This window comes from Rhodopseudomonas sp. BR0G17, from assembly GCF_010907025.1.
GTDB lineage: Bacteria > Pseudomonadota > Alphaproteobacteria > Rhizobiales > Xanthobacteraceae > Rhodopseudomonas > Rhodopseudomonas palustris_H.
On sequence record NZ_QUML01000014.1, the window covers coordinates 54447 to 110436 of the forward strand.

Here is a 55990-nt window from a genome sequence, read left to right on the forward strand (position 1 = left end):
GCGATGAAGTGCCGAAATTCACCGGCGCCAAAAAGATGAGCCTGCATCAGACCGGGTTTCAGGAGGTGCTGAGTGCCGCCGATCTGCTTGGCGCCGCGCCGCGCGAGCTGGCGTTGATCGGCTGTCAGCCGCTCGATCTGGAAGATTGGGGCGGAGCGCTGACCGAGCCGGTGCGCGGCCGTATCGCCGAGTCGCTGGCGATGGCCTGCGCGATTCTGGCCGAGTGGGGCGTGCCGGTGGCGCCGCGCGTCGAACCGTTGCCCGAAGGCGCCGCGCTGCTGGCCAATGATATCGACCACGACCATTACGAACGGCGCGAAGCCGCCGCATCTTCCACGATCTGAGCGAGGAAACCTCATGACCCATCTGCTCCGCGCCGGCACAGCCCTGATTGCGCTGCTCGGCCTGTCCGGCCTCGCCGAGGCCCACACCGGCGTTCACCTGATGGCGGCGGACGGTTTCGCCGCCGGCTTCGTGCATCCGTTCAGCGGCCTCGATCACCTGCTGGCGATGGTGGCGGTTGGCCTGTGGGCGTGGTCGCTCGGCGGTTCGGCGCGCTGGATCGTGCCGGTGAGCTTCGTGGCGCTGCTGGCCATTGGCGCGACGCTCGGCGTGTCCGGCGTCTCGCTGCCGGCGGTCGAGCCGATGATCGCGCTGTCGGTGATCGCGCTCGGCGTGCTGGTGGCGCTGTCGGTGCGGGTGCCGACGATCGCTGCTGCCGCGGCAGTGGCGCTGTTCGGCCTGTTTCATGGTTTCGCCCACGGCGCCGAGATGCCGGCGCTGGCGCAGCCGCTCGCCTATGGGACCGGCTTCGTCGTCGCCACCGCGCTGCTGCACGGTATCGGCCTCGCGCTCGGCGCGACGCTGCCGCGGTTTGCGCCGGCGCCGTCGCTCCGCCTTGCCGGAGGCGCGATCGCAGCGGCCGGTGTTGCGCTCGCTCTGCCGCTGTAATTACGGGCGAGATTGCTGCGATGTGCGTCGGCCTGCCGATGACGGTGATTTCGACCGAGGAAGGCACCGCGCTGTGCGTGCGCCGCGGCGAGCATCGCAGCGTCTCGACCATGCTGATCGGCGAGGTCGCCCCGGGTGATCAGCTTCTGGTGTTCATCGACAGCGCCATCCGCCGGCTCGATGCCGAAGAGGCGCGGCTGATCGACGATGCGCTGGACGGCGTCGCCGCCGCGCTGGAGGGCAAGCCGTTCGAGCATCTGTTCGCCGATCTGATCGATCGCGAGCCTGAGCTGCCCGAGCATCTGCGCCGCGACCCGCAGTAGTTGCGAACTGTTCGCGCATCAACGCGCGTCATCTACAAGTCTACTTCCCACCTGCCGGTTACTATGTTTCCATAGCCCCACCTCGGCAGCGGGCGATTGGTCAGAACCGATCGCAAAATGGTTAGTTTGCTGCCAATTCGAGGCGATTACCGGCTGGCACGTCGCTTGCTGAATTAGCGGCGGCGATAACAACAAGCGCCGGAACGGGAGTGGAGGAAACATGAGCGGTTCGCTCGCGCGCGCGGCTGCGCGGCCAAATACACCGACCTTGGTGGACGAAGCCAATGTCGACGACTTCATCGCCCGCTCCGGCAAGATCGTCGTGCTGTTTTTCCGCGGCGATGCCGCACGCTTTCCGGAAGCCGCGGACCTCGCGGTGGTGCTGCCTGAACTGATCAATGCGTTTCCGGGCCGGCTGGTCGCGGCTGAAGTCGTCGCCGAGGCCGAGCGCGGCCTGATGGCTAAGTTCGGCGTCGCGGTGTGTCCGAGCCTGGCGGTGGTGCAGCCGGGGCGCACGCTCGGCGTGATCGCCAAGATCCAGGATTGGTCCAGCTATCTGGCGCAGATCGGCGCGATGCTGGCCGAGGTCGATCAGCGCGGTGAAGCGGAGTTGCAGTTATGAGAGTGGGCTACTGGACCAAGCCGGATAGCGACGACATCGAAATGACGCTGCTGCCGATCGGCGCGGGCGATGCCGGGCGCTTCGGCGTCACCGGTGCCGGCGCGATTGCGGCCTTGGCGACCCGCGGCGGCGAGGAATTGACGCGGCAATGCCCGCTGCTCGCCGGCACGCTGACGCAGCTTGCCGAAGCACTCGCCGCCCAGCGCGTCGAAGCACTGACCACGCTGCTATCGATCGATCATCTGTCCGAGGCCGAACGCAGCCTGCTCGACGACATCCTCGGCGAAGGCGAGGTCTCCGGCATTGTCGCGCTGCCTGACCGCCGGGTCGCGCAGGTGCAGGAATCGGTGCTCGCCGGGCTGTGGCGGGTGCGGATCGAGGGCGACGCCGACGGACCGGCGCGCGATTATCTGGAGATCGGCTCGATCCCGGCGATCGTGAGCCGCGCCGCGCAGGATTTCCCCGCGCCCGACATCGAGATCACCGCGCCGCCGGCCGGGGCGATGAACGTGCAGCCGGTGCTGGCGGAGATCCGCGAGCGGATGGCGGCGCACCGGATCGGGCAGCCGTCGCATGTGATCAACTTCACGCTGCTGCCGATGAGCGAAGCCGACATGGATCACCTCGCGACGACGCTCGGCAATGGCGCGATCCAGCTATGGTCGCGCGGCTACGGCAGCTGCCGCGTGCTGGCGACCGGCGCGCGCTACGTCTGGTCGGTGCAGTTCCTCAACGCGATGGATGCGCCGATCCTCGACACCATCGAGATCGGTGACGTGCCGGCCGCGGTGCGGGCCGCCGATGAGGACTTCCAGGATTCTGCCGAACGCCTCGGCGAGATCATTGAGGCGTATTTCCGATGACCGAGTTCACCACGTCGCACGACAGCGAAACCGATCCGCGCACCCGGATGGAATGCGGCGTGTGCTGGACGGTGTACGACCCGGCCGAAGGCGATCCGCTCGGTCGCGCCGCGCCGGGTACGCCGTTCGCGGCGCTGCCGGACGACTGGTGCTGCCCGACCTGCGATGCTCCGCCGGTCAAATTCCTGAGGCTGGACGATGACCGCTGAGGCCGCAGCGCCCCGCGATGCCGAAGCGCGCGCCGCCGGCGAAGCGGTGGCGGCGATCTACCGCGCGGCGGTGCCGGCGATGCACGATCTGCCGGTGTTCAATCCCGCGCTCGATGTCGCGGCGATCGGCTTCCGCGCGCTGGACGACCATGCGTTCGGCGTGATCGTCACGCCCTGGTTCATGAATCTGGTCCGGCTGCCGCTCGATTCCGCCACTGCCGCCGAACGCCGCCAGGGCGAGGTGGTGACGCGCGTGCTGCCGGTCGGCGCGCTGGAGTTCACCGTGGGGCAACTCGACGGCATCGGCGGATTCGAAAGCTGCTCGCTGTTCTCGCCGATGTTCGGTTTCGCTGACCAGGCGGCGGCGGAAACGGCTGCCGCTGCCGCGCTCGCCGCGGTGCTCGAGCCCGAGCCGGCTGGCGATGAGACGTCGCCGTCTCGAGCTCCGGGCAAGATGGCGACCACGCTCGACCGCCGCGGCCTGCTGCGCGGCGCGTGGGTGGAGCGGCGGCCATGACCGCGGCGCCGGGCGAGGATCGCATCGAGGTCGGAATCGTCCGCCGTGGCGATCGCGTCGTTCGGCTCGACATCACGGCGCGACGGCCGATCGGCATCGGCCGGCTGGCCCAAGGCAAGTCGGGCGAGACGGTCGTCGCGCTGGTGCCGCGGCTGTTCGCGCTGTGCGCGTCGGCGCAGGGCGTTGCGGCGGCCCAAGCTCTCGCAGCGGCACGCGGCACCTCGCTCGCGCCAGCTATCGTTGCGGCGCAGGCCAGCTCGGTTCTGGTGGAGCGCATGATCGAGCTGTTGCGCGGCACCGTGCTGCTGCTCGGTGGTGCGGGAACGCCCGCCCTCACTCATCAGCTGCGCGATCTGATGATTGCCGCGCGGCCGAGTAATCCGGCCGCTCCGCACGACGACGACGCGATCACCCGCATCGCGCAAGGGCTTGAAGCACTCGGGCTGACGCCGGATTCGTTTGCGGATGTCGCCGCCTGCCGGCGCTGGCTCGGCTCGGATGCGCTGTTGGCTGAGCTCCACCGCCCGCTGGTGGCCGAGGCTGAATTCGGTGCGGCGGCGGTCGATCCGCTCACCGCGCCGGATGATGCCATGATCGGCGAGCGACTAATCGCGTTGGGGCCGTCCTTCGCGGTGCGTCCCGATCTGGCGGGCCGCGTGCCGGAGACCGGCGCCTTCGCCCGCAATGCGCATCACCCGGTGGTCGCCGCGTTCGGCTCAGGCCTGTTCGGCCGGCTGCTTGCGCGGCTGATCGAGATCGCCGCGACGCTCGAGCAACTACGCGCCGTACGGCACGGAGATGCGGACGCCGCTGCAGTCGTGCAGAGCATGAGACTGGGCGATGGCATCGGCCTCGCCGCCGTCGAATGCGCCCGCGGCCGGCTGTATCACCTGATGGCGCTCGACGCTGAAGGAGCGATCCGGCAGTTCGAGATCCTGGCTCCGACCGAGTGGAATTTCCATCCCGAGGGGCCGCTCGCCCGCGCGCTGGTCGGGACGAAGCTGCAAGCCAGCGAAGCCGATCGCCGCCGGGTCGAACGGCTGGTCGCGGCGTTCGATCCCTGCGTCGGCTTCGATGTTCGTTTCCGCGAGGCCGCCGATGCATGAGATGGCGCTGTGCGAGAGCATGATTGAAATCATCGAGCGCGAGGCGCGCGAGCAGCAGTTTTCGCGGGTGCGCGCGGTGTGGCTGGAGATCGGCGCGCTGGGGCATGTCGACCCGGAGGCGATGCGGTTCTGTTTCTCAGCGGTGGCGCATGGCGGCATCGCGGCCGATGCGCGGCTTGAAATCCTCGAAATGCCCGGCGCCGCCTGGTGCATGGACTGCGCCAAGACGGTGACGATCGCGCAGCGTGACGCGCCGTGCCCGGATTGCGGCGGCCATCACTTGCAGATCACCGCCGGCGAAGAATTGCGGATCAGGGAATTGGAGGTCGACTGATGTGTACGGTTTGCGGATGTGGCGATGCCAGTGCGGATCCGGGTCATGGTCACGACCATCCGCACGGCCATGGCCATTCTGACGGCGACGGCGACGGCCACGGACATCATCACCATCACCACGATCATGATCACGCGCATCCTCACACGCATGATCACGACCACGGCCATGATCATCACCACGATCACGGGCATGACCACGGTCACGTGCATGCGCCGGCTGGTGGCAGCATCGATTTTGGGGCCGGGCTCGCTGGCGTGCATATCCCCGGCCTGTCGCAGCCGCGGATTGTGCAGATCGAGCGCGATATCCTATCCAAGAACGACACGTACGCGGCGGAAAACCGAGCCAGGCTGGCGGCGAGCGGCACCCTCGCGCTCAACTTCGTCTCCAGCCCGGGCTCGGGCAAGACCTCGCTGCTGGTGAAGACGATCTCGGACCTGAAGGATCAGTATCCGATCGCGGTGGTCGAAGGCGATCAGCAGACCGCCAACGACGCCGAGCGAATTCGCGCCACCGGCGCGCCGGCGATCCAGATCAACACCGGCAAGGGTTGCCACCTCGACGCCCACATGGTCGGCCATGCGCTCGATCAATTGCCGCGCCAGGAGGGTGGGCTATTGTTCATCGAGAACGTCGGCAACCTCGTCTGTCCCGCCGGCTTCGATCTCGGCGAGGCGCACAAGGTGGTGGTGCTGTCGATCACCGAAGGTGAAGACAAGCCGCTGAAATATCCGCACATGTTCGCCGCCGCGAAGCTGCTGCTGCTGAACAAGATCGACCTGCTGCCGCATCTCGATTTCGATCTTGCCGCGACGATCGAATATGCGCGGCGCGTCAACCCGACCATCGAAGTGCTGACGGTCTCGGCGAAGACCGGCGAAGGCTTGGCCGCATTCTACGCCTGGATCGGCAAGCGCGCGGCCGCGGTCCGCGCCGCCGCCAACGCCGCCGAGTAGCGCGATGCAGCCGGCCACGCCGCTCACCGCTGCCGCCGAGCGCGCCCGCGCCCGCGTGCGCGTGCGCGGCGCGGTGCAGGGCGTCGGTTTCCGGCCGTTCGTGTACCATCTGGCGCAGCGCTACCAGCTCGGTGGCTTCGTCGCTAACGATGCGGAAGGCGTGCTGATCGAGGTCGAAGGTGCGGCGTTGCCGGAGTTCCTGGTCGCGCTCCGCTGTGAGGCGCCGCCGCTGGCGCGGGTCGATACGATCGAGACCGAGACGGTTCGGGCGCGCGGCGAGCGGGACTTCGGCATCGCGGAGAGCCGCGGCGGGGTGGTGACCACCCGGATCGGGGCGGATGCGGCGACCTGCGAAGCGTGCCTCGACGATCTGTTCGATCCGGCGAGCCGGTTTCATCTCTATCCGTTCGTCAACTGCACCCATTGCGGCCCGCGCTACACGCTGACGCGCGGCCTGCCGTACGACCGCGCCAACACCTCGATGGCCGGCTTCACGATGTGCGAGGATTGCCGCCGCGATTATCAGGATCCGCACAACCGCCGCTTTCACGCCGAGCCGATCGCGTGCCCGCGCTGCGGTCCGCAGCTCAGCCATCCGATCGAAGAGATCGTGGCGTGCTTGCGCGCTGGCCGGATCGTCGCACTGAAGAGCCTCGGCGGTTATCATCTGCTGTGTGACGCCACCAACGAAACCGCCGTCGCCGAGCTGCGCCGGCGCAAGGGCCGCGACGCCAAGCCGTTCGCCGTGATGGTTGCCTCCGAAGCTTCGCTCGATCGCATCGTCATCGCGACCGAGGCGGAGCGCGCGCTGGTGTCGTCGGTCGAGCGGCCGATCGTGCTGATGCGAGATCGCGGCGCACTGGCGCCGTCGGTCGCGCCCGCGTTGGATGCGGTCGGGGTAATGCTGCCCTATACGCCGCTGCATCATCTGATTTTCTATGCCGCAAGCGGCGCGCCGGCGGGGCGCGCATGGCAGCGTGCGCCGGTCGATCTGGTGCTGGTTGCGACCAGCGCCAATCTCGGCGGCGATCCGATCGTGACCGAGGATGCGCAGCGCCGGCTGACATCTGTCGCCGACCTGATCGTCAGCCATGATCGAGGCATCGTCGTGCGCGCCGATGATAGCGTTGCGCGGGTGGTCGACGGTGCACCGTCATTCATCCGCCGCGCACGCGGGTTCACGCCGCGGCCGATCACACTGCCGCGCGAGACGCCGCCGGTGCTGGCGGTTGGTGCTTACTTGAAAAACACCATCACGCTGACCCGCGGCCGCGAAGCGTTCGTGTCGCAGCATGTCGGCGATCTCGCGACCGCCGAAACCGTGCGGTTCTTTGAAGAGACGGTGAATCACCTCACCCGTCTCGTCGGCGTGAAGCCGGTCGCGATTGCGCATGATCTGCACGCCGACTTCGCCTCGACCCGTTTTGCCGAGAGCCTCGCCGCCGACCATTTGGCCCTGCCGCTGATTGCCGTGCAGCATCACCACGCCCATGTCGCCTCGATCGCCGCCGAGCACGGCATCGACGCGCCGCTGCTCGGTTTGGTGCTCGACGGTCACGGCCTCGGCAGCGACGGCGGCAATTGGGGAGGCGAGCTGCTCCGCGTCGACGGCGCGCGGTTCACGCGGCTGGGCCATCTGAAACCATTGGCGCTGCCGGGCGGCGATGCGGCGGCACGCGAGCCGTGGCGGATGGCGGCGGCTGCGTTGCACGCGCTGGGGCACGACGACGAGATCGCATCGCGCTTCGTTGATCACCCTCGCGCCGCTGCGCTGGCCGCGATGCTCGCTAATCACGGCTGCGCCACCACCACCAGCGCCGGCCGGCTGTTCGATGCCGCCGCCGGCCTGCTCGGCGTCTGCGCCGTGCAAAGCTACGAAGGCCAGGCGGCCATGCAGCTCGAAGCGCTGGTGCAAATCCCGCGCGTGCTGGGCGGCGGCTGGGAGATCGGCGCCGGCACGCTCGATCTCTCGCCGCTGCTCGCCCATCTGGCAACATCGCCGACCGATCCGCGAGACGGCGCCGAACTGTTTCACGGCACGCTCGCGGCCGCGCTGGCCGAGTGGGCCGTGCAGGCCGCGGAGCAGAGCGGACTCACCACTATCGCGCTCGGCGGCGGCTGTTTCCTCAATCGCGTGCTGAGCGAAGATCTGGCGGCGCGGCTGCGGGCGCGAGGGCTGACGCCGCTGCTCGCCCGGCAGGTGCCGCCGAACGATGGCGGTCTCAGCCTTGGTCAGGCCTGGATCGTCGGACAACATCTCACTGCCAGCAAGGAGCCGCACTGATGTGTCTCGCCATTCCGGCCGAAGTGGTCGAGCTGCTGCCCGAGCAGATGGCGCGGGTGTCGCTCGACGGCGTGAGCAAGGTGGTGTCGGTCGCGCTGGTCGAAGGCGTGACGGTCGGCGACTACGTCGTGGTGCATGTCGGCTTCGCGCTGACCCGGATCGACCCGGACGAGGCTAAACAGACGCTGGCGCTGCTCGCGGAGATGAGCCAATCGGCGGAGGCGGCGCGATGAAATACGTGGACGAGTATCGCGACGGCAAGATGGCGCGGCAGATCGCGGCGGCAATCGCGCAGGCGGCCGATCCGTCGCGCAGCTATCACTTCATGGAGTTCTGCGGCGGCCATACCCACGCGATCTCGCGCTACGGCCTGGAAGATCTGCTGCCGCCGAACGTCCGGATGGTGCACGGCCCCGGCTGTCCGGTCTGCGTGCTCCCGGTCGGACGGATCGACATGGCGATCCGGCTCGCGCAACGCCCGGAGGTGACGCTGTGCACCTATGGCGATCTGATGCGGGTGCCCGGCTCGCACGGCACCTCGCTGCTGCGCGCCAAGGCGGCCGGCGCCGACATCCGGATGGTGTATTCGACGCTGGATGCGGTCGCGATCGCCGAGGCGGAGCCGACCCGCGAGGTGGTGTTTTTCGCCATCGGTTTCGAAACCACGACGCCGCCGACCGCGCTGGCGATCAAGCTTGCGGCCGCCAAGCGGCTGAGCAATTTCAGCGTGTTCTGCAATCACGTGCTGACGCCGCCGGCGATCCGCGGCATCCTCGAACATCCCGATCTCGACGGCCAGCCGGGGCCACGCCTCGACGGCTTCATCGGTCCCGCGCATGTCAGCGCGGTGATCGGTGCCGATGCTTTTGCCGAGTTCGCGCGTGATTTTGCCAAGCCGGTTGTGGTCGCCGGGTTTGAGCCGCTCGATGTGATGCAGTCGATCCTGATGCTGGTGCAGCAGGTGAACGACGGTCGCCATGTCGTCGAGAACCAGTACATCCGCGCGGTGACGCCGGAGGGCAACCGCATCGCGCAGGCCGAAGTGGCGGCGATCTTCGAGCTGCGCGACAGCTTCGAATGGCGCGGTTTCGGCCGCGTGCCGGCGAGCGGCCTTCGTCTGCGCGAGGCTTATGCGGCCTTCGACGCCGAGGTCCGCTTCGCGATGGCGGAGATCTCCGCCGCCGACAATCCGGCCTGCGACTGCGGCGCGATCCTGCGCGGCATCAAGCGTCCGACCGATTGCAAGCTGTTCGGCACGCTATGCACGCCGGAGACGCCGATGGGATCGTGCATGGTGTCGTCGGAAGGCGCCTGCGCGGCGCATTGGACCTATGGTCGCTTCCGCGACCACGCACGGAGGGCGGTGGCATGAGCGATCGGATCAGGCGGCGCAAGCTCGATCTCGCCCACGGCCGCGTCGACCTCTCGCACGGGGCCGGCGGCCGCGCGATGGCGCATCTGATCGGCGAGATCTTTCACGCCGCCTTCGACAATCCGATGCTGCGCGCCGGCAACGACCAGGCGGCGTTCGAGGTCGCGGCTGGGCGGATGGTGATGACCACCGACGGCTATGTGGTGTCGCCACTGTTCTTCCCTGGCGGCGACATCGGCTCGCTCGCCGTGCACGGCACCATCAACGATGTCGCGATGGCTGGCGCGAGGCCGCTGTATCTGTCAGCCGGCTTCATCATCGAGGAGGGCTTTGCGTTCGCCGACCTCAAGCGGATCGCCGACAGCATGGCGGCAGCCTCGCGCGCAGCCGGCGTGCCGATCGTCACCGGCGACACCAAGGTGGTGGAGCGTGGCAAGGCCGATGGCGTGTTCATCACCACCACTGGCGTCGGCATCGCGCCGCGCGACCTGGTGTTGTCCGCCGACCAAGCCCGGCCGGGCGACAAGGTGTTATTGTCGGGCTTCATCGGCGACCACGGCGTGGCGGTGATGTCGCAGCGGCAGAACCTCGCGTTCGAGACGTCAATCCAGTCCGATAGCGCCGCGCTGCACGAGCTGGTCGCCGCAATGGTGGCGGCTGCACCGCAGGGCCTGCGGGTGATGCGCGATCCGACCCGCGGCGGGCTCGCTGCGACCCTGAACGAATTGGCGCAGCAATCCGCAGTCGGCTTCCGGCTCGATGAGGATGCAGTGCCGGTGCGGCCCGAAGTGGTGGCGGCGTGCGAACTGCTCGGGCTCGATCCGCTTTACGTCGCCAACGAGGGCAAGCTGGTGGCGGTTGCGGCGCCCGAAGCGGCCGATGCGCTGCTCGCCGCGATGCGGGCGCATCCGCTCGGGCGCGATGCCGCGATTATCGGCGAGGTGATCGAGGACGATCATCATTTTGTGCAGATGACCACGGCGTTCGGCGGCGGCCGGATCGTCGATTGGCTGGCCGGCGAGCAGTTGCCGCGGATTTGTTGATGGTGTTTGGTTCAATTCGTTGCGTGACGGGACGACGGGGATGAGTGGACAGGCGACAGTGCTGGTGGTCGACGACGAGATCCGGTCGCTCGAATCGCTGAAACGGGTGCTGTGCGACGAGTTCGAAGTGATCTGCGCGCGCGATGCCGGTGAGGCGCGGCGGGTGCTGGAAAGCGAGATCGTTCACGCCATCCTGTGCGACCAGCGGATGCAGTACGAGACCGGCGTCGACTTCCTCAAGGACGTTCGCAAGACCTGGCCCGACCCGGTGCGGATGATCATCTCCGGCTATTCCGACAGCGAAGACATCATCGCCGGCATTAACGAAGCCGGGATCTATCAGTACATCGCCAAGCCTTGGCACCCGGACCGGCTGCTCGACATCGTCCGCGGCGCGGTGCAGCTATTCATGCTGCAAAAGGAAACCGAGACGGCCGGCATCGACATCAAGCTGACGCCGGAGCGGGCGCAGCGCGTCGTCACCGAAAAGCGCGGCGCCGCCCGCAAACTGTACGAATTCGATCGCATCGTGCATGCGCCGGACAGTCCGCTGAGCGAGGTTATCGAGCTCGGCAAGCGCGCTGCGGAGTTCGACATCTCGGTGCTGATCACCGGCGAGAGCGGCACCGGCAAGGAATTGCTGGCGCGAGCGATCCATTACGGCTCGGCCCGAGCCGGCAAGGCGTTCGTGGTCGAGAACTGCGGCGCGCTACCGGACGAACTGCTCGAAAGTGAACTGTTCGGCTGCAAGAAGGGCGCGTTCACCGGCGCGTATCAGGACCGTATCGGTCTGTTTGAAGTGGCCGATGGCGGCACGATTTTTCTCGACGAGATCGGCGAGACTTCGCCGGCATTTCAGGTCAAGCTGCTGCGCGTGCTGCAGGAGAGCGAGATCCGTCCGCTCGGCGCGCAGCGGGTCCGCAAAGTCGACGTCCGCGTCGTCGCGGCGACCAACCGCGATCTGGAAGCCGAAGTGCGGGCCGGTCGTTTCCGGCGCGATCTGTACTACCGGCTTGCGGCGTTCCCACTGCATATGCCGGCGCTGCGTGAGCGGCCGATGGATATTCCGCTGATCGCCGCCAAGGTGCTGGCCGACGTCGCCAAGTCGTACGGCCGCAACGTTGGAGGCTTCGCGCCGGCGGCCCTCAACCGGATGCGGCACTACGACTGGCCGGGCAACGTGCGCGAACTGCAGAACGAAATCCAGCGCATGGTGGTGCTGGCGACCGAGGATCGGCTGCAGGAAGGCGATCTGTCGCCGCGGGTGCGGCAGGGCGGCGAGCCGATCCAGCTCAAGCCGGTGCGCAACGGCTGCGCGACGCTGAAGACTAACATCGAAGCGCTGGAGCGGCACATGATCTCTGAGGCGCTCGATCGCCATGGCGGCAATATCAGTCGCGTTGCCGGCGAGCTCGGGCTGTCCCGGGTCGGGCTGCGCAACAAGCTCGGCCGCTACGATCTGCGCAAGGGCCTTGCCGATGAGGTCTGATCGCGGCGGTCGCGAGAGTCTGATCGACCGGGTCGGTTCGCAACTGCCGTCGCCATTTGCCGGCGACCAGGAGGCGGCGTGGATCGAAGTGATCCGCAAAATGGACGAGGTCTACGCCGACCTGCTGCGCTACGAGACCGATCTGGAAGAGAAGAACGCGGCGCTGGAGGAGGCGCAGGCATTCATCTCCAGCGTGATCGAGTCGGTGTCGGACATTCTGATCGTCTGCGATCGCCACGGCAGCATCCTGCAGGTCAATCCGGCGGCGGTGCGGCTGCTCGGCGACAGTGCCGGCACGCTGCTGCATCGGTCGCTTACCGATCTCGTCGATCCCGCTGATCGCGGCCGGATCGACGCGCTGTTGCAGGCGCAGTGTCCGAGCGAAATCAGCAATCTCGAAATCCGCTTCGTCACCGAGCGCGGGCTGTCCGATCTCTATGCGATCAACGGCGCCACCCGCTGCGATCCGGCGGGGCACCGGCTCGGCGCGGTACTGACTGGGCGGCCGATCGGCGAGCTGCGCCGCGCCTACGAGGCGCTGCATGCCGCGCACAGCGAGCTGCAGCACGCGCAGCGCCAACTGGTCGAGCAGGAGAAGATGGCGAGCCTCGGCCGCCTGGTCGCTGGCGTTGCGCACGAACTTAACAATCCGATCAGCTTCATCTACGGCAACATCCATACGCTCGATCGTTATCGTGATCGGATGTCGGCGTATCTCGGCGCGATCCATCGCGGCGCCGAACCTGGCGAGATCGAACGGCTGCGCCGCGACTTGAAGATCGACGCGCTGCTGGCCGACTACGGCTCGCTGATCGAAGGCACGCTCGAAGGCGCGATGCGGGTCGCCGACGTCGTCAAGAACCTGCGGCGGCTCAGCTTCCCGAAGAGCGGCGAGAGTCTGCGCGTCGATGTCGATCGCGTGGTGCGCACCGCGGTGCGTTGGGCGGCGCGCGCCAAGCCGCATCACGTCGACTTCGCCTTCGATATCGCGCCGGAGCTGCAAATCCTGGGCAATGAAGGCCAGTTCCACCAGATTATCGTCAATCTGATCGACAACGCGCTCGACGCAGTACGCGGCCAAGCGGCGCCGCGGATCGAGATCGCCGCGCGCCGCGACAGCGACCAGATCGTCATCACCATCTCGGATAACGGAGCCGGTTTGCCCGACGGGCTGATCGACAAGATCTTCGAGCCGTTCTTCACCACCAAGCCGGTCGGTGAAGGTACTGGGCTCGGCTTGTGGATCAGTTACGGCATCGCGCGCGAACACGGCGGCACGCTGGCGGCGGCGAACCGCAGCGGGGGCGGAGCGGTCTTCACCCTGATGCTACCTGCGCCGTGAGCTGCTTGATGGAACCGATGAGTTCCATCACGATCGGAGCGTCCCCAGGTCGACTCGTCACCGGAGATTGCGCTAGGTTTGGTGCAACAAGGCCCCAAGAGGCTGCAGGTGACCAACAAGCTGTCGGCGTCCGAGCAGGCGCTCATCGATCGGGAAAGGGAACTCGCGGAGGTTCAGCGCATCGCCAAGGTCGGCGGTGTGGTGGTGGATCTGACCGCCGGGTTCCGCAATCACCGCTCGCCGGAGTATCTGGCGATCCACGGCCTGCCGCCGGAGGCCGTCAACGAGACGCATGAAGATTGGGTGCGCCGACTGCACCCCGAGGATCGCGAACGCGCCGAGCGGCAGTTTCTCGATCTCGTCAACAGCACCTCCGAACGTTACTCGGCCGAGTATCGCATCATCCGTCCGAACGACGGCGAAGTACGCTGGATCGCGGCCGAGGGCCGGATCGAGCGCGATGCGTCGGGGCGTGCGGTGCGGATGGTCGGTGCGCATATCGACATCACCGATCGCGCCGTCGCCCGCGAGATGCTGCGCGAGAGCGAGCAGCGCTTCAAGCTGATCGCCGACAGCGCGCCGGTGCCGATCTGGGTGACGCGGCTCGACCGCACCCGCAGCTTCGCCAACCGCGCCTATTTCGACTTCATCGGGCTGCCCTACGAGGGAGCGCTGGTGTTCGACTGGCGCAGCATCATCCATCCCGACGATGTCGCCGAAGTGGTCCGTAACAGCGTCGCCGGGGAAGCCTCGCTACAGCCGTTCGTGCTCGAGGGCCGGTATCGCCGCGCTGACGGAAAATGGCGGTGGATCAGGTCGGAGTCGCAGCCGCGCTGGGATCCGGCGGGGCGCCACATCGGCTTCATCGGCGTCGCCCATGACATCACCAGCGCCAAGCAGGCGGAGATCGATCTGCGCAACGTCAACGACGTGCTGGAGCGATTGATCGCGCAGCGCACCGCCCAACTGCATTCCAGCGAATCGCAACTCCGTGCGATCCTGGAGACCACCAACCAGTATCAGGGCTTGCTCGATCTGAAGGGGCGGCTGCTCTACGTCAACGGCACTGCGCTCGCCGGCATCGGGGCCGAGCCGGCCCAGGTGCTGGGTGCGCTGTTCTGGAACACGCCGTGGTTCGACGCGACGCCCGACGCACCGACGGTGATCGAGCGTGCGTTCCGATCAGCGCGGGCAGGCGAGATCGCCAAGCTCGATCTGGAGCTGCAGCTTCCGGCCGGGCCGCGGCACATCGATTTCTCGCTGCGGCCGGTGTCGGATGAGCAAGGCGGCGTGATGGCGGTGCTGGCGGAGGGCATCGACTCCACCGAGCGCCGTCGCAACGAAGAGGCGCTGCGGCAGGCGCAGAAGATGGAGGCGGTCGGGCAGCTCACAGGCGGTGTCGCGCACGACTTCAACAATCTGCTCACCATCATCCGTTCTGCAGTGGACTTCCTGCGCCGGCGCGATCTGCCGGAGGAGCGCCGCCGCCGCTATGTCGATGCGATCTCGGATACGGCGGATCGCGCTTCGAAGCTGACCGGCCAGTTGCTGGCGTTCGCGCGGCGGCAGCCGCTGTCGCCGGTGGTGTTCGACGTCGCAGCGCAGATCCAGAGCATCGCCAATCTGATCCGCCCGCTGGTCGGCAGCCGTGTCGAGATCGACGTCGACACCGGCTTGGGCCCGAACTACGCGATCGCCGACGTCGGCCAGTTCGAGACTGCGCTGGTCAATCTTGCCGTCAACGGTCGCGATGCGATGAATGGCGAAGGCCGGCTGTCGATCGCGCTCCGCCGCGTCGACGAGATTCCGCCGGTGCGGTCGCAGCCGGCGCGGCCCGGCGAGTTCGTGGCGATCTCGGTCACCGACAGCGGCAGCGGCATTGCGCCGACCAATCTCGATGTGATCTTTGAACCGTTCTTTACGACCAAGGAAGTCGGTCGCGGCACCGGGCTCGGCCTCAGCCAGGCATTCGGTTTCGCCAAACAGTCCGGCGGCGAGATCAGCGTGCACAGCACGCTGGGCGAGGGCGCGACGTTCACCATCTATCTGCCGCAGGCGCAGGCCCCGGAGCAGACCGCGGCGGCGACGCTGTCGCGCGCCGATCCGGCCGGCGGGCTCGGCCATCGCATCCTGGTGGTGGAGGACAATGTCGAGGTCGGAAAGTTCTCGACCGAGCTGCTGCAGGATCTCGGCTACACCATTAAATGGGCGAAATCCGCCGACGAGGCGCTGGCGGCGCTGGCCGAGGACGAGTTCGCGTTCGACCTGGTGTTCTCGGACGTGATCATGCCCGGCAAGAACGGCGTCGAACTCGCCACCATCATCCGCGAGCGCTATCCCGGCCTGCCGGTGGTGCTGACCAGCGGCTACAGCAGCGTGCTCGCCGAGAACGCGCATCAGGGCTTCGAACTGGTGCAGAAGCCGTATTCGGTCGAGGCGATCTCGCGCGTGCTGCGGCGGGCGATTTCCGAGCGCCGGACGCGGCCGACTGGATGATACAAGTACGCGGTCGGCGTACTCACATCATCAGCGGCTTGGCTTCTTCAGCCATCGCCTGCAGCAGCGGCAGGAAGCGGTCGATCATCTCGCCGGTGGTGATGCGGTCGACATGGGCGCCGATATTGGCGGCGGCGACGATCGTGCCATCGTAACGGCGGATCGGCACCGCAACCGAGCGGAAGCCGGGCTCGGCTTCGCGATCGACCAGCGAGTATCCCTTGGTGCGATCGGCGATGATCGTTGCGATCACCGTCTGCTTGTCGGTGATGGTGTCTTCGGTCTGCTTGGTCAGCGTCATCGCGCCGATCGTCGCGGTCAGCTCGTTATTATCAAGCCGGCTGAGCAGAACGCGGCCGACCGAGGTGCAGAACAGCGGCAACCGATAGCCGAGATCGATCCCGGCCGAGAACACCCGCGCCGGGCTGGCGCGCGCTACGAACACCGCGTCGTCGCCGTCGAGAATCGCCAGCGAACAAACTTCCTTGGCGCTCGCCGACACCCGATCCATCAGCGGCTGCAGCACGGCGCTGATCTGGTTCGATGCCAGATACGCCGACGCAAGACCAAGCACGCGCGGCCTCAGCGCAAACAGCCGGTCGTCGCTGCTGACATAGCCGGCACTCTGCAGCGTCAGCAGGATGCGCCGCGCGGTGGCGCGCGGCAGGCCGCACGCCTTGGCGACATCGCTCAGCGTCATCGGCCGCTTTTCCGCGCCGAACGCTTCGATCACCCGCAGGCCGCGCGACAGGCTTTCGATGAACTCGGCACCCTCGCTTGGCACATCGTCGGCGGCTCGTTTCAGTTTGGGCATGCGGGTACTTTGGTATGGGGTGAAGCCGGGGCGCTGATGGCAGGCGCCGCGACCTTTGAGCGCTGAGCTATACGATTGTTCGCTCAACGAACACAAGTTCGCCAGCGACTTGGGCGGCTGCCATCCTCATAGGCAAGGAACGCGGAGAATTTGTTCTTGCCTGAAATGCTCTTTAGAGGCAGTTTCATTCTAAACGAACGAATGTTCGTCTATCGAACGTTTTGTTGCGCAGGGCGGATGATGGTCAGGATCAATTCGAGCGGCTATGGCACCGGCCAGCTGCTGCGCTCGCTGACCCGCGATCGCTCCTGCGCTCACAACAAGCGGCCCGCCGAGGCTGCGCGAAGGAGGCCAACGCCATGATGAGCCAGGAACAGAATGATCTGATCACCCGGGTCGGGCCGGGGACGCCGTGCGGCAAGCTGATGCGCGCCTATTGGCAGCCGGCGGCGCTGGTCGATGAGCTGGAGGGCGCGCGCCCGATCAAGCCGGTACGGCTGCTCGGCGAAGACTTCGTGTTGTTCAAGGACGAGACCGGCCGCTATGGCCTGATCGATCGCGATTGCCCGCATCGCGGCGCCGATCTCGCATTCGGGCGGCTGGAGAACGGCGGCCTGCGCTGCGCCTTCCACGGCTGGCTGTTTGATGTCGACGGCAATTGCATCGACACCCCCGCCGAGCCGGCCGGCTCGCCGCTGTGCAAGAACATCAAGCAGCGCGCGTTTCCGGTGGTCGCGAAGGGTGGCATTCTGTGGGCCTATCTCGGCGCGGGCGAGCCGCCGGCGTTTCCGGAGATCGATTGCTTCATCGCACCCGACACCCACGTGTTCGCGTTCAAGGGCCTGATGGAATGCAACTGGCTGCAGGCGCTGGAGGTCGGCATCGATCCGGCGCACGCCTCGTTCCTGCATCGCTTCTTCGAGGATGAGGACACTTCGCAGGCCTACGGCAAGCAATTCCGCGGCGCATCCGCCGGCAGCGATCTGCCGATGACCAAGGTGCTACGCGAATATGACCGCCCGATCATCAATGTCGAGCACACTGAATACGGCCTGCGGCTGATCGCGCTGCGTGAGATCGATGACGAGCGCACCCACGTTCGCGTCACCAATCAACTGTTCCCGCACGGCTTCGTCATCCCGATGAGCACCGAGATGACGATCACGCAATGGCACGTCCCGGTCGACGATACCAACTGCTACTGGTACGCGATCTTCACCAGCTATGCTGCGCCGGTCGACAAGGTGAAGATGCGCGACCAGCGTCTCGAGTTGTACGAGCTGCCGGACTACAAGTCGCGCCGCAACAAGACCAACGATTACGGTTTCGATCCGCACGAGCAGGCGACGTCGACCTACACCGGCATGGGTCTCGACATCAACGTTCACGACCAGTGGGCGGTGGAGTCGATGGGGGCGATTCAGGATCGCACCCGCGAACATCTCGGACAAAGCGACAAGGCGATCATTCAGTATCGCCGGCTGCTGCGGCAGGAGATCGAAAAGGCCGCCTCCGGCGCCAAGCCGCTATTGGCGCTCGACGAGGCCGCGGCGCGTGCGATCCAGGGGCCGGCCACGATGGATGGCATCGGCCCGAGCCGCGGCTGGGAAACCTATTGGATGGAGGTCGACGTCAAGCGTCGCCGCGGCGCGCCGTGGGCCGCGCCGGTGCCGTCCGAGATCGCGGCGAAGGTGCCGCATCTGACGGCAGCGGAATGACACGGCGCGGCAACGGATCGAGGATCGAACGTTGAGTCTGGTTGAGAAGTACGGCCTCTGGTCCGACGAGCAGATCGAAGCAGCGGCGCGGGTACGGCGGATCGCCGAAGAACAGGGGCTCGAGACCATCCGGTTCTCGTTCCCCGATCAGCACGGCATCCTGCGCGGCAAGACGTTGATCGCCGCCGAAGCGCTGAGCTGTCTCGACAGCGGCGCTTCGATCACCACCACGATGCTGTGCAAGGACACCTCGCACCGCACCGTGTTCCCGGTGTTCAAGGCCGGCGGCGGCTTCGGCATCAAGGAGATGGAAGGCGGTGCCGACGCCATCATGCTGCCTGATCCGACCACCTTCCGCGTCCTGCCCTGGGCGCCGAAGACCGGCTGGGTGCTGTGCGATCTGTATTTCGGCAATGGTCAGCCGGTGCCGTTCGCAACGCGCGGCCTCTACCGGTCGGTGCTGAAGCAGCTCGCCGACCGCGGCTACGACTACATGGCCGGGCTCGAAGTCGAATTCCACGTCTTCAAGCTCGACGACGTGATGATGTCGCCGGAGCACGCCGGCCAGCCCGGCGAGCCGCCGGCGGTCAGCCTGCTGTCGCACGGCTATCAGTATCTCACCGAGCAGCGCTACGATCAGATCGAGCCGGTGCTCGACCTGATCCGGCACGACGTGATGGCGCTCGGACTGCCGCTGCGCTCGATGGAAGTCGAGTTCGGGCCGAGCCAGTGCGAATTCACCTTCCAGCCCACCGTCGGGCTGATGCCTGCCGACCTGATGGTGCTGTTCCGCAGCGCGGTGAAGCAGATCTGCCGCCGGCATGGTTACCACGCCACCTTCATGTGCCGGCCGAAGATACCCAACGTGGTGTCGTCCGGCTGGCACCTGCATCAGTCTCTGGTGTCGAGGACCGACGGCAGCAACGCCTTCGTGTCGCAGACCGACGTGTTGTCCGATCTCGGCAGGCACTATCTCGCAGGTCTATTGCACCACGCCCGCGCAGCGACCGTGTTCACCACGCCAACGATCAACGGCTACAAGCGCTATCGCTCGTATTCGCTGGCGCCGGATCGGGCGATCTGGGGCCGCGACAATCGCGGCGTGATGATCCGCGTCCTCGGCGGCCCCGGCGACCGCGCCACCCGGATGGAGAACCGGGTCGGCGAGCCGGCGGCCAATCCGTATCTGTATATGGCCTCGCAAATCCTGTCCGGCCTCGACGGCGTCGACCGCAAGCTCGATCCGGGTCCTTCGGCGGACACACCCTACGAGACCCAGGCGGACCTGCTGCCGAAGTCGCTGCGCGAGGCGATCTTCGCGCTGCGCGACGATCCGTTCTTCCGCACCACCATGGGCGACGGGTTCATCGACTACTACACCTTCATCAAGAATGCCGAGATCGAGCGTTTCCAGGCGGAAGTCACCGAGTGGGAGCAGCGCGAATATTTCGAGATGTTCTAGCGATCAGCGGCACCAATTTCGTTAGCCAGAGGAGAGGAAGCACAACATGAAGGGACTTCGATCGGTCTGCGCGGCCGCGGCCTTGTCGTTCGTCGCGGCAGGCGCCCACGCCGATACCATCAAGGTCGGCGTGATCGGCACCATGTCCGGGCCGTACGCGCTGTTCGGCCAGAACTTCAAGATGGGCATCGACGCCTGGGTCGCCGAGCACGGCAACAAGGTCGGCGGCCACACCGTCGAGTTCGTCTATCGTGACGAGGTCTCGCCCAATCCGGCGCAATCCAAGGCGCTGGCGCAGGAGCTGATCGTCAAGGAGAAGGTGCAGTACATCGCCGGCCTGTACTTCACGCCGAACGCGATGGCGGTGGCGCCGCTGCTGCAGGAAGCCAAGGTGCCGATGGTGGTGCTGAACGCGGCGACCTCCTCGATCACCGAAAAGAGCCCCTACATCGTCCGCACCTCGTTCACGATGTTCCAGAACACGGTGCCGGCCGCGAAGGTTGCCAAGCAGAAGGGCGCCAAGAAGGTCGCGATCGCCGTGAGCGATTACGGTCCGGGTATCGACGCCGAGACCGCGTTCAAGAAGACCTTCGAGGCCGAAGGCGGCAGCGTCGTCGAAGCGATCCGGATGCCGCTCGCCACCACCGACTTCGGTCCGATCATGCAGCGGATCAAGGATTCGGGCGCCGACATGATCTTCACCTTCCTGCCGGCCGGTCCGCCGACCCTCGGCTTCGTCAAAGCCTATATCGATAACGGCCTCAAGGCGGGCGGCGTCAAGCTGATGTCGACCGGCGACGTGGTGACCGAGCCCGATCTGCCGAATATCGGCGATTCCGGCATCGGCATCCTCTCGACCTATCACTACGCGGTGTCGCACGACTCGCCCGAGAACAAGGCGTTCCTGGCCCAGCTCGAAAAGGGTGGCGCCAAGCTCAGCAACGTCACTATGACCTCGGTTGCGGCCTATGACGGTGCCCGTCTGATCTACAAGATGATCGAGGCCACCGGCGGCAAGCAGGATCCCGAGAAGGCGGTCAAGGCTGTCGAAGGCATGAAGTGGACCAGCCCGCGCGGCCCGGTGTCGATCGATCCGACCACCCGCCACATCACCCAGAGCGTCTATCTGCGCGAAGTGGAAAAGAAGGACGGCAAGCTGATCAACAAGGAGATCGAGACCTTCAAGGATCAGCCGGACTGGGGACTTGTTAAGCAGTAAGCCGAAACTTTGAGCCCTTCGCGCCTCCGTTCGTGACTTGGCGCGGAGGGCTCCGGTCGACTAGATCGGTTCAGTTCGTCGTAGAATCAGGCTGGCTGTCGGGCTGGTTGCCGCGACCACCCCCCTCATGGTGAGGAGGCGCGAAGCGCCGTCTCGAACCATGGGCCGCAAGGAACGCGTGGCCCCATCCTTCGAGACGCCCGGCTTCGCCGGGCTCCTCAGGATGAGGACACAGTGCAATGTGGAATGGGCGATAGCGCCTCGATCAATCGGTGAGGCGCTCTTGCAAAGCGGCGTGAAGTCGAGTCGGGAGTGAGATTGTGAAGGCTGGATCGAATCGAACAGAATCGGCGGCGTCCGCGCCAGCGGCCCTGTGATGAGGACGATTCTCGGAATCCTGCCGGACGCACTGGCCTACGGCATGGTGCTGTTCACGATCTCGATCGGCCTGTCGATCATGATGGGCCTGATGCGGGTGGTCAATCTCGCACACGGCGCGTTCGCGATGATCGGCGGTTACCTCGCCTCGTTCGCGCTGACCTCGCTCGGCGTATCCTATCCGATCGCCATCCTGATCGCGGTGATCGGTGCAGTGATCATCTCGGTGCCGTTCGAGTTTCTGCTGTACCGGCGGATCTATCGTCGCTCCGATGAACTGACCCAGATCCTGCTGACGATCGGCATCACCTTCTTCATCGTCGGCATCGCCAACTACATTTTCGGTCCGACCTCGAAGCCGATTCCGCTGCCGGAGATGCTGAAGGGACCGTTCGATCTCGGCTTTCGCATGATCCCGGCGCACCGGCTGTTCGTGATCGGCTGCGGTGTCGTCACCGCGGTAGCGTTGTGGCTGATGATCGAGAAGACCGAATTCGGCGTCAGGCTGCGCGCGGCCGTCGACAACGGCGATATGGCCGAGGCGCTCGGTATCCGCACCCAGATCGTCTATTCGGCAACCTTCGCGCTGGCCGTCGGCCTCGCGGCATTCGGCGGCGTGGTCGGCGCCGAGCTGCTGCCGGTCGAGCCCTTCTACGCGCTGCGCTACATGGTGACCTTCCTGGTCGTGGTTTCGGTCGGCGGCGCCGGCTCCGTCACCGGTGCGATGGCGGCATCGCTGCTGCTCGGCCTCGCCGACACCACGGGCAAATATCTGGCGCCGGAGTTCGGCGAGTTCTTTTTCTATGTCGCGGTGATCGTGATCGTTTACGTGTTCCCGCACGGCCTGTTCGGAAAGGCGCACTAAGATGGCGACCTTGTCCGTCACCGCTGCGCCGTCGGCTTGGGCCGGTCTTCGCAACGACCTGATCGCCGCGGCGGTGATCGCCGCGCTCGGAGCGATCGGATATTTCGTCTATCCCGACGACCTCGCCTTCCTGATCCGGGTGATCGGCCTCGCGTTCCTGGTGATCTCGCTGGATCTCGTCACCGGCTATTGCGGCGTCGCCACGCTCGGCCATGCGGCGCTGTTCGGCGTCGGGGCCTATGCGGCCGGGAATTTCTGTCTTGCCGGCGTCACCGATCCGATCCTGATGCTGCTGATCGGCGCGCTCGCCGGCACGGCCACCGGGCTGGTCTCGGGCCTGCTGGTCACGCGCTTCCGAGGTCTGCCCCAGCTCGTGCTGTCGATCGCGTTCGGCCAGCTCGTCGCCGCGCTCGCCAACAAGCTGTCGTCGATCACCGGCGGCAGCGATGGCCTGGCCGGCATCTCGCCGAGCCCGGTGTTCGGCATTTTCAACTTCGACATGTTCGGCCGCACCGGCTACGTCTTCTCGGTGATCGTACTGCTGGTCACGATGGTGACGCTGCTGCGGTTCGCCCGCTCGCCGTTCGCGCTGATGTGCCGTGCCATCAAGGACGACACGCTACGCACGCGGATGATCGGCGTCTCGGTGTATCCACGGCTGGTGGTGATGTACTGCGTGGCCGGCGCGGTCGCCGGTCTCGGCGGTGCGCTGACGGCGATCAATACCGGCGTGGTCGGGCTCGACAGCGTCGGCTTCGAACGCTCCGCCGAAGCCCTGATCATGCTGATCCTCGGCGGCGCCGGCAATCTGTGGGGCGCGTTGATCGGCGCGATCCTGTTCGAGCTGTTTCACCACTACGTCTCGACCGCCAGCCCGTTCCACTGGATGATCCTGGTCGGCGTGTTGCTGATCGTGGTGGTGCTGTTCTTCCCCAAGGGGCTGGTCAACGAAGTGACCCGGCGGATCAGCGATTTCCGGCAGGCGAGGGCGGCGCGATGACGACCCTGCTCGAGGTCCAGCGTTTGTCAAAATCGTTCGGCGGTCTGCGTGTCACCGACGACGTCTCCTTCTCGCTGGCGAGCGGCGATCGCGTCGCGCTGATTGGGCCGAACGGCGCCGGCAAGACCACGCTGGTCAACCAGCTCTCCGGAGATCTGGCGCCGTCCGACGGCCGTATCCTGCTGGCGGGCCAGGACGTCACCACCGCGTCGATCCCTGAGCGCGTCCGCGGCGGCTTGGTGCGCACCTTCCAGGTGACGCGGCTGTTCACCAGCCTCACGGTCGCCGAGAACGTCGCGCTGGCGGTGATGCAGCGCCGCGGCTTGACTAAGCGGATGTTCTCCTCGGTGATAGATAAAGCCGACGTCCGCGACGAGTGGCAGAGCGTGCTCAGCCTGCTCGGCATCGGCCATCTGGCCGCGACGCCGGTGACCAAGCTGGCTTACGGCCAGCAGCGGCTGCTCGATCTGGCGATCGGTCTCGCCATGAAGCCGCGGGTGCTGGTGCTGGATGAGCCAGCGGCCGGGGTGCCGCACGACGAGTCGCCGCGCATTCTCGAAGCGATCGGCCGGATGTCGCCCGATATCGCGATCCTGATGATCGAGCACGACATGGACCTGGTGTTCAAATTCGCAAAGCGCGTGCTGGTGCTGGCGAATGGCGCGCTGATCTTCGAAGGCACGCCTGCCGAGGTGAAGGAAAACGACGCCGTCCGTGCGGCCTATCTGGGAAACTATGCCGATGCCCGCCGCACGTCTTGAGGTTCAAGGTCTCGCGGCCGGCTACGGCTCGGTGAGCATCCTGAGCGACATCAGCTTTGCGGTGCCGGCAGGCGGGCGGCTGACCGTGCTCGGCCGCAACGGCGTCGGCAAGACCACGCTGCTGGCGACGCTGATGGGACTGACCACCCACAAAGGCGGGTCGGTTCGGGTCGGCGAACGCGAGGTGACGGGGCTGAAGACCTATGCGCGGGCCGCCGCGGGCCTCGGCTACGTGCCGCAGACGCGCGACGTGTTTCGCTCGCTCACCGTCGAGGAAAATCTGTTCACCGGACTGAAGGGCCGGCCGCGGTCCGAACTCGAGTCGGTGTACGCGATGTTTCCGCGGCTCGCGGAGCGCCGCAACCACGGCGGCATGCAGCTCTCCGGCGGCGAGCAGCAGATGCTGTCGCTGGCGCGCACGCTGCTCGGCAAGCCGACCGTGCTGCTGCTCGACGAGCCGCTCGAGGGCCTCGCGCCGGTGATCTGCGATCAGCTGATGGAGACCATCGTCAAGCTCGCGCAGTCCGGCGAGATGACGGTGGTGCTGGTCGAACAGCAGATCGAGCGCGCGCTCGACTTCGCCGACGACGTGCTGGTGGTCGAGCGCGGCCGCATCGTCTGGCGTGGCCAGGCGGCGGAGTTCAGGGCCGATCGGGAATTGGCCGACCGCCTGCTCGGTGTCGGTATCGGCTGAGGCCGGGGCGGGAAGCTCGTCAGCCGCGGGCGTCGAGCATCGCCGACAGGGCGCCGCGCAGCGACTCGATCGAATATGGCTTGCGCACGATCGGTAGGTCGCGCATCCGCTCCGGGATCATCGCGGTGTCGCCGTAGCCGGTGGCGAACATAAACGGGATTCCGAGCCGCTCCAGTTCGTCGGCGACCGGCAGGGAGCTGCCGTTGCCGAGATTGACGTCGAGGATCGCCAGCGTCGGCGGCCGCTGCGCGATCGTCAGCAGCGCCTCTTCGGCGGACGCGACCGAGATCACCGACTTCGCACCGATCGCCCCGAGCATTTCCTCGGCATCGAGCGCAATCACGAGCTGATCTTCGACCAGCAGGATCGCCGCATTGGCGATATTCAGCGAACTGCTGTCGACGCTCGCATTGTTCGGCTGCGGGCTCGACAGCCGCTGCAGCGACTCGGTGACGAACTGGCCGGGAATGCCGAGCTTGGCGACGACCCCGCCCGGCGTGTAGTCGATCTCGCTCCTGCCGCCGAGATCGAACGGAATGCTGCGGCTCAGCAGCACGGTGCCGAAGCCATGCCGGGTCGGCGGCCGGACCGGCGGGCCGCCGCTCTCGGTCCATTCGATGTCGCAGCGGCCGTCGTCGCGCACCGACCAGCTCACCCGCAGCCGGCCCGTTGACCGCGACAGCGCACCGTATTTCGCCGCATTGGTCGCCAGCTCGTGCAGCACCAGCGCCAGCACCGAATAGGCGCGGGAATCCAGGCCGACATCTGGGCCATCCAGCGTGATCTGTGTGGCCGGGTAGGGCGATAGTTCGGCGCGGATCAGATCCAGCAGCGCCCCGCCGCCGTCGGACCGCACCACCTGATCGTGCGCGAACGACAGCGCCATGATCCGCCCGCGCAAGGCCGAGGCGAATTCCTCCAGCGATTTGCCTTCGCCGGCCGGCTGGTTCACCAGCGATTTGATCAGCGCCAGGATGTTCTTGACGCGGTGGTTCAGCTCCTCGTTGAGCACGCGCTGGCGCACTTCGGCCTTCTTGCGCTCGGCCGAGAGAATTTCGCTCTGCCGCAGCAGCACTTCGCGCAAGCCGACCTGGATGGTGGCCGCGGTGTCGCGGTCATCCGCGCTCCACGGGATCGACTGTCCTTCGACCTGCTCTTTCCAGATCGAGAAACTCTTGCGCGGCGTCAGCCGGTCGCCCAGCGGCCCGGTGTCGTAGGTCTTGTTCGGATCGCCCGCCCAGTTCAGCGTCTGCACCTGCTCCTTGCGGAAAAACAGCAAGTAATCACCGGCGGTCTGCGACAGCGGGATCGCCAGCATGCCGGCGGCCGCACCGGCATAGTCAGTCGCCGCCGCAATCCGGTCGGCGAGGGCATGGGTGGCGACGATCTCGTTGCCGGCCCGGCCGGTGAGCAGATACATGATCGACGGCAGCGCATTCGCGGGCGGCGTCGAGCCATGCGCGGTCCAGACGCCGTTCATCCACAGGCCGACGCCGTCGCTCGGAATCAGGTCGGCAATGCGCGGGAGATTCGCACGCAGGAAGTCGTCGACCGAAGCATCGAACGACATCTGACTGGTCAGCGCATCGAGCGTCCGGCGGGTGCGCAGCGACGACTGGAAGCGGCGCTGGTGATGGACCGCGGTGAAATGCAGCGAGAAGAAATCGGCGAACATCTCGGCGGCGACGCGCTGCGCCATCGGCACCACGCGCGGCTCATAGTGATGGCAGGCGATCAGCCCCCACAGCGTGCCGTCGATAATGATCGACAGCGACATCGAGGCGCTGACGCCCATGTTGCGCAGATATTCGAGGTGTATCGGCGAGACGCTGCGCAGGTGTGCGAACGACAGATCGAGCGCGGCGCCGGAAGCATCGCGCTCCGGCACGATCCGGCTGCTGTCGCCGCGCGAATCCGAGATCACGCGGATCGCGTTCTTCAGATACAGCAGCCGCGCCTGCTGCGGGATGTCGGAGGCCGGGAAGTGCTGACCGAGAAAGCTCTCGAGGTCGCTGCGCTTGGCCTCCCCGATGACCTTGCCGGATCCGTCGGCCGCGAAGCGATACATCATGACCCGGTGATAGCCGAGCATCGCCTGTAGATAACGCGGCACCCGCGCCGCCATCTCGTCGAGAGACTTCAACTCCTTCGTGCGTGCGATGATCTGCCGCGTTAGCCGCAGCGGGTTGTCGGCTTGGTCAGCGGCCGCGGGCTCGAATTCGATGATCGAGGTGCCGTCGTGATGATGCAGCGAGACGTCGAAGGTGCGGCCGGTGCCGCCGTCGCGCCAGCCGAAGATCAGCGCCGGCCGCTTCGGATCGGACGCCTGCGCCAGCGCGTTACGCAACGTGTGTGCCTCCGTCTCGCCGAAGTAATCGGCCAGCAGCTCGCCGACCCGCGGCGTCTCGCGGCCCAGAATCGCGCCGGCGTTTTCCGAGATGCGCGTGATCCGCACCGCTTGCGAGTCGCACGCCAGCAGGCAGCCGCGCGGCTGAATGCTGCCGGGGATGTGGATCGGCTCGCGATCGCAGGAGGTGAGATCGACCTTATGCGGCATGGCGTGCCCTCCGCGTCGTCGCGGCGCACGGTGCTACGCACCTGATCTCACTTGAGCGATGAGCAGAAGCCGTCGTCGATAGGATCGTTGCGCCTACAGCCAATGGGTGCCTTACGGTGTGGGGAGGAGCGAGCTGACAAGCCGTCCACCGGGCTAAGGCTGGAGACACTCGCAACGTGCCTCGCTTGGACGCTGGAACCAATGTAGCCGCAGCGCATTATTTGTTCCGTTCACTAGTACACAGAGGAACTGCTGTGATCGCCTCTTCTGAACGGCCGAACAACAACTTGTTGCGAGCACTGAGCCCAAGCGATTTCGAGCTCGTGCGCCCGCATCTGAGGTGCGAGACCCGGGCCGCCGGCGATCTGTTGTATCGCCCCGGCGATCACGTCGGCAGCGCGTTCTTTCCGTGTGGGCCGAGCCTCGTATCTTATGAGGTGACCGACGGCGACGGTCGCGGCGTCGAGACGGTGCTGGTCGGGCGCGAAGGCGCGGTCGGCGGCATCGTCAGCTCCGGTTTCCTGCCCGCGTATTGCCTGATCGTCGTCAAGTTCGAGGGCCCGTTCGTCCGCATGCCGATCCTCAACATTCAGGCCGCCAAGGATCGGTCGCCGAGCTTCAAAGCCTTTTTCGCGCGCTACGCCGACTGTCTGATGGCGCAGATGTTTCAATCGACCGCGTGTAACGCGATCCATTCGATCGAGCAGCGCACTGCGAAGTGGATCGCTGCGGCGATGGACCGCACCGGCGACAGCATGGTGCCGCTGACCCACGAACAGCTCGCGGCGATGATGGGCGTCGGCCGCAGCTACACCAGCCGCGTGCTGCAGGCGTTTCGTCAGGAGGGCATCCTCACGACACGGCGCGGCGCCCTGATCGTCGACGATGCCGACAAGCTGCGGACGCGGGCCTGCCGCTGCAATGATGCGGTGAAGGAGCACTTCGACGTGGTGCTGCGCGGCGTCTATCCCGAGCCGGACGACGCTGCCGCGTAACTTTGTGAGATGGCTTCAGCGCGCCGGTGCGCGCTTCAGGTGCAGGTAGCCGGGATCGAATTCGCCGATCTTGGCGAGCCCCTGCCAGTTGCGGATCGTCAGAACCCCATAGCGGAAGTCCATCGTCTTCGATGCCCGCAACGACGAGATCGTGCGGTTGACGGTCGCGATCGCCATGCCCAGCGTGTCGCCGAGTTGGGCGAGGCTGATCGGGAGCTGCATCGAGTTACCGTCGGTCAGCTTAGAGACCTCGGCGCGGTAGAACAATTCGCAGAACAGATGCGCCATCCGCGCTTTCATCGTCCGGGCCGAATTGTTGGTGATCGCTTCGCGGAAAATCGCCGCATCCACAAGGGTTTCGCGCCAAATCGCAAAGCCGAGCCCGGGCCGGGCTTCAAACATTCGCAGGATCTCCCGGTGCGGAATGATCGCCGTCACCGCATGCCCGATCGCGCACAACGAATGATCCATCCGCTCCAAAAAAATCCCCTGCGCATCCGGCAGGTCGCCGACCATGTGAAACGACAGGAATTGGCGGCGGCCGTTTCGCTGCAAATGATACCGCCCGACCATGCCTTCGACGACGAGCGCGGCGCCCTTCGGCGTTTCGCCTTGGCGGATCAGATCCTCGCTGCTCTCGAGCTCCCGCAGCGTAAAACTCAAATTGCGGATTGCGGTGAGGTCATCGGCCGACAGACGGGAATGCTCGCGCAGTTTGTCGATCAGGACGCGATGGACATCCTTCATGGTCCGCCTTTCAAGTTAGATCATCTGATAGGGTTGATGGAACTTGGGGGCTTCAACTCCGAGAGGCGGCAGAGGTTGCTATTTTTTCGAACGCCGGGCGGCCGTTTTCGTCGTCGCTTGCGAGGCATGGCTCCGACGTGCTCTGTCGGTCGGATCATGACTGCGCGAGGATGACCGATGAGCGACTTCAGCCGGCTGTGGCTGGTGCGGCATGCGCCGGTGGATGGGCCAAAGGGCGTGATTCACGCTCCCGAGGCGCCGGTCGATCTCGGTGACACTGCGGTGCTCGCTGCGCTAGGCGAAAAACTGCCGCACGATGCGACGGTGGTCGCCAGCCCGAGCCGGCGCACGCGCGAGACCGCCGCAGCGCTCGGCTTCGATGCGATGCTCGAACCCGATTTCCGCGAACAGGATTTTGGCACCTGGACCGGGCGCCGCCACGACGATCTGTCGCGTGAACTCGGCCCTGCCTACGATGCGTTCTGGCAAGATGCGGCGCGCTTGGCGCCGCCGGGCGGCGAGAGCTTTGTCGACCAGATCGAGCGGGTGCGGCAGGGGCTGGCGCGGCTGCCCGGTGGTGACGTCGTGCTGGTGGTACACTCCGGCACCATTCGCGCCGTTCTGGCGATTGCTCTTAAGACATCCCCCGAGGTTGCGCTGAGCTTTGTGATTGATCCGCTGTCGCTGACCCAGATCGATCGGCTGGGCTCGTCCGGCTGGCGGATCGTCTGGGTCAATCGTGTAGTGGGTTAGGCTGGCCGTTTAGAACGAGGCCTTTTTGCTTGCACAGGCTGCAGCCCCGTGCTCTGGTTTTGACGTCTTCGGTGCCTCGCGTGCGAGGTGAAACTGGGAATACGGTGCGGTGTTTTTCGCCAAATCCGTAGCTGCCCCCGCAACTGTAAGCGGATCTGTCCGGATCATATGCCACTGACGCCAACGGCGTCGGGAAGGCGATCCAGGCGACATCCGTGAGCCAGGAGACCGGCCGAAGACGGAAGCATCTAACCGATCGACGGCGGGTCGAGAGCGGAGCAGCGATGACCGAATTCTCTTAGCAAGGCTAAGCCGCGTGCAGCCGCGATAGGCGTCACGCGACGCTTGGCATCGCCTAGCACTCATCCCCCTTCAATCAGAACCAGCCACAGCGCCGCCGCGATTGAGCCGGCGGCCATTGCTGCGGCGCGAGGGAACGGTCATGGAGCCGAAAGACACAACTACCAACGAAGCCTTCAAGGGCTTCACCAACGAGGCCTGCCCGTTTCTGCCGTGCCATCGCGGCGTCGAGCGGGAATTCAACTGCCTGTTCTGCTACTGCCCGCTGAGCGCCTATCAGTGCCCCGGCCCCTACAAGACCTTCGTCGATCGCAATGGGCTGACGCGCAAGGATTGTTCGGACTGCACCCTGCCGCACAACGGCTATCGGCGGTCGTGGAATTTCATCCAGCGCTGGCTGGAGCGGCCAGTGCCTTGGGACAGCCAGTCCCAGGATCCGCGCCGCCTCAAGCGCGAAGTCTCGGAAAGCGGCGACTAAAAAACATTGCCGCCGCCTCCGCATCGCTGGATTACAGCAGTAGCGGAGGCGCTGGCATTTTTCGCGTTAGAGCGAGCGGGCGATCAACAGCTTCATCACCTCGTTGGTGCCGCCGTAGATCTTCTGGATCCGCGAGTCGATGAACATCCGGCCGATTGGGTATTCCTGCATGTAGCCGTAGCCGCCGTGCAGTTGCAGGCACTCGTCCACGGTCTCGACCTGCTTCTGCGTCGTCCACCATTTCGCCATTGAGGCGGTCACCGCATCGAGATTGCCGGCGATCAGTTGCACCAGACAGTAATCCACGAACACCCGCGCAATGAAGGCTTCGGTCTTGCGTTCGGCGAGCGTGAAAGCTGTGTTCTGGAATTCGATAATCGGCTGGCCGAACGCCTTGCGCTCCCGCGTATAGTCCGAAGTCAGCGCGACCGCGCGCTCCATCGCCGCCACGGCGCCGATCGCGATGATCAGGCGCTCTTGCGGCAGCTGCTGCATCAGCTGCACGAAGCCTTTGCCCTCTTCGCCGCCGAGCAGGTTCTCCTTCGGCGTGCGGGCATTCTCGAAGAACAGCTCGGAGGTGTCGGAGGCGTGCAGGCCGATCTTGTCGAGGTTGCGGCCGCGCTTGAAGCCGGGGTTGTCCTTGGTCTCCAGCACGATCAGCGACAGCCCTTTGGCGCCGGCACCGCCGGTGCGGGCAACCACGATGATCAGGTCGCAGTTCTGGCCGTTGGTGATGAATGTCTTCTGGCCGTTGATGACGTAGTCGTCGCCGTCGAGCTTGGCGGTGGTGCGCACGCTCTGCAGATCGGAGCCGGTGCCGGGCTCGGTCATCGCGATCGCGCCGATCAGCTCGCCGCGCGCCATGCCGGGCAGCCAACGCCGCTTCTGCTCTTCCGAACCGTAGTTGAGGATGTAGTGCGCCACGATGCCGCTCGACACGGTGACGCCGGACAGCGCGTCCGGAACGATCTTCTCCATGTCCTCATAGACCGCGGCATCATAGGCGAAGCTGGCTCCGAGCCCGCCGTACTCTTCCGGAACGCTGGGCAACAGCGCCCCCATCTCGCCGAGCTTCAGCCAGGCCGAACGATCGACCATCTTCTGCTTGCGCCACTTGTCGCCATCCGGCGCGAGGTCCTTGGCGAGGAATTTGCGAAACTGGTCGCGGAACGTGTCCAGCTCTTCGGTCATCCAGGGCGATCGGTATTCCATGTTTCCTCACTCGAATGGGCGGCCGCTTGGCACGGCGCATCGCCCGCTGATCTAGGCCAGTTCGGCGGTGCAGGATAGACGTTGCGACCGCCGTATCTTGCGGCGTGTCGCTGCAGGCGGCTGCGCTGTTCGCAGCCGCAGCATGCGCGACGATGGAGGCACTCAGGTGGCGCTGTCGATCAGGCTTTCAAGCAGCCGCTTCAGCTCGGCGGTGGCCTTGTCGCCGTAATTTTCGGCGATATGCGCCTCTTGGCTCAGCGCCAGCGCGTTGAGACGCTGGGTCAGAGCTTTGCCGCGGTCGGAGGTGTACATCAGCACCTTGCGGCGATCCTCCGGATCCTGGACGCGATACACCAGCGAATCCGAAACCATCCGATCGATCATCTTGGTCAGGGTCGGATGATTGAGCAGCACCGCCTCGGCGAGTTCGCCCATCGAATGGCCCTTGCCGTCGGATAGCACCTTGAGGATGCGCCATTGCTCGACCGGCACCCCTTCGCTGCGTAGCCGTGCTTCGAGCTGGCGGTTGATCTCCCGATTTGCCTGCGCCAGCAGATAGGCGAGGTGTTCGGTGATCGGCGGATTGCGGGTCGGCGATTTGGCCACGATGAGACTTTATCGTTCCGTCTGAGTGAATCGGATGCGCAGTTTGCTGCATCTATATGCACAGCAATCCTTGAAGATTCAATATTTTCGAATAGCATCGATCGTCGAACCCGGGGAGGGGACTTCGGCGGGGATCACCCGCACCAGGCAGGAGAGGGCGTGCTTTCGGCTGTCGATCTCGGACATAGTGGCGCCTATGGAGTGCCGCCGCTCGGCTTTCTCGAGCGCGGCGCGCTTACCGACGCGCGTTGGGTGGAAGGGCCGGGAGACGGCGGCGGCGCGGCCTCGCGCCGCGCACGCAACAAGCTTCGCGTTGCGAATTTCGTCACCTTCCAGGGCTCGCCTGGGCTGTGGGGGCCGGCCTCGACCAATGCGGCGCTGCTCGCGGCTGCGGAAATCAACAAGCGCGGCGGCATCCTGGGCCGCGAGGTCGAACTGGTGTTCAGCGATGCCGGCGGTCCGATCGAAGAGGTTGCTCGGCGGGTCGCGCTGGCGGTCGACTACGACGACATCGATATCGTGATGGGCTCGCACATCAGTGCAGTGCGGGTGGCGCTGCGGAACGCCATCCGAGGTCGCGTGCCCTACATTTACACGCCGGTCTATGAAGGCGGCGAGCGTGCTCCCGGCGTGATGGCGATCGGGGAGACGCCGCGCTGGCAGAGCCGGCCGGCGATCGACTGGCTAGCTCGGGAGAAGAGGGCGCAGCGCTGGTACCTGATCGGCAGCGATTACGTCTGGCCATGGCTGTCGCATCGCGCTGTGAAGAAGTACATCAAGGATGCCGGCGGCAAGGTGGTTGGCGAGGAGTTCGTGCCGCTCGGCGAGGACGACCACGAACGGCATCTCGACCGGATCCGCGCCGCCCGACCCGACGTCGTGCTGATTTCGCTGATCGGCAACGACAGCGTGACGTTCAATCGCTCGTTCGCCGAAGCTGGGCTTTCGAGCCATGTCCTCCGATTGGCCGGCGCGATGGACGAGACGGTGTTGCTGGGCATCGGCGCCGACAACACCGAAAACCTGTTCTGCGCATCGGGCTATTTCGGCTGTTACGACTGCACCGCCAACGATGCGTTTCGCGATTCTTATCGCCGGATGTTCGGACCGACGGCGCCGCCGATCGGGTCGGTCGGGCAGTCCAACTATGAAGGTCTGCGATTTCTGGCGACGATTGCCGAGAAGGCGCAGACGCTGCAGGCCCGCTCGCTGCTGCAGGCGGCGCGCAATGTCGTGTACCAGGGCGGCCGCGGCGACGTGACGATCAGAGACGGCCGTGCACGGATGACGATGCACCTTGCCGAGGCCGACGGCCTGGATTTCAAGCTGCTCCGCACCTTCTAGACGGCGCCATTCGCGCTCGCGCTATTCAGTCGCAAAATAATACTTGAAATGGAAAATATTTCCGTATGTATTATCACCGCGGCGCGGCGCCATTCGTGCGTGCGCCGCTCCAGGCCTTCCCCGGGCCCGCATCGCCGATCCGCCTACGCGCAGGAGAATGATCTTGGCCGTTTCGCTTCCCACCCCGACGCAGCTTCTCGAAGTCGCCGATCAGTGCGGCCTGTCGCTCACCGACGAGGACGTCGTCTCGTTTCGTGGGCTGATGCAGCCGTCGATCGATGCCTACAATGTGGTTGCGGCGCTGCCCGACGAAGTACCCTTGGTGAAGTATCCCCGCACGCCCGGCTACACACCCGGCCCGGACGAGAACCAGCGTAACGCCTGGTATCGCAAGGCGAGCGTGAAGGGCGCATCCTCGGGCAAGCTCAAAGGCAAGACGGTCGCGCTGAAGGACAACATCATGCTGGCCGGCGTGCCGATGATGAACGGTTCGTCGACACTCGAAGGCTACGTGCCGGACTTCGACGCCACCGTCGTCACCCGCATCCTCGACGCCGGCGGCGAGATTCTCGGCAAGACGCATTGTGAGCATTTCTGCATGTCCGGCGGCAGCCACACCGGCTCCAACGGCCCGGTGCACAACCCGCACAAGATGGGCTATTCGGCCGGCGGCTCGTCGTCAGGCAGCGCTGTGGTGGTGGCGCTAGGTGAGGCCGATATGGCGATCGGCGGCGACCAGGGTGGCTCGATCCGAATGCCGTCGTCATTCAGCGGCACCTACGGCATGAAGCCGACCTGGGGCCTCGTGCCTTACACGGGCATCATGCCGATCGAGATCTATGTCGATCACACCGGGCCGATGACGGCGAACGTCGAAGACAATGCGCTGCTGCTCGAAGTGCTCGCCGGCGACGACGGTTACGACCCTCGCATCCGCGCGCCTAAGGTGCACGAGTACACCAAGGCGCTCGGCCAAGGCATCAAGGGCATGAAGATCGGCATCGTCCGCGAAGGCTTCGAGCAGCCCGGCGCAGAGCCTGCGGTGAACGAAAGCGTTCGCGAGGCCGCCAAACGCCTCGCTGGTCTCGGCGCCACCGTCGAGGAAATCTCGATCCCGGCCCACAATCTGGCCGGCGCGGTGTGGATGCCGATCGGCACCGAGGGCATGACCCAGACCATGATGGTGGGGGATGGCTACGGCCTCAGCCGCCCGGATCTTTACTCGACGACGCTGATGAAAGCTCATCGCGGCTGGCGCGGCCAGGCGGACTCGCTGTCCGAGACCACCAAGATGATGCTGTTGCTCGGCACCTATATCAACAACACCTTCGGCCCGCGTTACTACGGCAAGGCCGTCAACATCTCGCGGCGCATCACCGCCGCCTACGATGCGGCGCTGGCAAATTTCGATCTTCTGCTGATGCCGACGACGCCGATGAAGGCAACGCCGCTGCCGGCGCCGAACGCCCCCCGTGAGGAAGTGATCGGTCGCGCATTCGAGATGATCTCGAATACCGCGCCGTTCGACATCACCCATCATCCGGCGATGTCGATCCCCTGCGGCATGGTCGATGGCCTGCCGATCGGCCTGATGCTGGTCGGCAAGCACTTCGATGAACCGACGATCTACCGTGCGGCCCATGCGTTCGAACAGTCGGGCGACTGGAAGACGATGTAGCACGCGCGATGCCCGTCAGCCGGTAACGCCGAATGGAAAACCTGTTCGCCGCCCTGTTCGAAATCCTGAGCTTCGGGTCCATCGTTGTGCTGGTGGTGCTGGGGCTCGGGATCATCGCCAGCATGATGGGCATCTTCAACTTCGCGCAGGGCGAATTCGTCCTGCTCGGTGCCTACGTCACCTACCTAGCTCACACCGCCGGCCTGCCGGTCTGGACCGGCATGGTCGCGGCGCCGTTCGTGGTCGGGGCGTTCGGATTGGTGCTCGAACGGCTGATCGTGCGGCGCTTCTATGCCGCACCGATCGTGGCGATGCTCGGCACCTATGCGCTCGGCCTGATCACCCGCGAGATCGTGCGCGGCCTGATCGGCGGCCTGTACATCTCGGTGCCGGAGCCGGTCGGCGGTTCGATCACCATCGGTGACATGCATCTGTCGACATGGCGGCTGGTGATCGTGATCGTCACCGCGCTGGTGATGATTGGAAGCTATCTGCTGCTGTCGCGCACCTCGTTCGGCCTGCGGGTCCGCGCCTCGCTGGAGAACCCGGCGTTGGCGCGTGCCTCCGGCATCTCCACCAACGCAATCTATGGTGCCACCTTTGCTTTCGGTGCGGCACTGGCCGGCCTCGCCGGCGCCCTGATCGTTCCGGTGTTCTCGCTATTCGCCGATCTCGGGCTGCGCTTTCTGATCCAGGGCTTCATTGCCGTGATGGTCGGCGGAGTCGGGTCCTTTGCCGGGCCGGTGGCCGGGGCCGGCATCATCGGCACGCTGTCGGCGGCGCTGCCCTGGGTGATCCAGCCGGTGATCGCCGACGTCCTCGTGTTCGTGCTCGCCATCATCTTCATCAAATTCCGGCCGCAGGGCCTCGTTTCGGGAAAAGGGATCTAGCCTGATGTCCAGCGACTTCAGCTTTCAGCTCGACCGCCGCCGCTTCCTCTCCAGCTTCGCCTTTGCCAGCACCGCCATTGCTACCGGCGTCGGAAGCTGGGTGATCCCGGCCGATTGGGCCAATGCCGCCGAAGGTCCGATCAAGGTCGGCGTCGCCACCGACATCACGGGTCCGATGGGCTACGCCGGCAATGCGGACGCCAACGTCGCCAAGATGGTGGTCAAGCAGATCAACGATGCCGGCGGTTTGCTCGGCCGGCCGCTCGAACTGCACATCGAGGATACCGCGTCGAACGAAGCGGTCGCGGTTGGCAATGTCCGCAAGCTGGTCCAGCGTGACAAGGTCGATGTCGTGCTCGGCGGCATCACCTCCTCGATGCGCAACGCCATCAAGGACGTCATCGTCGCCCGCGGCAAGACGCTGTACATTTATCCGCAGCTCTATGAGGGCAAAGAGTGTACGCCGCATCTGTTCTGCACCGGTCCGACACCGGCGCAGCAATGTGACGAATTCATCCCCTGGCTGATCAAGAACGGCGGCAAGAAGTTCGCGCTGCCGAGCGCCAACTATGTCTGGCCGCACACCCTCAACGTCTATGCCCGGAAGGTGATCGAGGCCAATGGCGGCGAGGTGGTGCTTGAAGAGTATTACCCGCTCGACCAGATCGACTTCTCGTCCACCGTCAACCGCATCATTTCCAACAAGGTCGACGTGGTGTTCAACACCGTGATTCCACCTGGCGTCGGCCCGTTCTTCAAGCAGCTCTATGAAGCGGGTTTCCTGAAGAACGGCGGTCGGCTCGCCTGCGTGTATTACGACGAGAACACGCTCGGTATCAATCAGCCGGCCGAGATCGAAGGCCTGGCGAGCTGCCTGGATTACTTCAAGGCGCTTGCGAAGGACGATCCGGTCAGCGCCAAACTGCAGGCCGAATACGACAAGGCCTATCCGGGCAACTTCCTGTTTGCCGCCGGCAGCGCCGCCACCGGCACCTATCGCGGCCTCAAGCTTTGGGAGGCAGCTGTGAAGGAAGCGGGCAAGATCGACCGCGACGGCGTCGCCGCGGCGCTCGATCATGCCAAGATCGCCGAAGGTCCTGGTGGGCCAGCCGAGATGGTGCCCGGCAAGCGCCACTGCAAAATGAAGATGTACACCGCGGTCGCCAAGAGTGGCAGCTACGAGATCGTCGCGCGGAGCGAAGGTCTGGTCGACCCGAAGGAATGCTGATGGCGTGTCGGCGTCTGCCCTCACAACGCGTGCGGCCTGCGCCTCTCCCCGCGTGTGGCGAAAGGTCGACGCGCTTCTGCGCGGCGGGTGAGGGGGCGTCTCCGCATCGCCGAGCCTCTGCGATTCGTTGGGGCGCCCCCTCACCCGAGCCCTCTCCCCGCAAGCGGGGAGAGGGAGCGCGCGCCGCAGTGCTCCGCTCGAACGCGGCGTTCAGGGGGGACACGATCCTCAGCCGCCACGACATTCTCGACCTCACAGCCTCCCCGGCGGATCGATGACGGAAGCTACTTCGAGATTCGCAACCATCGCCGCGCCCCGCGCCAAGCGCCGCCCCGCGGTGCTGCCGATCATCGAGATCGCTGTGCTGGCGATCTTCTTGCTGTTGCCGATTGTGCTGCAGGATTACCTCACCGTGTTCATGACGCGGGTGCTGATCCTGTGCCTGTTTGCGCTGTCGTTCGATCTGGTGTGGGGCTACGCCGGGATCATGAGCTTTGGCCAGGCCGTGTTCTTTGGCGGCGCCGGCTACGGCGTTGCCCTGCTTGGTCGCGATCTCGGCATCTCCTCGATGTTGCTGGTGGTGCCGGCCGGCGTGCTGATCGGGTTCGCGCTGGCGCTGCTGATTGGTGGCTTTCTGCTGCTTGGACGCAATCCGTCGAGCGTCATCTTCGTCTCGCTCGGGACGTTGACCGCATCCTATGCGTTCGATCGGCTGGCGCGCGGCTGGTACTATCTCGGCGGCCAGAACGGCATCCCGTCGATCCCGCAGATGACGATCGGCAGTTACGAACTGGGCGAGGGCCCCGCTTTCTATTATCTCGCACTGGCGATCTTGTTCGCGGTGTATCTCGGTTGCCGCTTTCTGGTGCGGTCACAGTTCGGGCTGGCGTTGGCCGGCCTGCGGGAGAACGAGCAGCGGATCGCCTTCTTCGGCTACAAGGTGCAGCATCTCAAGGCGATCGTGTTCTCGCTCGGTGGAGCGATCGCGGGGCTAGCCGGCAGCCTCTACGCCTTCCACGAGGGATTCGTCTGGCCCAACATGCTCGGCGTGGTGATGTCGACCCAGGTGGTGTTGTACGTACTGTTCGGCGGCTCCGGCACGCTGATCGGCGCGGTGATCGGCACCGTGGTGATCGAGATCGTGTCGTTCTGGCTGTCGAATTCCTACCAGGACATCTGGCCGATCATTCTCGGCGCGTTGATGTTGCTGGTAATCCTGTTCCGTCCCGCCGGACTGATCAGCATGGTCGTCGGCCACAGCGAGCGGATCGGCAGCTTCGGCCGGCCGCCGAAGCCGGGCCATAAGGAGCGCGGCCATGGCCCTGCTTGAAGCGCGCGGTATGAGAAAGGTGTTCGGCAAGCTCACCGCGCTGAACGGGGCCGAACTGACGGTGCAGCCGAACGAGTTTCACGGTCTGATTGGTCCGAACGGTTCCGGCAAGAGTACGATGATGAAGTGCATCGCCGGCGCCGAAGTGCCAACCGAGGGCCGCGTCGTGTTCGGCGACGCCGACATCACGTCGGCCTCGCCCGCCGAGCGCGCCCGCGCCGGCATGAGTCTGAAATTCCAAATCACCTCAGTGCTGCCGGCGTTGACGCTGTACGACAACGTCCTGCTGGCGCTGCAGGGCCAGACCGCGCTCGGCAGACTGATGTTCTCGCGCACCCGCGGGCTGCTGCACGACAAGGTGATGGCCATGCTGGAGCAGTTCCGGCTGGTTGATCGCGCCTGCGAGCATGCCTCTGCGCTGTCGCACGGCCAGCAGCAATGGCTGGAGATCGCCATGGCGCTCGCGCCGGACCCGAAACTGCTGCTGCTCGACGAGCCCACCGGCGGCATGAGCCTGGAAGAGCGCCGCGTCACCGGTGAGCTGCTGGCGCCGATCAAATCGCGCTGCTCTCTGGTGATCGTCGAGCACGATCTCGATTTCATCCGCGACATCTGCGATCGCCTCACCGTGCTGGATCAAGGCGCTGTCCTCGATACCGGAACTGTCGAGCAGATTCAGGCGAGCCCGAAGGTCCAGGAGGTCTATCTCCGCCGTGCTTGAGGATCATTATCTCGACATTCGCGATCTCGATGCCGGCTACGGCCGCAGTCAGGTGCTGTTCGGCGTGTCGTTGACAGCGCCGTGGCGCGGTGGCGTTGCCATTCTGGGCCGCAACGGCGCCGGCAAGACCACGTTGATGAAGGCGATCATGGGCGAATTGCCGGTCAAGCGCGGCAGCGTGTCGCTGGATTCGCGGGACGTCACCAAGCTGCCGACCGAGCAGCGGGTGCGCGCCGGCTTCGGCTATGTGCCGCAAGACCACCCGGTGTTTGCGCGGCTGACGATCCGCGACAATCTTGCGGTCGGGGCGCTGACGAATAAAGACAGCCGCGCGGTCGACCGTGTGCTGGAGATGTTTCCCAAGCTCGGTCAGCGGCTTGACCAAATCGCCGGCACGTTGTCGGGCGGCGAGCGCAAGATGCTGGCGATCGGCCGTGCGATGCTGTCGGAGCCAAGCGTGCTGCTGCTCGACGAGCCGACCGAGGGGGTATGGATCGGGGTGATCGAAGAGATCACTGATCGGTTGATCGCGTTGGCAAAAGAGATTGCCGTGGTGATCGTCGAGCAGCATCTCGACCTCGCCCTGCGCGTTGCCGACCACGCCTTCGTGCTCGATCGCGGACGCGTCGCTCTCACCGGCACAGCCGATGAAGTCCGCAACGATCCGCGGCTGCTGCAATATCTGGCGCCGTAGCTGCGCTGAGATCTTCTCCGTCATTGCGAGCTGAAGGCGAAGCAATCCAGACATTGTGCACTGAGCTGGATTGCTTCGTCGGCTTCGCCTCCTCGCAATGACGGGAGAGGGCGGTAGTCGGTCAGGCCTCGGACGGAAGGTCGACGAATTTCGAAATCAGCCGCAGCACCTCGTCCGGTCGGTCGTGCTGGAGCCAGTGGCCGGCGTCGGAGACGATCTCGGCGCGAACGTCTTTGAAGCTGCGCGAAGCCTCGGCCGCCTGGGCCGGGTCGATAAAGCTCTCACCGGCAAACAGCAGCAGCGTCCGGCAAGTGATCCGCGCCCACAGCTCGGCGTATTCCTGCGGCGCGAGTCGGTGCGGCGCCGTCACCCGTTGATACGGGTCGAATTTCCACGAATAGCTGCCGTCGTCGTTGCGGCGCGTCCCATAGGCGGCGAGATGCAACGCCAGCTCCGGCGTCAGCCGCTTGTTGTGAGCGCGCATCTGCCCAGCGGCGTCGGCGATCGTTGCGTAGCGGCGCGGCTCACGGCCTTCCAGCCGCTCCAGCTGCCCGAGCCATTTGATCATCCGCTCGTGGACCGCAGCCATCTTCGCGTCAGGTCGGATCGTGACGCCGTCGAGCACCACGAGCTTATTCACCTTCTCCGGAAACGTGCCCGCATACAGCATCGCGATCATGCCGCCCATCGAATGACCGATCACGGTCGCGGGCGGAGCATCGGCCAGCGGTGGCAGGCGGGTCAGGTCATAGACGTATTCCGGCAGCGCATAGCTGCCGCCGCGCGCCCAGTCAGAATCGCCGTGGCCCCGCAAATCCGGCGCGATCACGTGAAAGTGCGGCTGTAGCGCGCGGGCGAGGCCATCCCAGCTTCGGCCGTGGTCCTTGCCGCCATGAATCAGCAGCAGTGGCGGCGCGGCGGCGTTGCCCCAGTCCCAATAGTGCAGGCGCAGGCCGTGGGATTGAAAGAAGTGACTTTGTGGTTGTTGCATTGTTGTTTTTCGAGCGTTTCCACGGCTGCAATAGCCCGAGCCGGTGACCGCTTCAATGCCCTGCCGGCTGGCAACGCCCCATGGGGGATCCTCATCGGCACAAGCCGACGGGCTGACAATTTGTTGCAACACGGGTATGGAGGGGCTTCGAATATCGCTGCGTGGAGAGCGCGCGTTCGACGTCGCAGACCTCGTGCATGCGTCTTCAGCGTCCATCATGAATTGAGCGGAGATCCCTTGATGGCTGCGGCCAGCGGAGCCCGAAAGACCTCTCCGGCGCTGAGGCGTGTCGATACCCGCGAGCTACGCGAAAATGCCGTGGTGGCGGCCGAGTTTCTGAAGACGCTGTCGAACGTGTCGCGGCTGATCATGCTGTGTCAGCTCGCCGAAGGCGAGAAGTCGGTGTCGGAACTTACCGAGCTGCTCGATGAACGGCAGCCGACGGTGTCGCAGCAGCTCGCGCGGCTGCGCAGCGAAAAGCTGGTGCAGGCACGGCGCGAGGGGCAGCAGGTGTTCTATTCGCTGGCCAGCGAAGAGGTCCGCAGCCTGATCCTGGCGTTGCATGCCACCTTCTGTCGCAAGGATCGCGATAAGGACAGACCCGCGGCAGCCTCGCGCGCGAAGCCCGCGACAGCGCCACGCCGTCAGCGCCAAAGCGTCGACGCCTGAACGGCGCGCTGGTTCAGTCAGCCGGCTTGCGGCCGAACAAGCGCTGAAACAGGCTCGGCGGTTTCGGGCCCTGCACGGTGGGAAAGCCGGCCTTGCGCCACGCCAGAATGCCGCCGCCGAGCACGTAAGGCTCACAGACGCCGCTCGCCTTGGCTTCGATCTGGCCCGCATACATCCGCGTCCGTCCGCCGGAATGGCAGAAGAAGATCGCCTTGCGTCCCTGTGCCGCGCCGAGATCGCCGTGCTTGAAACCGGTCAGCGGCAGTTCGATCGCGCCGTCGATATGTTCGCGGGCAATCTCGTGACGCTCGCGCACGTCGACCAGCACCGCACGACCGTCGGTCACGAGGCGGTGGGCTTCGATCGGCGAAATCGTTTTCACGCTCATGGGCCATAGTCTCCATCTTGTCGGCTGTGTGGCGATGCAGTCGTCAGCGGAATGTCGTCAGGTAGTGACGTTCGAACAAGCGCTTCAGCCAATGAAACAGCTTCATCTTCGGTCCGACGAAGTTGAAGCGTTGATTGCGAAATACCAGCATGCCGGAGTCGAGCATGTCGACGATGCAGACCAGCTCCGGCTTGAAACGAGTGATCGGTTGCTGTCCCGATTCGATCGCGGCGATGTTGGCCGCAACCGCAATCGCCTGCAGATCGGCCTGATGCGCCTGCTTTGGCATCCAGTCCGGGCCGGGGAATGAACCGGCGTCGCCGGCGACCCAGACGTTGGGCAGCCCCTCGACCCGGCACAGCTCGTCCGCCTTGATCATGCCACCGGCCGATAGCGGCAGGTCGGTGGTCTCGAGCCAGGCCGGACCGGTCAGACCCGGCATGAACAGGATCAGGTCGGCGTCGATCTCGCCGCCGTCGAGCACCACTTTGCGTTCTTCGAACCGCAGGATCTTGCGGCCGAGTCGGGTCGCGATGCCGCGGTTTTTCATTTCCTGCAGCAGGCCGTCGACTGCGCGCTCGCCGAGCCGCGCGCCGGGGCGCGGCGCGGGGCTGAAGAACACGATCTCGAAGCCCGGCCGCTTTCCTTGCCGGCGCAGCAGCGCATCGATGATGAACAGGAACTCGAACATCGGCCCGCCACGCATCGCGCCGGGCTCGTTCGGATTGGTGGCGAAGCCGACCGCGATGGTGCCGCCCTTCAGCGCGTCGAGCCGACGTCCGATCTCTTCGCCGATTTTGATGCCTTCGCACGGGATCAGCGCGTGTTGGATACCCGGCAATTTGCGGATGAAGCGGCCGCCGGTCGCGATGATCAGATGATCATTACCGAGTTCGCCGCGGTCGGTGACGACCATGCGGCCACCGTCCTTTAGGCCTGTGGCGGAGGCTTCGACGAAATCGATCCGGTGTTTGGTCAAGAAACTGTCGAGCGGCACTTTCAGCCGTTCTGCTTGACGGAGGCCGGCGGGAATCCAGATCGAGCTCGGCAGGAAGTGCAACTCCCGTCGCGGCGAGATCATCTTGATTGTGGCGTCGATGTTATGCTTGCGCAGCTCGCGGGCGGCGGTGAGGCCGGCAAAGCCCGAGCCGATGATGGTGATGTTGCGCATCCTCGCGTATCCTCGTTGGCGCGCGCCGTGTCGCCTCCGGGCGATGCGTCGCATGCTATGACCCGGCGGTCTGTGACGATGTCACCGCGGCAGCGCGGCCGATCGGGCATCAAGGAAGCGGGCATTGCGAAGGCGCGCGTGCCGCCGCCAAGCTGGCGCAGCAGTGCAGCGTGTTGGAAGGAGAACCGGCATCATGGCATCCGAACATTTCGACATGTGGGAGAGCCGTTTTTCCGCCGACGGCTATCTGTTCGGCACTGCGCCGAACGCCTTTCTGGCGTCGTGCCGTGATCTGCTGCCGAAGCAGGGACGCGCGCTGGCGATCGCTGATGGTGAGGGGCGCAACGGCGTATTCCTGGCCGAATGCGGGCTTTCCGTATTGTCGGTCGATTTCTCGCCGACCGCGCAGGCCAAGGCGCACAAGCTCGCAGCCGAGCGCGGCGTCACGATCGAAACCCGAACCGTCGATCTCTTGAGCTGGCAGTGGCCGAACGGATTCGACCTGATCGCCGGCATCTTCTTTCAGTTCGTCGAACCGGAGCAGCGCCCGCAGATCTTTCAACAGATCCGCGACGCGCTGAAACCTGGAGGGCTCTTACTGATCGAAGGCTATCGCCCGAAGCAGCTCGTCTACAAGACCGGCGGTCCGAGCCGCGCCGAAAACCTCTACACCCGCGAACTGCTGGAGCAGGCGTTCGGCGATTTCGACAATCTCAACATTCGCGAGCACGATAGCGAGATCGTCGAAGGCGCCGGTCACGCTGGATTATCTGCGCTGATCGATCTGATCGGATGGAAGCCGAAGTAACCGGCGTCTAATCGTCCATCGCGCAGCCGTCGAACACGCGCGGTGCGCCGGTCTGCAGCCCGAGCCAGGCGTGAACGGTGGCCTGATCGAAGCCGACTTCGCGGCGGTCGCCCGATTGCATCAGCGGGCGGCGGATCAGCAGCGGATCCTCGATCATCAGAGCGAGTGCCGCCTCCTCGCCGAGCGCGGCGAAATCGATCGCGCCGGCTTTCACTTTTGGCGACGACTGGTTGAACCAGGCGATGAGCGGCTTGTTGCCGAAGAACGGCCGCAGCGTCTCTCGCGTCCACGGCTCGGCCAGCAGGTTGCGCACCTCGAGCTCGTGACCGGATGCGGTGAGCAGCGCCTTCTGCCGCGCGTTGCCGACGCAGCCGGGCTTCTCGTAGAACACGACTTTGGCCATCGCCGAGGGCTCCTTCAACAGATCGTCTTGTGCGCGCGCTCATCAGCGTTCGTGCCGCAGGCCGATGGCTCTGCCAGTCGGGCTGCGAGGCCGGCCCACCACGTCTCGATCGCCGCGCGGCTGCACGGCAGCTCCGCGCCCTCGTCGCCGATGAACTCGCGCCACGCGTCGGCGCATTTCTCGGGCACCGCGGTGAGGAGCGGCCGTCCGGCGACGATCGCCTCGGCGAATTCGTTGCGAAGCCCCTTGCCGGTCGCTTCCTGCTTCGAGAATTTGTTGATCACCACCAGCGCGGCCCCGCTCGCGACCGCGCGCGTCACGGCTTGGGCGGACTCAGCCAGGCCGCCGGCGTCGAGCTTGCATGATCCCGCGCCGCTGCCGAGCGTCTGCGAAATTCCGATCGCCTCGCCGGTCATCAGGTCGATCAGCTGCATGTCGATCTTCTTGCCGGCCGCATCCTTGATGTTTCGCTGCACGATGCCGCCGAGCCGCTCTCCGGCCGCAAGCCGGGCGAATGCGAACTCCGCCAGCAGCGCGTCGACGTCGTCGTCGGCACGATAGATGATCGCAGCGATCCTTGGTGCCTCTGCGCTGCTGTCCGTCATCTCTGCACCCTCCAGTCGGTGTGCTCGTCGTGAGTTCAGCAAGCGCCGTGCCGGTTATTTGGCCGGCGTGTTCGCTTGCTATGCGATTGATTTGTCGATCGTTTCGCTCCGGCGAGCCAGCTGGGAGCTTTGGTCGCAAACCTGACAGCGTTGTATAGTCATGGACATAACGATCCGAAGCGGAGATGTTGCGCCGGAACTGCCGTGCGTCAAATGCGCCGAACGACGATCATCGGGGACCTGCCGTATGCCTGCCGCCACCACTGCCGAACTGGAGCGCCTGCTCGACGACGATGTGCCCTGCGGCGACCTGACGACCGAGGCACTGGGCATCGGTGCGGCGTCCGGGGTGATGCAGTTCATCGCCCGCGATCCGATGGTGCTGGCGCTCGCCGAAGATGCCGCCGCGATCATCCGGCTGTGCGGCTGCGAGGTTGAACTCTCTGCTTCGTCCGGCAGTCGGCTCGCGGCGGGCACGCCGATCCTGATCGCCCGCGGCAGCGCCTCGGGCCTGCTGCGCAGCTGGAAGGTGGCGCAGACGCTGATCGAGATCTGGTCCGGCGTCGCCACCACTGCGCGCGACATCGTCGATGCGGCCCGCGCGGTGTCGCCGACGATCGCGGTCGCCTGCACCCGCAAGAACACGCCGGGCACCAAGCGGTTCGCGGTCGCCGCCGTGAAAGCCGGCGGCGCCACCATGCACCGGCTCGGCCTGTCGGAAACCGTGCTGGTGTTCGGCGAGCACCGCGTTTTTCTCGATGAGCCGTTGGCTGCGACAGTGGCGCGGCTGCGCGCCACGCTTTCCGAAAAGAAACTGATTACCGAAGTGGCGTCGATCGACGCGGCCCTCGCCGCGGCCGAGGCCGGCTTCGACGTACTGCAGCTGGAAAAGTTCGCTCCCGCGGATGTCGCGACTTTGATCCAGCAACTCGCCGCGCGACCGTCGCGCCCGGTGGTCGCGGTTGCCGGCGGCGTCAACGCCGGCAACGCTGCGGCCTATGCCGAGGCCGGCGCTGCGGTACTGGTGACGTCGGCGCCGTACACAGCAAAACCGCGCGATGTGCAGGTGCGGATCACGCCGGCGTAATAATAATTGGCTGCAGGGTCGCGCCGTTCCACAAGCAAGGCGCGCTCCCTCTCCCGCTTGCGGGAGAGGGCTGGGGTGAGGGCCTCCCGGGCAGTGAGTTTGCCACTCGCGGAGAGGAGTGCCCTCACCCGCCGCGCTTCGCGCGTAACCTCTCCCGCAAGCGGGAGAGGTTACGCTGCCGCTGGGGCGAGAGTGTGCTAACTCCGCGCATGACGGTCCCTATTTACGCGAGGCCTTGATCTTTCAATTCGTGGACTACGACCTCGCGTAACTCGCTGCCCGGGCCGCGATTGTCTCGCGCAGCACCGTTTTCTGGATCTTGCCGTTGGCGTTGCGAGGCAGGGGTGTGGTGCGAATGATGATGCTCTCGGGGACTTTGTAATCCGACATCCGCGCCGCGCAGTAGGCGGCGACGTCGCGTTCGTTCAGGCTGGCGCCTTCGCTCGTCACCACGATGGCGTTGACGCGCTCGCCGAGTACAGGATCGGGTGTGCCGATGATCGCGGTTTCCAGCACGCCTTCGATGCCGCAGATCACGTTCTCGACTTCGGCTGAGAAGATCTTGAAGCCGCCGCGGTTGATCATGTCCTTCTTGCGGTCGAACACCCGCACGAAGCCGTCCTGGTCGATCGAGCCGATATCGCCGCTGCGCCAGTAGCCGTTCACAAACTCCTTGGCGTTGGCGTCGGGCCGCTGCCAATAGCGCGGCACCACCATCGGGCCGGCAATCAGGAGTTCGCCCGGTTGGCCGGGGGCGACTTCGTTGTCGTCGGCGTCGAGCACGCGGACGTGCGCGTAAGGGATCACTTGGCCGACGCTGTCCATGTGATCGCGCCAATACGCCTGCGGCATGATCGTGGTTGGCGAGGTGGTTTCGGTCGCCCCATAGGCGTTGCGGAGCTGCAGGTTAGGCAGTCGCTTCGCCAACATCTCGATGGTCGGCACCGGCATCGGCGCGCCGCCGAAGCAGCCGATCCGCCACGCCGACAGATCGTAATGCGCGAAGTCCGGGTGCATCACGGCAAGCGTGTAGATCGCCGGCACCAGGATCGAATAGGTGATCTGCTCGCGCGCCGCGAGCGCGAGGAAGTCGGCGGTCTTGAACGCCTGCCGCATCAGCACCACGCAGCCGCCGGCCGCGATGGTCGCGTAGGATACGCCGACGAGGCCCGTCACATGCGACAGCGGCACCGCGACCAGCCCGCGGTCGCGTTCGGTCAGCTCATGGGCGCGTGCGAACGCGTAGGATGAGTGCAGGATGCTGAGATGTGTCAGCTCGGCGCCCTTCGGCTTGCCGGTGGTGCCCGAGGTGTAGAGGATCACCGCGGTATCGTCTTCGTGCATCTCCGCCAGCGGCGCGTTCGTCGGATCGGCGGCGAGCAGATCCTCGAACGGTCGCGCATGCTCGGTGCTGCCGTGCGCGACGAAGCGATGTGCGAGCTGCGGCGCGTCGGCGGCAGACGGGATCTCGCCCGCCAGCTCGGCCTCGAACACCACGACCTTGGCGCCGCTGTTGTTCAGCAGGAATTCGAGCTCGGCGCGGCGCTGCCGGATGCCGATCGGGACCACCAGCACGCCGAGCCGGTTGCAGGCGAGCGTCACCGCCAGGAACTCCCAGCAATTGCCGAGGAACAGCGCGACGCGGTCGCCCTTGCCGATGCCGAGTGAGGACAGCGACACCGCGATCTTGCGCACCAGTAGATCGAGTTCGCGATAGCTGAGCGCGCGGTCATCGACAATCGCGGGACGGTCGCCGAATCGGGCGACCAGATCGTCGAACATGGCTGCCAGATGGGCGGGGCGCTCGGAGAAGCACAGCATCGACCGGCCGTCGTAGTGAGTCTCGCGGCGCAGTGCGCCACCGATGCCGGCCTCGGGCCAGAACGTCATGGGTGTTCCCTCGTTGATCGTTGGGACGCCGCGGTTACCTCCGCGATCGTCCAGCGGCTGTTTGCAGCGCCAGCGCAATTCTATCCCGGCTCCGCCGTGAACCGCCAGCCGGTGCTTCGGTGTGTCATCTCGCGGAAATTATTCGCCTTCCGCGATGGGCTGACACAGCGGCGTCAGCATTGCCACCTAGGATAGCAATTTGCGACGGCGGGAACCGCCGCAAGTCGATATCAGGGAAGAAGCGATGAGACTCTCCGACGTGGAATGTGAATGCGGCGCGCTGTACCGCTGCGCCGAATCCGAAACGCTCGACGGTGAACCTGGTAATCTGCATTGCGCCAATTGCGGCCGGATCGTCGAGGCGTGGCAGACCCGCAGCAAGCGCGTGTATCGCTGCGTGCTGACGCCGGACCGCAGCTATCCGGTGGTGCCGCCGCCGCCCGCGCCGTAAGCGCCTGTTCGCAGGCGCGTTTGATTTTTCGAAGCGGCGCGACACGTCGTGCCTCGCTTGAAGGACGCTTGATCCTATATGGTGGAGGTCGATTTCCCGACGACGAAGGGCGATAAGTTGCGAACTCCGGTGCTGGCAGCAGGCGGAATCGTGTTGCGGCGCGGCAAAGATCCGCTGTTCGCGGTCGTCCGGATGCGCAAGCGCAACGATTGGGTACTGCCCAAGGGCAAGCTCGACCACGGCGAGACCCCGCGCCAGGCCGCCGAGCGCGAAGTGCTGGAAGAGACCGGCCACGTCGTCGTGGTCCACGAGTTCATCGGCACGCTCGCTTATGATTCCGGCGGCCGCTCCAAGGTGGTGCATTTCTGGCGGATGGAAGCCGAGCCACGGCAGACCCTGCCGCTGATGAAGGACATCCGCGCGGTCGATTGGCTGCCGCTCGACGAAGCCCTGCAGCGGCTGTCTCGTAGCTACGAGCAGGCATTTCTGACCGAGATCGGGCCGCTGGTGCTGAAATCCGCCGGCCACTTCGTATCTGCAACTCCGACAGCGCCGCCGCCACCGCGCTGCCCGACCAGCCCGTTGCCGACCGGAGACGAGATCATCACCGACCTTGCCGAAGCTCCGTCTTTGGCGCTCGAACAGCCTTCGGACGCCATCGAACCCGGGCCGCCGCTGTCGATGCTGCAACGACTGCGGCGATGGCTGCGAGGGACGACGCGCTCCTGATCGCTCTGTTTCGCGGCGGTCTTCCGCTGTCCGGATTCTCCTGACATTTGACGCACGTCAAATAACCCCTCCTGCCGCCGCCTATCGTTCGCGAAATTTGGCCGTACGGCCACAGGCAGGAAACGTCATCAGGGGATGCCATGAGTGAGGCATTGGCGGCTGGCGCCGGACGCGCCAAGCGCGAGATTTTCGGGACCCCGATCTTCGGTCCCGAGTCGGCGCAGAAGGGCTACGCTCTCAACAAGATGTGCTTCTCGTTCAACGACGCCGGCGCGCGCGCCGCGTTCGTCAAGGACGAGGCTGCGTATTGTGCGCGCTACGGTCTCACCGCGGCGCAGACCGAAGCGATCCTCAAGCGCGATCTGCTCAAGCTGCTCGACGAGGGCGGCAACGCCTACTACCTCGCCAAGTTTGCCGGCATCCTCGGCCTCAACATGCAGGACATCGGTGCGCTGCAGACCGGGATGACAGTCGAGCAGTTCAAGGCGAAGCTGCTGGCGGCGCGGGACAATTGAGAGGGGATTGCTGACATGGCGACGATCATCGGCGGCCTGGCCGCTTCGCACGTCCCGGCGATCGGCGGGGCGATGGCCAAGGGCCTGCAGAAGGACCCGTATTGGGCGCCGTTCTTCGACGGCTTCGATGCGCCGTGCCGCTGGCTGCAGGCGGTAAGGCCCGATGCCGCGGTGGTGATCTACAACGATCACGGACTGAATTTTTTCCTCGACAAGATGCCGACCTTCGCGGTCGGTGCCGCGCCGGAATATCGCAACGACGACGAGGGCTGGGGCATCCCGGTGATGGCGCCGTTCAAGGGCGACACCAAACTGTCGTGGCACATCATCGAGACGCTGGTGGAGTCCGAGTTCGACCCCGTCACCTGCCAGGAGATGCTGGTCGATCACGCCTACAGCCTGCCGATGGAGCTGTTCCTGCGCGGCCGCGCCCATGACATTCCGACCGTGCCGGTGGTGGTCAACACCGTGCAGCATCCGCTGCCGTCGCTGCGCCGCTGCTTCAAGCTCGGCCAGGCGATCGGCCGCGCCATCGAGAGCTATCCGGAAGACCTGAAAGTGGTGGTGATCGGCACCGGCGGGCTGTCGCATCAGCTCGAAGGCCAGCGCGCCGGCTTCATCAACACCGCGTTCGACAAGCGCTGCATGGATGCGATGACCGGCGATATCGAGGGACTGCTCGGTATCGACCCGCACGAACTGGTCGAGCTCGCCGGTAGCCAGGGCGTCGAGGTGATGAACTGGGTCGCGATGCGCGGCGCGCTGACCGGCGACGTCCGCGAGCTGCATCGCAACTATCACCTGCCGATCTCCAACACCGCGTCGGGCATCATGCTGATCGAGAACCGGCCGAGGCTGGCGCAGGCGGCGTAGGTAGTTACGCGAGACAAGGCGCTGCTCCGCCCGTGCCGCGGAGGATCTTCCGAGATACTCCGGCTTCGCCGGGGCTCCTCAGGATGAGAGAATTGGCGCAAGTAGCTGGTTCGGTTCGTCAGTACGTTCCCCGTCATTGCGAGGAGCGCAGCGACGAAGCAATCCAGCTCGGTGTACGATCCTGGATTGCTTCGCTCGCAATGACGATGAATAACGCGGCGCCTACGCCTCTTCGCTCATCGCACGTCGATAGTCGCGCGGGCTATGGCCAGTGCGGCGTTTGAAGAAGCGGCAGAAATAGGCGGGGTCTTCGAAGCCGAGTTCGAACGAGAGCTTGGAGATCGGCGCAGCTATATAAGTCAGCCGGCGGCAGGCTTCGCGGGTGAGACGGGCATGGACGACGTCGAGCGCGTTCTGGCCGGTTTCGGCTTTCGCCAGGCGGTTGAGACGCTCCGGCGTCATACCGAGCGCGTCGGCGTAGCGTGCGATCGGCCAGTGCTCGCAATGATGCGCTTCCACCAGCAGCAGGAAGCGGGTGAATTGATCGCCGCTGCGCGCCGCATAGCGTGCCTGCCGCTCGCTCTGCTGCGCCAGCCGCCAGACGATGGCGCGGCCAAGCCACAACGGCACTGGCGAATTGCCGGCATCCGGCGAGGCGAACTCGTCGGCAAGCTCGGCGAATAATCTGTCGATCCGCATCGTGGCCGCCCCGTCAGGCTCGAATTCCAGGATGCGGGCTGCAGCAAACAGGTCGCGCAGCGCCTGGCCGGTCGCCGGCACGTCGCCCTCGATCATCGCATGCGGATTGAAGGTGAAGACTTGACCTTCGGTGTGCGGCGAGAACTTGAAGCCGTGAACGACGCCGGGCGGCACGATCACCGCGACCGGACCATCGCGTTGCACGCGCTGCTCATCGAGCGCGATTGTCGCTGTTCCAAAGCCAATCCAGAGGATCTGATGCAGGCTGCGGTGGGCGTGGACGTCGATCTCCCACTGATACAATCGGCTGCGCGATTGAATCGCTTCGACATGCAGCATGTCGACCGGCGCGGCGGGCGTCTCGCCGTACAGCGCGAAGATCGGAATTGCTGCTTTGCGGCGTGAACGGGCCATCGGCGCAGCTAAGACCGAACGTCGGAAAAGTGCAAGTTTTTGTCACCGCGGCGTCTCACAGTGCGAGGTGGTGCCAACTACACTCCGACGATCGCCGCAACTAATAGACAAACAAACGAGCCGGGCGGCCTTAACAAGAGAGGAAATCAGCTCATGTTCAGCTTCGATCCTTATTCGCCCGTTGTCGATGCCGATCCGTTCCCGCTCTACAAGACGCTGCGTGACGAGCATCCGGTGTACTGGAGCGAGCCTGCGCAAATGTGGATTCTGTCGCGCTATCTCGACGTCGCCGGCGCAGGCAGCAACTGGCAGGTGTTCTCCTCGGCCAAGGGCAACCTGATGACTGAGCTGCCGAACCGGGCCGGCGCCACGCTCGGCACCACCGATCCGCCGCGTCACGACCGGCTGCGCGGACTGGTGCAGCACGCCTTCATGAAGCGCAATCTCGAGGCGCTGGCCGAGCCGATGCGGGAGATCGCCCGCGGCGCCGCCGAGGCGCTGCGCGGCCGCGACCAATTCGATTTCATCAGCGACTTTTCGTCCAAGTTCACCGTGCGGGTGCTGTTCGCGGCGCTCGGCCTGCCGATGGGCGATGAGCAGACCGTGCGCGACAAGGCGGTGCTGATGGTGCAGAGCGATCCGGTCACCCGCGCCAAGGGGCCGGAGCATCTCGCTGCCTACGCCTGGATGCAGGACTACGCGTCGAGCGTGATCGCGCAGCGCCGGGCCGAGCCGAAGAACGATCTGATTTCGCATTTCAGCATGGCGGAGATCGATGGCGACCGGCTCGACGAGCGGGAGGTGCTGCTCACCACCACGACGCTGATCATGGCGGGCATCGAGTCGCTCGGCGGCTTCATGAGCATGCTGGCGCTGAACCTTGCTGATTTCGCCGATGCGCGCCGCGCGGTGGTGGCCGATCCGACGCTGCTGCCGGATGCGGTCGAGGAGTCGCTGCGCTACAACACCTCGGCGCAGCGATTCAAACGCTGCCTGCAGAGCGACCTGACGTTGCACGGCGTCACCATGAAGGCGGGCGACTTCGTCTGTCTGGCCTATGGCTCGGCCAATCGCGATGAACGGCAGTTTCCGAATCCAGACGTCTACGACATCACGCGCAAGCCGAAAGGCCACCTCGGCTTTGGCGGCGGCGTCCATGCCTGCCTCGGCTCGGCGATCGCCCGGATGGCAATCAAGATCGCATTCGATGAGTTCCACAAGGTGGTGCCGGACTATACGCGCACCGAACAGCAGCTGAACTGGATGCCGTCGTCGACCTTCCGCAGTCCGCTGCGGCTCGCGTTTGCAGTCGAGCAGGCCGCTGCGCGGTCCGCCGCCTGACGATCAGCGCTCCTCGGCCTCGCTCAGGGCGAGGCCGGTGAGTGCGGCGACGACCGCAAAGCCGGTCGCCGAGGTCAGGGCGAAATCGAACAGCCGAAACGCCGGCAGGCCCAGCAGCGCCGGCGTTACGCCGAAGTTCGGGGACCGCGTCGCGACGAACGCAAAGCCGAGCCCGATCGCGGCGCCCATCATCGCGTGGCTGGCGATCGCCGTCAGCCGCGATAGCGTGCGTGCCTTGGGGCCTGGCCTCTTGATCCTGGCCTGGGGCGCTCGAACTGAAGGCTTCTTTCCACGCATGGCGGTCACCCTCGCTTGCTGAGGCGCCAACGCGGCTTGTGGTACGCCGTTCCTAAGCAGGGTCCATTGCCCCGTCAGTGTCCGGAGCGGGACCGCAGCGGCTCAACTGACCGGATTGCGACGGGGTTCGACGATCTCGAACATCCGTGGAAACTCGTCCATCAGCCCCATCAGTTCGGCGAGCTTCATCGGATTGCCGCTGACCTTGATCTTGCCCGCCATCACCGCCTCGGGAAACGAGGTCTGCTTGGCGATCACCTCGTCGAGCAGGCTGCGCGGCAGCACGAAGCCGGCGTCGGCCGCGGGGGATTGCGTGCCGGCCACGTAGGTCAGGGCGCAGTTCTCCAGCGTCAGCACCCAGGTTTCGCCGGTGTCGGTGAACTGCCAGTTCAGCACGATGGTCTTGCCCTCGGCCTTTGGTCCGTTGAGCCGGACGCCGAGCACGTCCCAGATTTGCGAGGTCTTCAGCGCCGACAGCGTCTCGCGCGGCATTCCGGGGCGCGCCGGCATTTTCGGCATGCCGTGGCGCAGCTCCTGGGCGCCGAACAGATAGGCGTTGCGCCAGGTCGAGCTCTCGGACTGGTAGCCGAGCTGTTCGAACGTATCGGCCAGCAGCAACCGGCCGTCTTGATTGTCGGGATCGGCGAACACCAGATGGCTAAGCACCTGCGCCACGAAGCGGAATTCACCCCGCTCGAAATCCGCGCGCGCCTTCGCCAGCAGAACGTCGGCGCCGCCCAGGTACTCGACGTACTTCTTGCCGGCGTCGACCGGCGGCAGCGGATCGAGATTGGCCGGATTGGCGTCGTACCAGCCGAGATACTTCTGATAGATCGCCTTCACGTTATGACGGATGTGGCCGTAATAGCCGCGCGCGTGCCAGGCGCCATTGAGGCTCTTCGGCAGGCGGATGTTTTCGGCAATCTCGGTAGCGTTGAGGCCGTGGTTCATCAGCCGCAGCGTCTGGTCGTGGGCGAATTTGTAGATGTCGCGCTGCTGCCGGATCATCAGGTCGATCCGTTCGGCTCCCCACACCGGCCAATGGTGCTGCCCGCACATCACCTCGGCCTTGCCGCCCCAGAGCTGAAGGGCCTCGCCGAGATAGCCCGACCACGCCAGCGCATCGCGCACGTCGGCGCCGCGGAACGGCAGCAGATTGTGGAAGTTGTGGGTGCAGTTCTCGGCGAGGTTGAGCAGGCTGTAGCGCGGAACGAAGAAGTGCATCTCCGCTGGCGCTTCGGAATTCGGCGCCATCTGGAATTCGAAGTCGACGCCGTCGATGCGGCGGGTGTCGCCGGTCGCCTTGATCAGGTCGGTCGGGCGCAGCAGCGCCGCGGTGCCGGCAGCCATCGTCTTGCCGAGGCCGCAATCGACATGGCCGCGTGGTCCCTTGGCGAGCAGTGGTCCGAACTGATACTGCGCGCGCCGCAGCATCGCCGGCCCCGCAATGATGTTCTCGGAGACGGCGTGCTCCATGAACAAATCAGGCGCAATGATCGGTATCCGTCCGCTCGCGATTGCATCCTCGTCGAGCACGCCGCGCGCGCCGCCCCAATGATCGGCATGGGTGTGGGTGAAGATCACCGCCACCACCGGCCTGTCGCCGCGGTGGCGGACATAGAGCTGCATCGCCGCGCGGGCGCCTTCGATCGAGGTCAGCGTGTCGACCACGATCACGCCGTTGTCGCTCTCGATCAGCGTCATATTGGCGATGTCGAAGCCGCGGACCTGGTACACGCCCGGCACGACCTCGAACAGGCCGTGCCGCATGTTCAGTCGCGATTGCCGCCATAGGCTCGGATCGACGGTTGCCGGGGCGACCTCGTCCTGCAGGAAACGATAGGGTTCGAGACTCCATACCACACGGCCTTGCGCCGAACTGATCGCGGCGTGGTCGATGCTGCCGAGAAAGCCCCGCGCGGCATCGTCGAAGTCACTGGTGTCGGAGAACGGCAATTCGTCCAGCACCGTCTTATGACGCGCGAGGACCGAAGCGGAGGCATCTTTCGGCTCAATTGCCTCGTTGGCGACTGTGACGGTCTCGCTCATCGTCGGTCTCCTCCCTGCCTTCGTCGTCTGTCGCGACGGTGGCATCTCAGCCGATGCAGAAACGGATTGCAATCGCAGGTCCGTACCTTACGATTAGTTCATGAAACGATAAATGCCGCCGAAGCGGTGCACCAATCAGGGAGGGGTTCATGGGACTAATCAGTGGCACCGCAAGGCCATCCATACCCGCGCGGCGGAAATTGGCGGGGCGCGTTTTGCATTGCGGGACGCCTGTGGCGGTGGTCCGGACAAAGGT

The 55990-nt window shown here is 65.4% G+C and carries 56 protein-coding genes and 1 riboswitch (1 of these 57 running past the window's edge); of the genes, 42 read left to right on the plus strand and 14 right to left on the minus strand.

Translation table 11 applies throughout. The features are described 5' to 3' along the window. The 17 genes from DY467_RS13130 to DY467_RS13210 all read left to right on the plus strand — a co-directional run. A protein-coding gene (locus tag DY467_RS13130; protein WP_164636542.1) for a HyaD/HybD family hydrogenase maturation endopeptidase crosses the window boundary here: on the plus strand, positions 1–344 show its 3' portion. 244 nt of this gene lie to the left of the window's left edge; the window shows 344 of its 588 coding nt (coding positions 245–588); the start codon falls outside the window, past its left edge; it ends in the stop codon at positions 342–344. Positions 345–357: 13 nt separating this feature from the next. Then, complete coding sequence (locus DY467_RS13135) at positions 358–951, plus strand: HupE/UreJ family protein (RefSeq protein ID WP_164636544.1); 594 nt, start codon at positions 358–360, stop codon at positions 949–951. Between the two features lie 20 nt (positions 952–971). Continuing rightward, positions 972–1274 (plus strand): HypC/HybG/HupF family hydrogenase formation chaperone, encoded by a 303-nt coding sequence (locus DY467_RS13140; protein WP_107343140.1) that lies wholly within the window; start codon positions 972–974, stop codon positions 1272–1274. 220 nt (positions 1275–1494) lie between these two features. Continuing rightward, a complete protein-coding gene (locus DY467_RS13145; protein ID WP_164636546.1) occupies positions 1495–1896 on the plus strand; it encodes a thioredoxin domain-containing protein in 402 nt (133 codons plus the stop codon). Beyond that, the gene (locus DY467_RS13150; RefSeq protein ID WP_164636548.1) at positions 1893–2759 is read left to right on the plus strand and encodes a hydrogenase expression/formation protein; all 867 of its coding nucleotides are present in this window, start codon (positions 1893–1895) and stop codon (positions 2757–2759) included. The genes DY467_RS13145 and DY467_RS13150 overlap by 4 nt, the downstream gene beginning before the upstream one ends. Next, positions 2756–2968 (plus strand): rubredoxin, encoded by a 213-nt coding sequence (locus DY467_RS13155; RefSeq protein WP_164636550.1) that lies wholly within the window; start codon positions 2756–2758, stop codon positions 2966–2968. The genes DY467_RS13150 and DY467_RS13155 overlap by 4 nt, the downstream gene beginning before the upstream one ends. Next, positions 2958–3485, plus strand: a complete 528-nt coding sequence (gene hybE, locus DY467_RS13160) for a [NiFe]-hydrogenase assembly chaperone HybE (RefSeq protein WP_164636552.1) — start codon at positions 2958–2960, stop codon at positions 3483–3485. Before DY467_RS13155 ends, hybE begins: the two co-directional genes overlap by 11 nt. Further along, positions 3482–4591: a nickel-dependent hydrogenase large subunit gene (locus tag DY467_RS13165; protein WP_164636553.1), complete on the plus strand. Its 1110-nt coding sequence runs from the start codon at positions 3482–3484 to the stop codon at positions 4589–4591. The genes hybE and DY467_RS13165 overlap by 4 nt, the downstream gene beginning before the upstream one ends. Next, positions 4584–4925 carry a hydrogenase maturation nickel metallochaperone HypA gene (hypA, locus tag DY467_RS13170; protein ID WP_011156506.1) on the plus strand — a complete coding sequence of 114 codons (342 nt, stop codon included), beginning with the start codon at positions 4584–4586 and terminating at the stop codon, positions 4923–4925. The genes DY467_RS13165 and hypA overlap by 8 nt, the downstream gene beginning before the upstream one ends. Then, positions 4925–5884 carry a hydrogenase nickel incorporation protein HypB gene (hypB, locus tag DY467_RS13175; RefSeq protein WP_164636555.1) on the plus strand — a complete coding sequence of 320 codons (960 nt, stop codon included), beginning with the start codon at positions 4925–4927 and terminating at the stop codon, positions 5882–5884. Before hypA ends, hypB begins: the two co-directional genes overlap by 1 nt. Positions 5885–5888: 4 nt before the next feature. Further along, positions 5889–8168 (plus strand): carbamoyltransferase HypF, encoded by a 2280-nt coding sequence (hypF, locus tag DY467_RS13180; RefSeq protein WP_164636557.1) that lies wholly within the window; start codon positions 5889–5891, stop codon positions 8166–8168. Next, positions 8168–8401, plus strand: a complete 234-nt coding sequence (locus DY467_RS13185) for a HypC/HybG/HupF family hydrogenase formation chaperone (RefSeq protein ID WP_164636559.1) — start codon at positions 8168–8170, stop codon at positions 8399–8401. The genes hypF and DY467_RS13185 overlap by 1 nt, the downstream gene beginning before the upstream one ends. Beyond that, the gene (gene hypD / locus DY467_RS13190) at positions 8398–9540 is read left to right on the plus strand and encodes a hydrogenase formation protein HypD (protein WP_164636561.1); all 1143 of its coding nucleotides are present in this window, start codon (positions 8398–8400) and stop codon (positions 9538–9540) included. The genes DY467_RS13185 and hypD overlap by 4 nt, the downstream gene beginning before the upstream one ends. Beyond that, entirely contained in the window at positions 9537–10583 is a 1047-nt protein-coding gene (gene hypE / locus DY467_RS13195) for a hydrogenase expression/formation protein HypE (protein WP_164636562.1), read from the plus strand. Before hypD ends, hypE begins: the two co-directional genes overlap by 4 nt. 40 nt (positions 10584–10623) lie before the next feature. Then, entirely contained in the window at positions 10624–12072 is a 1449-nt protein-coding gene (locus DY467_RS13200; protein WP_164636563.1) for a sigma-54-dependent transcriptional regulator, read from the plus strand. Then, the gene (locus DY467_RS13205; protein ID WP_164636564.1) at positions 12062–13414 is read left to right on the plus strand and encodes a sensor histidine kinase; all 1353 of its coding nucleotides are present in this window, start codon (positions 12062–12064) and stop codon (positions 13412–13414) included. The genes DY467_RS13200 and DY467_RS13205 overlap by 11 nt, the downstream gene beginning before the upstream one ends. Positions 13415–13522: 108 nt before the next feature. Continuing rightward, on the plus strand, positions 13523–15910 hold the full coding sequence (locus tag DY467_RS13210; RefSeq protein WP_164636565.1) for a PAS domain S-box protein: 2388 nt from the start codon (positions 13523–13525) through the stop codon (positions 15908–15910). 22 nt (positions 15911–15932) lie between these two features. Here DY467_RS13210 and DY467_RS13215 read toward each other — a convergent pair whose 3' ends face one another. Next, entirely contained in the window at positions 15933–16724 is a 792-nt protein-coding gene (locus tag DY467_RS13215; RefSeq protein ID WP_164636566.1) for an IclR family transcriptional regulator, read from the minus strand. Between the two features lie 359 nt (positions 16725–17083). Here DY467_RS13215 and DY467_RS13220 point away from each other — a divergent pair, with 359 nt between their 5' ends. From DY467_RS13220 to DY467_RS13250, 7 genes are all read left to right on the plus strand, one after another. Continuing rightward, a complete protein-coding gene (locus DY467_RS13220; protein ID WP_107343154.1) occupies positions 17084–18442 on the plus strand; it encodes an aromatic ring-hydroxylating dioxygenase subunit alpha in 1359 nt (452 codons plus the stop codon). Between the two features lie 31 nt (positions 18443–18473). Beyond that, on the plus strand, positions 18474–19904 hold the full coding sequence (locus DY467_RS13225) for a glutamine synthetase family protein (RefSeq protein ID WP_164636567.1): 1431 nt from the start codon (positions 18474–18476) through the stop codon (positions 19902–19904). A gap of 46 nt (positions 19905–19950) precedes the next feature. Then, complete coding sequence (locus DY467_RS13230) at positions 19951–21123, plus strand: ABC transporter substrate-binding protein (RefSeq protein WP_164636568.1); 1173 nt, start codon at positions 19951–19953, stop codon at positions 21121–21123. 376 nt (positions 21124–21499) lie between these two features. Then, entirely contained in the window at positions 21500–22366 is an 867-nt protein-coding gene (locus DY467_RS13235) for a branched-chain amino acid ABC transporter permease (protein WP_107343157.1), read from the plus strand. Between the two features lies 1 nt (position 22367). Beyond that, entirely contained in the window at positions 22368–23366 is a 999-nt protein-coding gene (locus DY467_RS13240) for a branched-chain amino acid ABC transporter permease (RefSeq protein ID WP_164636569.1), read from the plus strand. Next, entirely contained in the window at positions 23363–24127 is a 765-nt protein-coding gene (locus tag DY467_RS13245; protein ID WP_164636570.1) for an ABC transporter ATP-binding protein, read from the plus strand. Before DY467_RS13240 ends, DY467_RS13245 begins: the two co-directional genes overlap by 4 nt. Then, positions 24108–24821 carry an ABC transporter ATP-binding protein gene (locus DY467_RS13250; RefSeq protein ID WP_164636571.1) on the plus strand — a complete coding sequence of 238 codons (714 nt, stop codon included), beginning with the start codon at positions 24108–24110 and terminating at the stop codon, positions 24819–24821. The genes DY467_RS13245 and DY467_RS13250 overlap by 20 nt, the downstream gene beginning before the upstream one ends. A gap of 19 nt (positions 24822–24840) precedes the next feature. On the opposite strand, the gene DY467_RS13255 is transcribed toward DY467_RS13250, so the two are convergent. Beyond that, positions 24841–27378 (minus strand): HWE histidine kinase domain-containing protein, encoded by a 2538-nt coding sequence (locus DY467_RS13255; RefSeq protein ID WP_164636572.1) that lies wholly within the window; start codon positions 27376–27378, stop codon positions 24841–24843. Between the two features lie 254 nt (positions 27379–27632). Here DY467_RS13255 and DY467_RS13260 point away from each other — a divergent pair, with 254 nt between their 5' ends. Beyond that, a complete protein-coding gene (locus DY467_RS13260) occupies positions 27633–28373 on the plus strand; it encodes a Crp/Fnr family transcriptional regulator (RefSeq protein WP_164636573.1) in 741 nt (246 codons plus the stop codon). 15 nt (positions 28374–28388) lie between these two features. On the opposite strand, the gene DY467_RS13265 is transcribed toward DY467_RS13260, so the two are convergent. Beyond that, positions 28389–29120 (minus strand): Crp/Fnr family transcriptional regulator, encoded by a 732-nt coding sequence (locus tag DY467_RS13265; RefSeq protein WP_164636574.1) that lies wholly within the window; start codon positions 29118–29120, stop codon positions 28389–28391. A gap of 177 nt (positions 29121–29297) precedes the next feature. On the opposite strand from DY467_RS13265, the gene DY467_RS13270 reads away from it, so the two are divergent. Further along, positions 29298–29873, plus strand: a complete 576-nt coding sequence (locus DY467_RS13270) for a histidine phosphatase family protein (protein WP_164636576.1) — start codon at positions 29298–29300, stop codon at positions 29871–29873. A 52-nt stretch (positions 29874–29925) separates the two neighbouring features. Next, a riboswitch (cobalamin riboswitch) is annotated at positions 29926–30124 on the plus strand. A 191-nt stretch (positions 30125–30315) separates the two neighbouring features. Next, positions 30316–30651, plus strand: a complete 336-nt coding sequence (locus DY467_RS13275; RefSeq protein ID WP_164636578.1) for a cysteine-rich small domain-containing protein — start codon at positions 30316–30318, stop codon at positions 30649–30651. 66 nt (positions 30652–30717) lie between these two features. Here the strand turns inward: DY467_RS13275 and DY467_RS13280 are convergent, their stop codons facing one another. Continuing rightward, positions 30718–31863 (minus strand): acyl-CoA dehydrogenase family protein, encoded by a 1146-nt coding sequence (locus tag DY467_RS13280; protein ID WP_164636579.1) that lies wholly within the window; start codon positions 31861–31863, stop codon positions 30718–30720. A 162-nt stretch (positions 31864–32025) separates the two neighbouring features. Beyond that, on the minus strand, positions 32026–32469 hold the full coding sequence (locus DY467_RS13285; protein WP_164572922.1) for a MarR family winged helix-turn-helix transcriptional regulator: 444 nt from the start codon (positions 32467–32469) through the stop codon (positions 32026–32028). A gap of 159 nt (positions 32470–32628) precedes the next feature. Between DY467_RS13285 and DY467_RS13290 the strand changes: the two genes are divergently transcribed. The 7 genes from DY467_RS13290 to DY467_RS13320 all read left to right on the plus strand — a co-directional run bounded on the left by DY467_RS13290 (position 32629) and on the right by DY467_RS13320 (position 40354). Continuing rightward, on the plus strand, positions 32629–33813 hold the full coding sequence (locus DY467_RS13290) for a substrate-binding domain-containing protein (RefSeq protein WP_164636581.1): 1185 nt from the start codon (positions 32629–32631) through the stop codon (positions 33811–33813). Between the two features lie 163 nt (positions 33814–33976). Continuing rightward, positions 33977–35491, plus strand: a complete 1515-nt coding sequence (locus tag DY467_RS13295) for an amidase (RefSeq protein ID WP_164636583.1) — start codon at positions 33977–33979, stop codon at positions 35489–35491. A gap of 32 nt (positions 35492–35523) precedes the next feature. Beyond that, positions 35524–36381 carry a branched-chain amino acid ABC transporter permease gene (locus DY467_RS13300; RefSeq protein WP_164636585.1) on the plus strand — a complete coding sequence of 286 codons (858 nt, stop codon included), beginning with the start codon at positions 35524–35526 and terminating at the stop codon, positions 36379–36381. Positions 36382–36385: 4 nt separating this feature from the next. Further along, on the plus strand, positions 36386–37609 hold the full coding sequence (locus DY467_RS13305; protein WP_164636587.1) for a substrate-binding protein: 1224 nt from the start codon (positions 36386–36388) through the stop codon (positions 37607–37609). A 274-nt stretch (positions 37610–37883) separates the two neighbouring features. Then, on the plus strand, positions 37884–38939 hold the full coding sequence (locus tag DY467_RS13310) for a branched-chain amino acid ABC transporter permease (RefSeq protein ID WP_164636589.1): 1056 nt from the start codon (positions 37884–37886) through the stop codon (positions 38937–38939). Beyond that, positions 38926–39660 (plus strand): ABC transporter ATP-binding protein, encoded by a 735-nt coding sequence (locus DY467_RS13315; RefSeq protein WP_164636591.1) that lies wholly within the window; start codon positions 38926–38928, stop codon positions 39658–39660. Before DY467_RS13310 ends, DY467_RS13315 begins: the two co-directional genes overlap by 14 nt. Continuing rightward, positions 39653–40354, plus strand: coding sequence for an ABC transporter ATP-binding protein (locus DY467_RS13320; RefSeq protein WP_164636593.1), 702 nt, complete (start codon positions 39653–39655; stop codon positions 40352–40354). The genes DY467_RS13315 and DY467_RS13320 overlap by 8 nt, the downstream gene beginning before the upstream one ends. 121 nt (positions 40355–40475) lie before the next feature. On the opposite strand, the gene DY467_RS13325 is transcribed toward DY467_RS13320, so the two are convergent. After that, on the minus strand, positions 40476–41345 hold the full coding sequence (locus DY467_RS13325; RefSeq protein WP_164636640.1) for an alpha/beta fold hydrolase: 870 nt from the start codon (positions 41343–41345) through the stop codon (positions 40476–40478). 240 nt (positions 41346–41585) lie between these two features. On the opposite strand from DY467_RS13325, the gene DY467_RS13330 reads away from it, so the two are divergent. Further along, positions 41586–42014 carry an ArsR/SmtB family transcription factor gene (locus DY467_RS13330; RefSeq protein WP_107343174.1) on the plus strand — a complete coding sequence of 143 codons (429 nt, stop codon included), beginning with the start codon at positions 41586–41588 and terminating at the stop codon, positions 42012–42014. Positions 42015–42027: 13 nt separating this feature from the next. Here the strand turns inward: DY467_RS13330 and DY467_RS13335 are convergent, their stop codons facing one another. Both DY467_RS13335 and DY467_RS13340 read right to left on the minus strand, forming a co-directional pair. Beyond that, positions 42028–42402: a rhodanese-like domain-containing protein gene (locus DY467_RS13335; protein WP_164636595.1), complete on the minus strand. Its 375-nt coding sequence runs from the start codon at positions 42400–42402 to the stop codon at positions 42028–42030. Positions 42403–42445: 43 nt separating this feature from the next. Continuing rightward, positions 42446–43573 carry an NAD(P)/FAD-dependent oxidoreductase gene (locus tag DY467_RS13340; RefSeq protein WP_164636596.1) on the minus strand — a complete coding sequence of 376 codons (1128 nt, stop codon included), beginning with the start codon at positions 43571–43573 and terminating at the stop codon, positions 42446–42448. A gap of 193 nt (positions 43574–43766) precedes the next feature. On the opposite strand from DY467_RS13340, the gene DY467_RS13345 reads away from it, so the two are divergent. Next, positions 43767–44381, plus strand: coding sequence for an SAM-dependent methyltransferase (locus DY467_RS13345; protein WP_164636598.1), 615 nt, complete (start codon positions 43767–43769; stop codon positions 44379–44381). Positions 44382–44388: 7 nt separating this feature from the next. On the opposite strand, the gene DY467_RS13350 is transcribed toward DY467_RS13345, so the two are convergent. Next, the gene (locus DY467_RS13350) at positions 44389–44784 is read right to left on the minus strand and encodes an ArsC/Spx/MgsR family protein (protein WP_164636600.1); all 396 of its coding nucleotides are present in this window, start codon (positions 44782–44784) and stop codon (positions 44389–44391) included. A gap of 14 nt (positions 44785–44798) precedes the next feature. Then, on the minus strand, positions 44799–45389 hold the full coding sequence (locus DY467_RS13355; RefSeq protein ID WP_164636602.1) for a DUF2478 domain-containing protein: 591 nt from the start codon (positions 45387–45389) through the stop codon (positions 44799–44801). Between the two features lie 247 nt (positions 45390–45636). On the opposite strand from DY467_RS13355, the gene modD reads away from it, so the two are divergent. Beyond that, positions 45637–46476 carry a ModD protein gene (gene modD, locus DY467_RS13360; RefSeq protein WP_164636604.1) on the plus strand — a complete coding sequence of 280 codons (840 nt, stop codon included), beginning with the start codon at positions 45637–45639 and terminating at the stop codon, positions 46474–46476. 255 nt (positions 46477–46731) lie between these two features. On the opposite strand, the gene DY467_RS13365 is transcribed toward modD, so the two are convergent. Continuing rightward, complete coding sequence (locus DY467_RS13365; RefSeq protein ID WP_164636606.1) at positions 46732–48366, minus strand: class I adenylate-forming enzyme family protein; 1635 nt, start codon at positions 48364–48366, stop codon at positions 46732–46734. Positions 48367–48610: 244 nt separating this feature from the next. Between DY467_RS13365 and DY467_RS13370 the strand changes: the two genes are divergently transcribed. The 4 genes from DY467_RS13370 to DY467_RS13385 all read left to right on the plus strand — a co-directional run bounded on the left by DY467_RS13370 (position 48611) and on the right by DY467_RS13385 (position 50934). After that, on the plus strand, positions 48611–48817 hold the full coding sequence (locus DY467_RS13370; protein WP_107343182.1) for a hypothetical protein: 207 nt from the start codon (positions 48611–48613) through the stop codon (positions 48815–48817). Between the two features lie 78 nt (positions 48818–48895). Beyond that, positions 48896–49546, plus strand: a complete 651-nt coding sequence (locus DY467_RS13375; RefSeq protein WP_164636608.1) for an NUDIX hydrolase — start codon at positions 48896–48898, stop codon at positions 49544–49546. A 140-nt stretch (positions 49547–49686) separates the two neighbouring features. Beyond that, positions 49687–50061 carry a protocatechuate 4,5-dioxygenase subunit alpha gene (locus DY467_RS13380; protein ID WP_012494745.1) on the plus strand — a complete coding sequence of 125 codons (375 nt, stop codon included), beginning with the start codon at positions 49687–49689 and terminating at the stop codon, positions 50059–50061. A gap of 15 nt (positions 50062–50076) precedes the next feature. Beyond that, entirely contained in the window at positions 50077–50934 is an 858-nt protein-coding gene (locus DY467_RS13385; RefSeq protein WP_164636609.1) for a class III extradiol dioxygenase family protein, read from the plus strand. A 222-nt stretch (positions 50935–51156) separates the two neighbouring features. On the opposite strand, the gene DY467_RS13390 is transcribed toward DY467_RS13385, so the two are convergent. Further along, positions 51157–52047, minus strand: coding sequence for a helix-turn-helix domain-containing protein (locus DY467_RS13390; RefSeq protein WP_164636611.1), 891 nt, complete (start codon positions 52045–52047; stop codon positions 51157–51159). Positions 52048–52200: 153 nt separating this feature from the next. On the opposite strand from DY467_RS13390, the gene DY467_RS13395 reads away from it, so the two are divergent. Further along, entirely contained in the window at positions 52201–53388 is a 1188-nt protein-coding gene (locus DY467_RS13395; RefSeq protein WP_164636613.1) for a cytochrome P450, read from the plus strand. A 3-nt stretch (positions 53389–53391) separates the two neighbouring features. Here the strand turns inward: DY467_RS13395 and DY467_RS13400 are convergent, their stop codons facing one another. Next, positions 53392–53685, minus strand: a complete 294-nt coding sequence (locus DY467_RS13400; protein ID WP_164636615.1) for a hypothetical protein — start codon at positions 53683–53685, stop codon at positions 53392–53394. Between the two features lie 102 nt (positions 53686–53787). Further along, entirely contained in the window at positions 53788–55734 is a 1947-nt protein-coding gene (locus DY467_RS13405) for an alkyl/aryl-sulfatase (protein ID WP_164636616.1), read from the minus strand. Positions 55735–55990 lie beyond the last annotated feature (256 nt).

Coding starts and splice junctions, on each gene's coding strand:
- DY467_RS13330 (WP_107343174.1), top strand. CDS start 41,586: ATGGCTGCGGCCAGCGGAGCCCGAAAGACCTCTCCGGCGCTGAGGCGT.
- DY467_RS13390 (WP_164636611.1), bottom strand. CDS start 52,047: ATGGCCCGTTCACGCCGCAAAGCAGCAATTCCGATCTTCGCGCTGTAC.
- hypB (WP_164636555.1), top strand. CDS start 4,925: ATGTGTACGGTTTGCGGATGTGGCGATGCCAGTGCGGATCCGGGTCAT.
- hypA (WP_011156506.1), top strand. CDS start 4,584: ATGCATGAGATGGCGCTGTGCGAGAGCATGATTGAAATCATCGAGCGC.
- DY467_RS13150 (WP_164636548.1), top strand. CDS start 1,893: ATGAGAGTGGGCTACTGGACCAAGCCGGATAGCGACGACATCGAAATG.
- DY467_RS13405 (WP_164636616.1), bottom strand. CDS start 55,734: ATGAGCGAGACCGTCACAGTCGCCAACGAGGCAATTGAGCCGAAAGAT.
- DY467_RS13165 (WP_164636553.1), top strand. CDS start 3,482: ATGACCGCGGCGCCGGGCGAGGATCGCATCGAGGTCGGAATCGTCCGC.
- DY467_RS13385 (WP_164636609.1), top strand. CDS start 50,077: ATGGCGACGATCATCGGCGGCCTGGCCGCTTCGCACGTCCCGGCGATC.
- DY467_RS13250 (WP_164636571.1), top strand. CDS start 24,108: ATGCCCGCCGCACGTCTTGAGGTTCAAGGTCTCGCGGCCGGCTACGGC.
- hypE (WP_164636562.1), top strand. CDS start 9,537: ATGAGCGATCGGATCAGGCGGCGCAAGCTCGATCTCGCCCACGGCCGC.
- DY467_RS13185 (WP_164636559.1), top strand. CDS start 8,168: ATGTGTCTCGCCATTCCGGCCGAAGTGGTCGAGCTGCTGCCCGAGCAG.
- DY467_RS13205 (WP_164636564.1), top strand. CDS start 12,062: ATGAGGTCTGATCGCGGCGGTCGCGAGAGTCTGATCGACCGGGTCGGT.
- hypD (WP_164636561.1), top strand. CDS start 8,398: ATGAAATACGTGGACGAGTATCGCGACGGCAAGATGGCGCGGCAGATC.
- DY467_RS13325 (WP_164636640.1), bottom strand. CDS start 41,345: ATGCAACAACCACAAAGTCACTTCTTTCAATCCCACGGCCTGCGCCTG.
- DY467_RS13365 (WP_164636606.1), bottom strand. CDS start 48,366: ATGACGTTCTGGCCCGAGGCCGGCATCGGTGGCGCACTGCGCCGCGAG.
- DY467_RS13370 (WP_107343182.1), top strand. CDS start 48,611: ATGAGACTCTCCGACGTGGAATGTGAATGCGGCGCGCTGTACCGCTGC.
- DY467_RS13235 (WP_107343157.1), top strand. CDS start 21,500: ATGAGGACGATTCTCGGAATCCTGCCGGACGCACTGGCCTACGGCATG.
- DY467_RS13220 (WP_107343154.1), top strand. CDS start 17,084: ATGATGAGCCAGGAACAGAATGATCTGATCACCCGGGTCGGGCCGGGG.
- DY467_RS13305 (WP_164636587.1), top strand. CDS start 36,386: ATGTCCAGCGACTTCAGCTTTCAGCTCGACCGCCGCCGCTTCCTCTCC.
- DY467_RS13265 (WP_164636574.1), bottom strand. CDS start 29,120: ATGAAGGATGTCCATCGCGTCCTGATCGACAAACTGCGCGAGCATTCC.
- modD (WP_164636604.1), top strand. CDS start 45,637: ATGCCTGCCGCCACCACTGCCGAACTGGAGCGCCTGCTCGACGACGAT.
- DY467_RS13300 (WP_164636585.1), top strand. CDS start 35,524: ATGGAAAACCTGTTCGCCGCCCTGTTCGAAATCCTGAGCTTCGGGTCC.
- DY467_RS13140 (WP_107343140.1), top strand. CDS start 972: ATGTGCGTCGGCCTGCCGATGACGGTGATTTCGACCGAGGAAGGCACC.
- DY467_RS13380 (WP_012494745.1), top strand. CDS start 49,687: ATGAGTGAGGCATTGGCGGCTGGCGCCGGACGCGCCAAGCGCGAGATT.
- DY467_RS13270 (WP_164636576.1), top strand. CDS start 29,298: ATGAGCGACTTCAGCCGGCTGTGGCTGGTGCGGCATGCGCCGGTGGAT.
- DY467_RS13145 (WP_164636546.1), top strand. CDS start 1,495: ATGAGCGGTTCGCTCGCGCGCGCGGCTGCGCGGCCAAATACACCGACC.
- DY467_RS13310 (WP_164636589.1), top strand. CDS start 37,884: ATGACGGAAGCTACTTCGAGATTCGCAACCATCGCCGCGCCCCGCGCC.
- DY467_RS13200 (WP_164636563.1), top strand. CDS start 10,624: ATGAGTGGACAGGCGACAGTGCTGGTGGTCGACGACGAGATCCGGTCG.
- DY467_RS13355 (WP_164636602.1), bottom strand. CDS start 45,389: ATGACGGACAGCAGCGCAGAGGCACCAAGGATCGCTGCGATCATCTAT.
- DY467_RS13240 (WP_164636569.1), top strand. CDS start 22,368: ATGGCGACCTTGTCCGTCACCGCTGCGCCGTCGGCTTGGGCCGGTCTT.
- DY467_RS13135 (WP_164636544.1), top strand. CDS start 358: ATGACCCATCTGCTCCGCGCCGGCACAGCCCTGATTGCGCTGCTCGGC.
- DY467_RS13335 (WP_164636595.1), bottom strand. CDS start 42,402: ATGAGCGTGAAAACGATTTCGCCGATCGAAGCCCACCGCCTCGTGACC.
- DY467_RS13345 (WP_164636598.1), top strand. CDS start 43,767: ATGGCATCCGAACATTTCGACATGTGGGAGAGCCGTTTTTCCGCCGAC.
- DY467_RS13255 (WP_164636572.1), bottom strand. CDS start 27,378: ATGCCGCATAAGGTCGATCTCACCTCCTGCGATCGCGAGCCGATCCAC.
- DY467_RS13215 (WP_164636566.1), bottom strand. CDS start 16,724: ATGCCCAAACTGAAACGAGCCGCCGACGATGTGCCAAGCGAGGGTGCC.
- DY467_RS13340 (WP_164636596.1), bottom strand. CDS start 43,573: ATGCGCAACATCACCATCATCGGCTCGGGCTTTGCCGGCCTCACCGCC.
- DY467_RS13280 (WP_164636579.1), bottom strand. CDS start 31,863: ATGGAATACCGATCGCCCTGGATGACCGAAGAGCTGGACACGTTCCGC.
- DY467_RS13375 (WP_164636608.1), top strand. CDS start 48,896: ATGGTGGAGGTCGATTTCCCGACGACGAAGGGCGATAAGTTGCGAACT.
- DY467_RS13245 (WP_164636570.1), top strand. CDS start 23,363: ATGACGACCCTGCTCGAGGTCCAGCGTTTGTCAAAATCGTTCGGCGGT.
- DY467_RS13350 (WP_164636600.1), bottom strand. CDS start 44,784: ATGGCCAAAGTCGTGTTCTACGAGAAGCCCGGCTGCGTCGGCAACGCG.
- hypF (WP_164636557.1), top strand. CDS start 5,889: ATGCAGCCGGCCACGCCGCTCACCGCTGCCGCCGAGCGCGCCCGCGCC.
- DY467_RS13395 (WP_164636613.1), top strand. CDS start 52,201: ATGTTCAGCTTCGATCCTTATTCGCCCGTTGTCGATGCCGATCCGTTC.
- DY467_RS13400 (WP_164636615.1), bottom strand. CDS start 53,685: ATGCGTGGAAAGAAGCCTTCAGTTCGAGCGCCCCAGGCCAGGATCAAG.
- hybE (WP_164636552.1), top strand. CDS start 2,958: ATGACCGCTGAGGCCGCAGCGCCCCGCGATGCCGAAGCGCGCGCCGCC.
- DY467_RS13230 (WP_164636568.1), top strand. CDS start 19,951: ATGAAGGGACTTCGATCGGTCTGCGCGGCCGCGGCCTTGTCGTTCGTC.
- DY467_RS13275 (WP_164636578.1), top strand. CDS start 30,316: ATGGAGCCGAAAGACACAACTACCAACGAAGCCTTCAAGGGCTTCACC.
- DY467_RS13155 (WP_164636550.1), top strand. CDS start 2,756: ATGACCGAGTTCACCACGTCGCACGACAGCGAAACCGATCCGCGCACC.
- DY467_RS13315 (WP_164636591.1), top strand. CDS start 38,926: ATGGCCCTGCTTGAAGCGCGCGGTATGAGAAAGGTGTTCGGCAAGCTC.